This window comes from Kitasatospora sp. NPDC015121 (assembly GCF_055562955.1).
Genome location: NZ_JBVHEH010000011.1, coordinates 217,929 through 273,508, shown reverse-complemented (window position 1 = coordinate 273,508; position 55,580 = coordinate 217,929). Strand labels below are relative to the sequence as shown.

Annotated in this window: 49 protein-coding genes and 3 pseudogenes (1 of these 52 only partly in view); 23 read left to right on the top strand and 29 right to left on the bottom strand. The window is 73.9% G+C overall.

From position 1 onward, the window contains the following. Both ACZ3J7_RS18615 and ACZ3J7_RS18610 read left to right on the top strand, forming a co-directional pair. Positions 1–383 carry the 3' portion of a DEDDh family exonuclease gene (locus ACZ3J7_RS18615; protein WP_465622060.1) on the top strand. 610 nt of this gene lie to the left of the window's left edge, so only the last 383 of its 993 coding nucleotides appear in the window; the start codon falls outside the window, past its left edge; its stop codon occupies positions 381–383. Between the two features lie 31 nt (positions 384–414). Beyond that, complete coding sequence (locus ACZ3J7_RS18610; protein WP_465622058.1) at positions 415–1,209, top strand: SURF1 family cytochrome oxidase biogenesis protein; 795 nt, start codon at positions 415–417, stop codon at positions 1,207–1,209. Positions 1,210–1,215: 6 nt separating this feature from the next. Here ACZ3J7_RS18610 and ACZ3J7_RS18605 read toward each other — a convergent pair whose 3' ends face one another. Beyond that, positions 1,216–3,513, bottom strand: coding sequence for a SpoIIE family protein phosphatase (locus tag ACZ3J7_RS18605; RefSeq protein ID WP_465622056.1), 2,298 nt, complete (start codon positions 3,511–3,513; stop codon positions 1,216–1,218). Between ACZ3J7_RS18605 and ACZ3J7_RS18600 the strand changes: the two are divergent. The 3 genes and pseudogenes from ACZ3J7_RS18600 to ACZ3J7_RS18590 all read left to right on the top strand — a co-directional run. Continuing rightward, positions 3,488–4,108 (top strand): annotated as a pseudogene (locus ACZ3J7_RS18600) (carbohydrate binding domain-containing protein); the annotation flags it as partial. The gene ACZ3J7_RS18605 and the pseudogene ACZ3J7_RS18600 overlap by 26 nt on opposite strands. A 174-nt stretch (positions 4,109–4,282) precedes the next feature. Then, a pseudogene (locus ACZ3J7_RS18595) lies at positions 4,283–5,197 on the top strand (right-handed parallel beta-helix repeat-containing protein); the annotation flags it as partial. A 42-nt stretch (positions 5,198–5,239) separates the two neighbouring features. Beyond that, positions 5,240–5,995 carry an SDR family oxidoreductase gene (locus ACZ3J7_RS18590; protein ID WP_465622054.1) on the top strand — a complete coding sequence of 252 codons (756 nt, stop codon included), beginning with the start codon at positions 5,240–5,242 and terminating at the stop codon, positions 5,993–5,995. Between the two features lie 30 nt (positions 5,996–6,025). Here the strand turns inward: ACZ3J7_RS18590 and ACZ3J7_RS18585 are convergent, their stop codons facing one another. From ACZ3J7_RS18585 to ACZ3J7_RS18545, 9 genes are all read right to left on the bottom strand, one after another. Next, a complete protein-coding gene (locus ACZ3J7_RS18585) occupies positions 6,026–6,661 on the bottom strand; it encodes an Asp23/Gls24 family envelope stress response protein (protein ID WP_465622052.1) in 636 nt (211 codons plus the stop codon). Next, a complete protein-coding gene (locus ACZ3J7_RS18580) occupies positions 6,658–7,260 on the bottom strand; it encodes a DUF6286 domain-containing protein (protein WP_465622050.1) in 603 nt (200 codons plus the stop codon). Before ACZ3J7_RS18580 ends, ACZ3J7_RS18585 begins: the two co-directional genes overlap by 4 nt. After that, on the bottom strand, positions 7,257–7,589 hold the full coding sequence (locus ACZ3J7_RS18575) for a hypothetical protein (protein WP_465622047.1): 333 nt from the start codon (positions 7,587–7,589) through the stop codon (positions 7,257–7,259). The genes ACZ3J7_RS18580 and ACZ3J7_RS18575 overlap by 4 nt, the downstream gene beginning before the upstream one ends. Beyond that, positions 7,589–7,780 (bottom strand): hypothetical protein, encoded by a 192-nt coding sequence (locus ACZ3J7_RS18570; protein ID WP_285735225.1) that lies wholly within the window; start codon positions 7,778–7,780, stop codon positions 7,589–7,591. Before ACZ3J7_RS18570 ends, ACZ3J7_RS18575 begins: the two co-directional genes overlap by 1 nt. 46 nt (positions 7,781–7,826) lie before the next feature. Next, on the bottom strand, positions 7,827–8,312 hold the full coding sequence (locus ACZ3J7_RS18565) for an Asp23/Gls24 family envelope stress response protein (RefSeq protein WP_465622045.1): 486 nt from the start codon (positions 8,310–8,312) through the stop codon (positions 7,827–7,829). 154 nt (positions 8,313–8,466) lie between these two features. Next, positions 8,467–9,267: an enoyl-CoA hydratase/isomerase family protein gene (locus ACZ3J7_RS18560; protein WP_465622042.1), complete on the bottom strand. Its 801-nt coding sequence runs from the start codon at positions 9,265–9,267 to the stop codon at positions 8,467–8,469. 241 nt (positions 9,268–9,508) lie between these two features. Then, positions 9,509–9,742 carry a helix-turn-helix domain-containing protein gene (locus ACZ3J7_RS18555; protein ID WP_033254501.1) on the bottom strand — a complete coding sequence of 78 codons (234 nt, stop codon included), beginning with the start codon at positions 9,740–9,742 and terminating at the stop codon, positions 9,509–9,511. 389 nt (positions 9,743–10,131) lie between these two features. After that, positions 10,132–11,730, bottom strand: coding sequence for an ABC-F family ATP-binding cassette domain-containing protein (locus ACZ3J7_RS18550; RefSeq protein ID WP_465622039.1), 1,599 nt, complete (start codon positions 11,728–11,730; stop codon positions 10,132–10,134). A gap of 105 nt (positions 11,731–11,835) precedes the next feature. Next, positions 11,836–12,729: a hypothetical protein gene (locus ACZ3J7_RS18545; protein WP_465622037.1), complete on the bottom strand. Its 894-nt coding sequence runs from the start codon at positions 12,727–12,729 to the stop codon at positions 11,836–11,838. A 198-nt stretch (positions 12,730–12,927) separates the two neighbouring features. Between ACZ3J7_RS18545 and ypfJ the strand changes: the two genes are divergently transcribed. Together ypfJ and ACZ3J7_RS18535 are read left to right on the top strand one after the other, a co-directional pair. Next, entirely contained in the window at positions 12,928–13,815 is an 888-nt protein-coding gene (gene ypfJ / locus ACZ3J7_RS18540; protein WP_465622035.1) for a KPN_02809 family neutral zinc metallopeptidase, read from the top strand. 105 nt (positions 13,816–13,920) lie between these two features. Next, complete coding sequence (locus tag ACZ3J7_RS18535; RefSeq protein WP_465622033.1) at positions 13,921–15,003, top strand: glycoside hydrolase family 26 protein; 1,083 nt, start codon at positions 13,921–13,923, stop codon at positions 15,001–15,003. Here the strand turns inward: ACZ3J7_RS18535 and ACZ3J7_RS18530 are convergent. From ACZ3J7_RS18530 to ACZ3J7_RS18490, 9 genes and pseudogenes are all read right to left on the bottom strand, one after another. Then, complete coding sequence (locus ACZ3J7_RS18530) at positions 14,980–16,161, bottom strand: GNAT family N-acetyltransferase (protein WP_465622030.1); 1,182 nt, start codon at positions 16,159–16,161, stop codon at positions 14,980–14,982. The two genes, ACZ3J7_RS18535 and ACZ3J7_RS18530, sit on opposite strands and share 24 nt — an antisense overlap. Then, positions 16,158–16,892 carry a YveK family protein gene (locus ACZ3J7_RS18525; RefSeq protein WP_465622028.1) on the bottom strand — a complete coding sequence of 245 codons (735 nt, stop codon included), beginning with the start codon at positions 16,890–16,892 and terminating at the stop codon, positions 16,158–16,160. Before ACZ3J7_RS18525 ends, ACZ3J7_RS18530 begins: the two co-directional genes overlap by 4 nt. Positions 16,893–17,208: 316 nt before the next feature. After that, positions 17,209–18,324 (bottom strand): annotated as a pseudogene (locus tag ACZ3J7_RS18520) (glycosyltransferase); the annotation flags it as partial. Beyond that, positions 18,321–19,121, bottom strand: coding sequence for a polysaccharide deacetylase family protein (locus ACZ3J7_RS18515; protein ID WP_465622025.1), 801 nt, complete (start codon positions 19,119–19,121; stop codon positions 18,321–18,323). The pseudogene ACZ3J7_RS18520 and the gene ACZ3J7_RS18515, both read right to left, overlap by 4 nt. Beyond that, positions 19,111–20,841 carry a lipid II flippase MurJ gene (locus ACZ3J7_RS18510; protein ID WP_465622023.1) on the bottom strand — a complete coding sequence of 577 codons (1,731 nt, stop codon included), beginning with the start codon at positions 20,839–20,841 and terminating at the stop codon, positions 19,111–19,113. Before ACZ3J7_RS18510 ends, ACZ3J7_RS18515 begins: the two co-directional genes overlap by 11 nt. Beyond that, positions 20,838–22,160: an O-antigen ligase family protein gene (locus ACZ3J7_RS18505; RefSeq protein WP_465622021.1), complete on the bottom strand. Its 1,323-nt coding sequence runs from the start codon at positions 22,158–22,160 to the stop codon at positions 20,838–20,840. The genes ACZ3J7_RS18510 and ACZ3J7_RS18505 overlap by 4 nt, the downstream gene beginning before the upstream one ends. Positions 22,161–22,164: 4 nt before the next feature. Next, positions 22,165–23,724 carry a sugar transferase gene (locus ACZ3J7_RS18500; RefSeq protein WP_465622018.1) on the bottom strand — a complete coding sequence of 520 codons (1,560 nt, stop codon included), beginning with the start codon at positions 23,722–23,724 and terminating at the stop codon, positions 22,165–22,167. Positions 23,725–24,019: 295 nt separating this feature from the next. Next, a complete protein-coding gene (locus ACZ3J7_RS18495; protein ID WP_465622150.1) occupies positions 24,020–25,183 on the bottom strand; it encodes a glycosyltransferase in 1,164 nt (387 codons plus the stop codon). A gap of 131 nt (positions 25,184–25,314) precedes the next feature. Next, on the bottom strand, positions 25,315–25,755 hold the full coding sequence (locus ACZ3J7_RS18490) for an SRPBCC family protein (protein WP_465622016.1): 441 nt from the start codon (positions 25,753–25,755) through the stop codon (positions 25,315–25,317). A 103-nt stretch (positions 25,756–25,858) separates the two neighbouring features. Here ACZ3J7_RS18490 and ACZ3J7_RS18485 point away from each other — a divergent pair, with 103 nt between their 5' ends. Further along, positions 25,859–26,758, top strand: a complete 900-nt coding sequence (locus tag ACZ3J7_RS18485) for a HipA family kinase (protein ID WP_465622014.1) — start codon at positions 25,859–25,861, stop codon at positions 26,756–26,758. Positions 26,759–26,776: 18 nt separating this feature from the next. On the opposite strand, the gene ACZ3J7_RS18480 is transcribed toward ACZ3J7_RS18485, so the two are convergent. Next, positions 26,777–28,255: a S8 family peptidase gene (locus tag ACZ3J7_RS18480; RefSeq protein ID WP_465622012.1), complete on the bottom strand. Its 1,479-nt coding sequence runs from the start codon at positions 28,253–28,255 to the stop codon at positions 26,777–26,779. A gap of 227 nt (positions 28,256–28,482) precedes the next feature. Next, on the bottom strand, positions 28,483–31,455 hold the full coding sequence (locus tag ACZ3J7_RS18475; RefSeq protein WP_465622010.1) for a glycoside hydrolase family 48 protein: 2,973 nt from the start codon (positions 31,453–31,455) through the stop codon (positions 28,483–28,485). 373 nt (positions 31,456–31,828) lie between these two features. Here ACZ3J7_RS18475 and ACZ3J7_RS18470 point away from each other — a divergent pair, with 373 nt between their 5' ends. After that, positions 31,829–33,385, top strand: a complete 1,557-nt coding sequence (locus ACZ3J7_RS18470) for a cellulase family glycosylhydrolase (RefSeq protein WP_465622008.1) — start codon at positions 31,829–31,831, stop codon at positions 33,383–33,385. A gap of 153 nt (positions 33,386–33,538) precedes the next feature. Here the strand turns inward: ACZ3J7_RS18470 and ACZ3J7_RS18465 are convergent, their stop codons facing one another. Both ACZ3J7_RS18465 and ACZ3J7_RS18460 read right to left on the bottom strand, forming a co-directional pair. Then, positions 33,539–33,850: a DUF2568 domain-containing protein gene (locus tag ACZ3J7_RS18465; RefSeq protein WP_465622007.1), complete on the bottom strand. Its 312-nt coding sequence runs from the start codon at positions 33,848–33,850 to the stop codon at positions 33,539–33,541. Further along, positions 33,847–34,194 carry a hypothetical protein gene (locus tag ACZ3J7_RS18460; protein WP_465622005.1) on the bottom strand — a complete coding sequence of 116 codons (348 nt, stop codon included), beginning with the start codon at positions 34,192–34,194 and terminating at the stop codon, positions 33,847–33,849. Before ACZ3J7_RS18460 ends, ACZ3J7_RS18465 begins: the two co-directional genes overlap by 4 nt. A gap of 59 nt (positions 34,195–34,253) precedes the next feature. Here ACZ3J7_RS18460 and ACZ3J7_RS18455 point away from each other — a divergent pair, with 59 nt between their 5' ends. Further along, entirely contained in the window at positions 34,254–34,700 is a 447-nt protein-coding gene (locus ACZ3J7_RS18455) for a MarR family winged helix-turn-helix transcriptional regulator (RefSeq protein ID WP_465622003.1), read from the top strand. Positions 34,701–34,778: 78 nt separating this feature from the next. Here the strand turns inward: ACZ3J7_RS18455 and ACZ3J7_RS18450 are convergent, their stop codons facing one another. After that, positions 34,779–35,537, bottom strand: coding sequence for a DeoR/GlpR family DNA-binding transcription regulator (locus ACZ3J7_RS18450; protein WP_465622001.1), 759 nt, complete (start codon positions 35,535–35,537; stop codon positions 34,779–34,781). Between the two features lie 49 nt (positions 35,538–35,586). On the opposite strand from ACZ3J7_RS18450, the gene ACZ3J7_RS18445 reads away from it, so the two are divergent. After that, positions 35,587–36,006 carry a DUF4406 domain-containing protein gene (locus ACZ3J7_RS18445; protein ID WP_465621999.1) on the top strand — a complete coding sequence of 140 codons (420 nt, stop codon included), beginning with the start codon at positions 35,587–35,589 and terminating at the stop codon, positions 36,004–36,006. Continuing rightward, positions 36,003–36,692, top strand: a complete 690-nt coding sequence (locus tag ACZ3J7_RS18440; protein WP_465621997.1) for an NUDIX domain-containing protein — start codon at positions 36,003–36,005, stop codon at positions 36,690–36,692. The genes ACZ3J7_RS18445 and ACZ3J7_RS18440 overlap by 4 nt, the downstream gene beginning before the upstream one ends. Before the next feature lie 87 nt (positions 36,693–36,779). On the opposite strand, the gene ACZ3J7_RS18435 is transcribed toward ACZ3J7_RS18440, so the two are convergent. Further along, positions 36,780–37,340 carry a GNAT family N-acetyltransferase gene (locus ACZ3J7_RS18435; protein ID WP_465621995.1) on the bottom strand — a complete coding sequence of 187 codons (561 nt, stop codon included), beginning with the start codon at positions 37,338–37,340 and terminating at the stop codon, positions 36,780–36,782. 86 nt (positions 37,341–37,426) lie between these two features. After that, complete coding sequence (locus ACZ3J7_RS18430) at positions 37,427–37,909, bottom strand: MarR family winged helix-turn-helix transcriptional regulator (protein ID WP_465621993.1); 483 nt, start codon at positions 37,907–37,909, stop codon at positions 37,427–37,429. A gap of 562 nt (positions 37,910–38,471) precedes the next feature. Between ACZ3J7_RS18430 and ACZ3J7_RS18425 the strand changes: the two genes are divergently transcribed. Further along, the gene (locus ACZ3J7_RS18425) at positions 38,472–39,473 is read left to right on the top strand and encodes a saccharopine dehydrogenase NADP-binding domain-containing protein (protein WP_465621991.1); all 1,002 of its coding nucleotides are present in this window, start codon (positions 38,472–38,474) and stop codon (positions 39,471–39,473) included. Then, positions 39,470–40,210 (top strand): MBL fold metallo-hydrolase, encoded by a 741-nt coding sequence (locus tag ACZ3J7_RS18420; protein WP_465621989.1) that lies wholly within the window; start codon positions 39,470–39,472, stop codon positions 40,208–40,210. The genes ACZ3J7_RS18425 and ACZ3J7_RS18420 overlap by 4 nt, the downstream gene beginning before the upstream one ends. 192 nt (positions 40,211–40,402) lie before the next feature. Here ACZ3J7_RS18420 and ACZ3J7_RS18415 read toward each other — a convergent pair whose 3' ends face one another. Then, complete coding sequence (locus ACZ3J7_RS18415; protein ID WP_465621986.1) at positions 40,403–40,990, bottom strand: hypothetical protein; 588 nt, start codon at positions 40,988–40,990, stop codon at positions 40,403–40,405. Positions 40,991–41,066: 76 nt separating this feature from the next. After that, a complete protein-coding gene (locus tag ACZ3J7_RS18410) occupies positions 41,067–42,377 on the bottom strand; it encodes a type I glutamate--ammonia ligase (RefSeq protein ID WP_465621984.1) in 1,311 nt (436 codons plus the stop codon). Positions 42,378–42,609: 232 nt separating this feature from the next. Between ACZ3J7_RS18410 and ACZ3J7_RS18405 the strand changes: the two genes are divergently transcribed. Together ACZ3J7_RS18405 and ACZ3J7_RS18400 are read left to right on the top strand one after the other, a co-directional pair. Then, complete coding sequence (locus tag ACZ3J7_RS18405) at positions 42,610–43,245, top strand: TetR/AcrR family transcriptional regulator (RefSeq protein WP_465621982.1); 636 nt, start codon at positions 42,610–42,612, stop codon at positions 43,243–43,245. A 131-nt stretch (positions 43,246–43,376) separates the two neighbouring features. Next, positions 43,377–44,864, top strand: a complete 1,488-nt coding sequence (locus ACZ3J7_RS18400) for an MFS transporter (RefSeq protein WP_465621980.1) — start codon at positions 43,377–43,379, stop codon at positions 44,862–44,864. 76 nt (positions 44,865–44,940) lie between these two features. Here ACZ3J7_RS18400 and ACZ3J7_RS18395 read toward each other — a convergent pair whose 3' ends face one another. Continuing rightward, positions 44,941–45,522, bottom strand: a complete 582-nt coding sequence (locus tag ACZ3J7_RS18395) for a Uma2 family endonuclease (protein ID WP_465621977.1) — start codon at positions 45,520–45,522, stop codon at positions 44,941–44,943. A gap of 400 nt (positions 45,523–45,922) precedes the next feature. Here ACZ3J7_RS18395 and ACZ3J7_RS18390 point away from each other — a divergent pair, with 400 nt between their 5' ends. The 7 genes from ACZ3J7_RS18390 to ACZ3J7_RS18360 all read left to right on the top strand — a co-directional run bounded on the left by ACZ3J7_RS18390 (position 45,923) and on the right by ACZ3J7_RS18360 (position 55,356). Then, complete coding sequence (locus ACZ3J7_RS18390; RefSeq protein ID WP_465621975.1) at positions 45,923–47,698, top strand: 3-hydroxyacyl-CoA dehydrogenase family protein; 1,776 nt, start codon at positions 45,923–45,925, stop codon at positions 47,696–47,698. 194 nt (positions 47,699–47,892) lie between these two features. Then, positions 47,893–48,792 carry a TetR family transcriptional regulator gene (locus ACZ3J7_RS18385; RefSeq protein ID WP_465621973.1) on the top strand — a complete coding sequence of 300 codons (900 nt, stop codon included), beginning with the start codon at positions 47,893–47,895 and terminating at the stop codon, positions 48,790–48,792. A gap of 372 nt (positions 48,793–49,164) precedes the next feature. After that, complete coding sequence (gene ccrA, locus ACZ3J7_RS18380) at positions 49,165–50,502, top strand: crotonyl-CoA carboxylase/reductase (protein ID WP_465621971.1); 1,338 nt, start codon at positions 49,165–49,167, stop codon at positions 50,500–50,502. Then, a complete protein-coding gene (locus ACZ3J7_RS18375) occupies positions 50,502–52,526 on the top strand; it encodes a protein meaA (RefSeq protein ID WP_465621969.1) in 2,025 nt (674 codons plus the stop codon). Before ccrA ends, ACZ3J7_RS18375 begins: the two co-directional genes overlap by 1 nt. 22 nt (positions 52,527–52,548) lie before the next feature. Next, positions 52,549–53,508, top strand: a complete 960-nt coding sequence (locus ACZ3J7_RS18370; protein ID WP_465621967.1) for an HpcH/HpaI aldolase/citrate lyase family protein — start codon at positions 52,549–52,551, stop codon at positions 53,506–53,508. Between the two features lie 4 nt (positions 53,509–53,512). Continuing rightward, positions 53,513–54,010, top strand: coding sequence for a MaoC family dehydratase (locus ACZ3J7_RS18365; RefSeq protein WP_465621965.1), 498 nt, complete (start codon positions 53,513–53,515; stop codon positions 54,008–54,010). Between the two features lie 143 nt (positions 54,011–54,153). Continuing rightward, entirely contained in the window at positions 54,154–55,356 is a 1,203-nt protein-coding gene (locus ACZ3J7_RS18360) for an acyl-CoA dehydrogenase family protein (protein WP_465621963.1), read from the top strand. The last annotated feature ends 224 nt before the right edge of the window (positions 55,357–55,580 follow it).

The window sequence follows — 55,580 nt, the reverse complement described above, 5'->3', positions numbered from 1 at the left end:
TGGGCGAGGAGGCCGGTGCGGGACCGGCCGCGGGACCGGCCCGCGGCTCGTGGAGCTCCTCGTACCGCCCCGGCCGCAAACGCCCGGCCTGCCCGTACCCGAACCCGGGCCGCTGGGCGGACGGCTCACCGCTGGTGCAGGGCATGCGGGTGGCGATCACCGGCGACACCGCCACCGACCGCGAGCTGCTGGAGGACCGCGCCACCGAGGCCGGCCTGCACATCGCCTCCTCGGTGAGCCGGCTCACCAGCCTGCTGGTCACCAACGAGCCGACCTCGTGGAGCGGCAAGGCCCGCAAGGCCCGCGAGTACGGCACCCCGGTGGTGGGCGAGGACGCGTTCCTGCAGCTGCTGCGCGAGGTCGCGCCGCACCCCGGTGCCTGAGGGCCCGGTAAGGGGGGTTAGCGTGCCGGGTGTGTACCGATTCCTGCTGTCCGCGCGCTGGGCGGTCCTCCTGCTGGTGGCCGCGGTCCTGGTGCCGACCATGATCAAGCTGGGCTTCTGGCAGTACCACCGGCACGAGGCACGGGTGGCCCGCAACGACCTGGTGGCCCGCAACCTGGGCAGCGCGCCGGTCGCCTTCGACTCGCTCTCCTCCCCCGGCTGGTCCGTCCCGGGCGGTGAGGTGTGGCGCACGGTGACCGCCACCGGCAGCTACGACACCGCGCACGAGGTGGTCGTCCGGGGCCGCACCGAGCCGGGCGGCTCGACCATCGGCTACTTCGTGGTGACCCCGCTGGTGCTCGCCGACGGCAGGGGCTCGGTGCTGGTCAACCGGGGCTGGGTGGAGTCCGCGGCGGACGCCGCCAGCGTCCCGGACGTCCCGGCCCCGCCGTCCGGCGAGGTGACCGTCACCGGTCGGCTGCGCGCCGACGAGACGTACGCCTCGCTGGGCGTGCGGAACCGCGGCGGCCTGCCGGAGCGGATGGTCAAGGTGATCAACACCGCCGAGCAGGCGAAGTACGCGGGCACCACCGTGCTCGGCGGCTACCTGGAGCTGGCCTCCTCGCAGCCCGCCGCCGGCCCCTCCCCCGTGCCGCTGGCCGAGCCGGGCCACTCCGACATCGGCCCGCACATGGCGTACGCGGTCCAGTGGTGGCTGTTCACCGCGCTGATCCCGGTCGGCCTGGTGGTGATGGCCCGCCGCGAGGCCAAGCAGCCCGCCGCCGACCGGGCGCCCTCCGGGGAGCCGGTCGGCGCGGCCGGCTGAGCGGCGCTACCAGCCGAGCGGCGGCGGGTCGAACGACTGCTCGGCCCAGATCGTCTTGCCGCCCCGGGTGTAGCGGCTGCCCCAGCGCTCGGTCAGCTGGGCGACCAGGTACAGGCCGCGGCCGCCCTCGTCGGTGAGCCGGGCCCGGCGCATCCGCGGCTGGGTGGCGCTGGGGTCGGAGACCTCGCAGGTCAGCACCGAGGAGCGGATCAGCCGCACCATCACCGGCCCGCCCGCGTACCGGATCGCGTTGGTGACCAGTTCGCTGAGCACCAGCTCGGTGGTGAACACCAGCTGGTCCAGCCCCCACTCCTCCAGCGTCCGGGTGGCGGCCTCGCGGACCCCGGCGACGGCGGCCGGGTCGGCGTCGATGGTCCAGACGGCGGTGTCGGCGGGCGGCACCGGGTGCAGCCGGGCCAGCAGCAGCGTGACGTCGTCGCTCAGCCCGGCGGTGGACATCTCCGCGACGATCGCCCGGCCGGCCGCGGCCAGGTCGCCGCCGAGGTCGGCCTCGCCGAGCCGGGCGGCGAGCTGGGCCATGCCCTCGTCGAGGTCGCCGCCGTTGCCGCCCTCGATCAGCCCGTCGGTGTACAGCGCCAGCACGCTGCCGCCGCGCAGCGCGCACTCGACGGCCTCGAACGGCAGCCCGCCGACGCCGAGCGGCGGGCCGGGGTTGACCGGCAGGTACTCGACCCGCCCGTCGGGGTGCACCACGGCGGGCGGCGGGTGCCCGGCGCTGGCGGCCTGGCAGATCCCGGAGACCGGGTCGTAGACGGCGTACACGCAGGTCGCCCCGGAGGGGTCGGCGACGCCGCGCTCGCGCTCCTCCTCGCTGCCCTCGACGACCAGCTGGGAGACCAGGTCGTCGAGGTGGACGAGCAGCTCGTCGGGTTCCAGGTCGAGGTCGGCGAGGGTGCGCACGGCGGTGCGCAGCCGGCCCATGGTGGCGCTGGCCTGCAGGCCGTGGCCGACCACGTCGCCGGCCACCAGGGCGACCCGGGCCCCGGAGAGCGGGATCACGTCGAACCAGTCGCCGCCGACGCCGGTCGCGGTGTCGGTGGGCCGGTAGACGCTGGCGGTGGTGGCGGCGGGCACGGCGGTCTCGGCGGGCGGCAGCAGCGAGCGCTGGAGCCCGACGGCGGCCCGGTGCTCGCGGGTGTAGCGGCGGGCGTTGTCCAGGGCGAGCGCGGCCCGGGCGGCGATCTCCCGGAGCAGTTCGAGGTCCTCGCCCTCGTACGGGCCCTGGGCCTCGTCGCGGCGGACGGTGATCCGGCCGAGCGGGCCGCCGCGGGCGTGCAGCGGGGCGCTCATCGCGGGCGGTCCGGTGGTGGCGGCGGCCGGGCGGCCGAGCTGTTCGCGGCCGAGCGGGCCGAGCGGGCGGCCGTCGGGCCCGGGCGGCCCGGCGGTGGCGGTGCGGCGGACGGTGAGCAGGCCGTCGGCGCCGGGGGCGGGTTCGTCGCCGGTGAAGACGGCTTCGGCGATGTCCACCTCGGCGCGGTCGCCGAGGGCGGGCACCAGCACGCCGGCCAGGTCCTCGGCGGTGCCGACCACGGAGAGCGAGCCGCCGACGGCGGCGGTGGCCCGGTGCAGCACGTCGGCGCGCCGCCGGTAGCGGTGCAGCTCGGTGACGTCGCCGAACAGCGCGGCCACGCCGATCAGCGTCCCGTCGGGGGCCTGCAGCCGGAAGGCCTGGATCTCCATCACCACCACGGGCCCGGGGTCGTCCAGGGTCTGGATCGGCAGCTCGGCACGCACCACCGGCTCCCCGGTGGCGATCACGCTCCGCAGCACCTCCTCGGCGGCGGCGGCGTCCTGCGGCTGCAGGAAGTCGCCGAGCCGGTGCCCGCCCAGGTCGGCGGGCAGGCCGGTGTACGGGAGCAGGTGGGTGTTGGTGCGCAGCAGCCGCAGGTCGGTGTCGAAGAAGGCCAGGCCGATCCGGTCCTGCAGGAACAGCTCGCGGGTGAACGCCTCGTCCTGGCGCCGCCGGGCGACGGTGCCGGCCGGGGTGGCCAGCACCAGGGCGCGGACCTCGCCGTGCTCGCCGGAGAGCGGCAGCACCTGGTAGGAGACCTCCAGCGGGGTGCCGTCGCCGGTGCGCAGGCGCACCCCGCCGGCCCGCCGGCCGAGCGCGCGGGCGTCGGCCGCGCGGTCGGCCAGCAGTTCGCGGGCGGGTCGGCCGGCGACCTGGTCGGCCGACAGGCCGAGCAGCTGCTCGGCGGCGGTGGTCCAGCCCACGACGCGTCCGTCGCCGTCGACCAGGGCCGCCGCGACGCCGTCGATGTTCGGCAACCGCCGACTGTCCATGCGCTGCACCTCGGGTGGGTGGTCCGGTCCCCCCATCTTCGGACGGTTCCGGGCCGCGCGCCATCGACACCCGGTCGGCGCACACCCATTGACGCCCTGTAATGGTCTAGTCCACATTGGCCGTGCACATGACCTGAACCGCTCTCTTCCCCCACTCCGGAGCGACCTCATGCCCCACCGCACCCACCGCGGCGCCGCCGCGGCCGGCGCCCTCGCCCTGGGCTCCGCCGTCCTCGCCCTGCTGCCCGCGCAGGCCGGCGCCGCCACCGAACTCCTCGGCAACGGCGGCTTCGAGTCGGCCGCGCTCTCCCCCTGGAGCTGCGCCGGCACCGCCGCCACCAGCACCTCCGCCCCGCACTCCGGCACCGCCGCGCTGAGCGCCGTCCCGGGCGCCGGCGACCTCGCCCCCTGCTCCCAGGACGTCACCGTCCAGCCGAACACCGGCTACGCCCTGACCGCCTGGGTGAAGGGCTCGTACGTCACCCTCGCCGCCACCGGCACCGGCGTGTCCACCTCCACCTGGGCGAACGCCCCCGGCTGGACGCAGCTCACCCGCACCTTCACCACCGGCCCGACCACCACCCGGGTCACCGTCACGCTGAGCGGCTGGTACGGCAGCCCCTACCAGGCCGACGACGTCTCGCTGACCGCCCTCGGCGCCGTCCCGTCCTCGCCCCCGCCGTCCAGCACCCCGCCGTCCTCCTCGCCCCCGCCGTCCCCGGCGTCCCCCTCCCCAACCCCGACCCCGACCCCGTCCACCGGCACCCCGGGGCCGGGCAGCGCCACCCCCGCCCCGGCCGACACCGTCCGGGTCTCCACCGCCAAGGAGCTCCAGGCCGCGCTGAGCGCCGCCGTCCCCGGCCGCACCATCCAGCTCGCGGACGGCACCTACACCGGCAACTTCAAGATCACCACGGCGGGCACCGCCACCGCCCGGATCACCCTGACCGGCTCCCCGAACGCGGTCCTGACCACCTCCACCGGCGGCGGCTACGGCCTCTCGCTGGCCAACGCCCCGTACTGGACCGTCCGGGGCATCACCGTCACCAACGCCCAGAAGGGCATCATGGTCGACTCCTCGGACCACGTGGTGCTCGCCGGGGTGACGGTCCACCACACCACCATGGAGGGCGTGCACTTCCGCAACTCCTCCAGCCACGGCGTGCTGCGCGACTCCACCGTGCGCGACACCGGCACCGCGCACGACGGCAAGGGCGAGGGCGTGTACGTCGGCACCGCCAACACGCTCACCGACCGCAGCGACTACGTGCAGATCCTGAACAACACCATCGGCCCGAACGTCGGCGGCGAGAACATCGACCTCAAGGAGGGCACCACCGGCGGCCTGGTCTCCGGCAACCGCTTCGACGGCAACGGCCTGACCGACGTGAACTACGACGACTCCTGGGTCGACGTGAAGGGCAACGGCTACACCATCGAGAACAACACCGGCGTCCGCACCATGAACGACGGCTACCAGACCCACACCCAGGCGGCCGGCTGGGGCTGCGGCACCGTCTTCCGCGGCAACACCTCCGACCTGACCGGCGCGAGCGGCACCAACGCCGCCAAGTACGCGATCGACGTCACCAACCGCTCCGCCGACTGCCCGGTCACCGTCACCGCCGACAACACCGTCACCGGCGGCACCGCCCTGGTCAACCCCGGCGTCCCGGTGGGCTGACCCCGCGCCCGGGATCCGTGCCGACCGGCGAGAATGGTCGGCATGGATCTCGGACTCAAGGACAAGGTGTACGTGGTCACCGGCGCGACCCGGGGACTCGGCCACGCCACCGCGCGCCAGCTCGTCGACGAAGGCGCCAAGGTGATCGTCACCGGCCGCACCGGAGCGGCCGCCACCGCCGCCGCCACCGCCCTCGGCCCCGCCGCCCACGGCGTCGGCGCGGACAACGCCGACCCGGCCACCCCGCAGCGCCTCGTCGACGCCGCCCGCGAGCGCTTCGGCGGCTTCGACGGCATCCTGATCAGCGTCGGCGGCCCCGGCGCGGGCCCGGTCGCCACCACCACCGACGAGGCCTGGCGCGACGCCTTCGACTCCGTCTTCCTCGGCGCCCTGCGACTGGCCCGCACCGCCGCCGAACAGCTCCCGGCCGGGGGCGTCATCGCCTTCGTGCTCTCCACCTCGGTCCGCCAGCCGATCCCCGGCCTCGGCGTCTCCAACGGCCTGCGCCCCGGCCTCGCGATGGCCGCCAAGACCCTCGCCGACGAACTCGGCCCGCGCGGCATCCGCGTCCTCGGCCTGCTCCCCGGCCGGATCGACACCGACCGGGTCCGCGAGCTCGACTCCCTCGCCGACGACCCCGCCGCCGCCCGCGAGCACGCCGCGGCCGGCATCCCGCTGCGCCGCTACGGCACCCCCGAGGAGTTCGGCCGCACCGCCGCCTTCCTGCTCTCCCCCGCCGCCTCCTACCTCACCGGCCTGATGCTCCCGGTCGACGGCGGTGCCACCCGGGGCCTGTGACGGGGCCGTCCGGATCGCGCCCGGCGCCGCTCAGCGCACCCGGGGCTGCTTCTTCCCGCCGCGCTCCCTGTGCGGCCTGCCGCCGCGCAGCCGCAGCTCGGCGGGCAGCGCGGCCAGGCCGAGCGAGCGGCGGGCGTGCTCGACCGGGCCGGCGCCGTAGGCGGCGACCAGGGCGCCGGTGTCGGCGCCGGGCGCGATCCGGACGGCGGTGCGCACCCGGGGGCGGCGGGCGGCGCCGACCACCTTGACGGTGACCCGGTCGACGTCCGGGAGCGCGACCGTCTCGCTCTCGATCGCCTCCTCGACGGCCCGGCTGCGCACGTGCAGCGCGAAGTGCGGATCGCCGGACGCGGCGGGCGAGGGCAGGTCGACGCCGGCCGGGCCGCCGCGGCGCAGCTGGGAGAACAGCCACCACAGGCAGCCGACGATCACCAGCGCGGGGACGGCGATCGCCACCGGCCACCACCAGTCGCGGTCGGTCCAGCGGGTGCGGCTGTCCGCGCTGAGCACCGGCTGGTCGGGCGAGGTCAGCGGCCACCAGTCGGGCGGGGTGATCCCGAGGTGCCGGTAGGCGTCGAGCCCGCCGAGCAGCACCAGCGCCCCGCCGGCCAGCAGGCCGAGCCCGACCAGGCCCAGGACGGTGCGGTTGACGGCGCGTCGGCTCATCGGGGCGGCTCCAGCTCGGCGAGTTCGCGGCGGCGGTGGCGTTCGTGGACGGGGCGGGTACGGACGTCCAGTCGGTGCGGCGCGGCCAGCGGGATCCGGGCCAGTTCGGCACGCAGCTCGCGCTCGGCGCCGGCCGGGTCGGGGGTGCCGGTCAGGGTGACCCGGGTGCGCCGCCGGCCGACCTTCACCTGCCAGGAGTGCACGTCGGCGCGCCGCTGGGCGCGGCCGGCGATCAGCGCGGCGACCGCCGTGCGGTGGATCGCCGCGCCGCGCGGCTCCAGCGCGAGCCAGCCGCGCAGGCCGCGGGCGAGGGCCAGCCAGAGCAGCAGCAGCCCGAGCGCGACGGCGCCGCCCGCGATGCCGAGCACCCACGGGTCGTCCAGGTGCCGGGTGGCCAGTTGCTCGGACAGCTCCCGCCGCCACGGCCGGGCCTGTCCGCCGGCCCGGACCGCGATCACGTCGTACAGCAGCGTCCCGGCGGCCACCACCAGTACGGCGACCACCAGCGCGGTCGGCACCGCCCGTTCGGAGCGCAGCCACCGCCCGGCCCGGCGCCGCCGCTTGACCACGGGCGAGGCCCCCTGTTCCACCGTGCTCATCGGGCGACCGCCGGGTGCAGGCGGTCCACGATCACGTCCGCCCCGGTCACCGGCGTGCCGGTGAGCTCGGCGACGGTCCGGCAGGCCGCGTCGCGGGCGGTCCGGGAGAGCGCGCCCACGTCGGACGGGAACGGCAGCTCCAGGTGCAGGGTCAGCCGGACCCGGCCGTGCGAGAGCGTCGCCGAGACCTTCGGGTACGGGCCCCGGCCCGGCCGGTCCTGCCAGGCCGGGGCGAGCGCGTCGGCGGCGGCCCGGGCCGCGATCCGCCGGTAGACCCGGTCCGCGACCCGCTCCGCGCCGCGCTGCGCGACCACCCCCGGGTGGGTCATCAGCGCCGCCGGTCCCGGCCGCGCAGCAGGTCGCCGAGGTCACCGAGTTCGATGTCCCCCTCGATCAGCCGCCCGACCACGAATCCGACCGCGCCGAGCGCCGCCACCAGCAGGAAGGCTCCGAATCCGCCGAAGTAGCCGGCGAAGCCAAGGGCCATGCCGGTCAGCAGGCCCATCAGCGCCAGATTCATCCACTGCTCCTTCGCGATCCTGCTCGGCACTCGGGACGGTCACGACTCACTGCACGCGGGGACGCTTGCCGGAGGACGGGGCGTCCTCCTCCTCGTCGTCCTCGTCGGGGTCATCGGGCAGGTGGACGTCGTTCACGGCGATGTTCACCTCGACCACCTCCAGGCCGGTCATCCGCTCGACGGCCTCGATGATGTTGCGGCGCACCTCGGCGGCCAGCTTGGGGATCACCACCCCGTACTCGACCACCAGCGCGATGTCGACGGCGGCCTGCTTCTCGCCGACCTCCGCCTTGATGCCGCGCCCGACTCCCGACTTCGAACTCGAACCCGGCACCCGGTCCCGCATCGCGCCGAACGTCCGGGAGAAGCCGGATCCCAGGGCGTGGATGCCCGAGACCTCCCGGGCCGCCATGCCGGCGATCTTCTCCACCACTCCGACGGCGAGGGAGGTGCTGCCGCGCTCGCCGGGCGGCCGCTTCTCCGGCGCGTCCTTCTGCAGGTCCGACGGGGTGGGGTTGTGAGGCTGCGTCATCTCGGTTCTCCTGACGTTCGACATCAGCTATATCGCAAACCACCCCAACCCTGACATTCCGCCACGCGACGCGCACGACAAAAGGTGCGAACGAAGGACCCGGGTCCCCCGTCCGCACCTTCCCGCCGTGCGCTCCTCCCCCGCTCCGCGCCCGCTACATCCCCGCGAGGTCCCGGAGCCGGCGCGCCTGCGCCTCGCGCTCGGCGGCCCGCTGCTGGTCGTAGCTGCGGTCGATCGCGCCGCGCAGCAGCGCCTTGGTCTCGATCACGGCGGCGCGGGGGGCGGCCAGCAGGGCGGCGGCGAGGTCGGCGGCCGCGGCGGCGAGGTCGGTGCCGGGGACGGCCAGGTTGGCGAGGCCGGTGGAGACGGCCTCCTCGGCGCCGATCCGGCGGCCGGTGGCGCAGATCTCCAGGGCACGGGCGTAGCCGACGAGCGCGGTGAGCGGCTTGGTGCCGGCCAGGTCGGGGACGAGGCCGAGCGAGGTCTCCTTCATCGCGAACTGGACGTCCTCGGCGACGATCCGCAGGTCGCAGGCGAGGGCGAGCTGGAAGCCGGCGCCGACGGCGTGGCCGCGGACGGCGGCGATGGTGACCAGGTCGTTGCGGCCCCACCAGGTGAAGGCCTCCTGGTAGGAGGCGATCGCGGCGTCGAGTTCGGCGTCGGTGGAGGCGGCGAGCTGGAGGAAGCCGGTCTCGCCGGGGATGCCCTCGGGGGTGAACATGGCGCGGTCGAGGCCGGCCGAGAAGGAGCTGCCCTCGCCGGTGAGCAGGACGACCCGGACGTCGCCGGGCAGCGCGCGGCCGACCGCGGCCAGGGCGCGCCACATCGCGGGGGTCTGGGCGTTGCGGCGGGTCGGGTCACAGAGGGTGACGGTGGCCAGCTCGCCGTCCAGCTCCAGGCGGACGCCGGCCTTCTCCCACTCGGTGCGGTCGGCGTCGGGGATGTCGGTGCTCATGGCGGGTTACCTTCCAGCGGCGGGGCGGGGCGCCCGCCGACCCCCGACGGGCTACTGGAGAGTAACAAAGCCTCCGACACACGTACAGGGAGCCGTCGACCGGGCCCGGAAACGGCGGTCGGCGGCTCGGGAGGACCCGGCCGCCGATCCGTTGTGGAGCGTCGTGCGTGGCGAGCAGCGTACTGGCGGGTGCGGGGCGGCCGGGGCTGCTCGGGTGCCGCCCGCCCGGGGTGACGACTCGTCAGGAACCGGTGGCCGCAGCGGCCTTGCCCTTGCCGCGGGTGGCTCCGCCGCGACCCCGGAGGTTGACCCCGGACTCGCTGAGCATGCGGTGGACGAAGCCGTAGGACCGGCCCGTCTCCTCCGCGAGGGCGCGGATGCTCGCCCCGGAGTCGTACTTCTTCTTGAGATCGGCCGCGAGCTTCTCACGCGCGGCACCTGTTACCCGGCTGCCCTTTTTCAGAGTCTCGGCCACCCGTGCCTCCTCGTAGAGGTGATCGGTCAGATTCCCATGATCACCCATCGCAAGGCTCCTGGCCACCCATTCGACAAGGTCGGTCGCCGGAAAGCGGGCGCGGACGGTGGTGCGCGCTCCGCACCAGGGCGCTCACGGAGGGTGTGCGCGCCCCTCGGCGATTCGCCCCCCTGAGCGAATCCGCTGCTCAGCCCGGACCGTCAGCGGGCAAACCGCGCGCTCCGACCGGGAGGACGGCGGCACCCGCCCCGGTGCCCCCGTGGTCGACGCGGGACGAGTTCTCCTCGTACCGGAAGCGGACCCCGCGTCTACTCGCGAGGTCCGCACGGTGGCCCGGAGCGGGCCGGGAGGTGGCCGGTCGGGGCCGGAGGCGGGCCGGGGCCCGGGTGTCAGGCCAGCGAGACCAGGTCGTGGTAGGCGGGGCTCCACAGGTCCTCGACGCCGTCCGGGAGCAGGATGATCCGCTCCGGCTGGAGCGCGTCGACCGCGCCCTCGTCGTGGGTGACCAGCACGACCGCGCCGGTGAAGGAGCGCAGCGCGCCGAGGATCTCCTCGCGGCTGGCCGGGTCCAGGTTGTTGGTCGGCTCGTCGAGCAGCAGCACGTTCGCGCTGGAGACCACCAGGGTGGCCAGCGCCAGCCGGGTCTTCTCGCCACCGGAGAGCACGCCGGCCGGCTTGTCGACGTCGTCGCCGGAGAACAGGAACGAACCGAGGATCTTGCGGATCTGCACCAGGTCGGTGTCCGGCGCGGCGGAGCGCATGTTCTCCAGCACGGTGCGCTCCGGGTCGAGCGTCTCGTGCTCCTGCGCGTAGTAGCCGATCTTCAGGCCGTGCCCGGGGATCACCTCGCCGGTGTCCGGCTTCTCCACTCCGGCCAGCATCCGCAGCAGGGTGGTCTTGCCCGCGCCGTTGAGGCCGAGCACGACGACCTTGGAGCCGCGGTCGATCGCCAGGTCGACGTCGGTGAAGATCTCCAGCGAGCCGTACGACTTGGACAGGCCGGAGGCGGTCATCGGGGTCTTGCCGCACGGGGCCGGGTCGGGGAAGCGCAGCTTGGCGACCTTGTCGGAGACCCGGGCCTGCTCCAGGCCGGAGAGCAGCTTCTCGGCGCGGCGGGCCATGTTCTGCGCGGCGACGGTCTTGGTCGCCTTGGCGCGCATCTTGTCGGCCTGCGCGTTCAGCGTCGCGGCCTTCTTCTCGGCGTTGGCGCGCTCGCGCTTGCGGCGCTTCTCGTCGTCCTCGCGCTGCTGCTGGTACTGCTTCCAGCCCATGTTGTAGATGTCGATGGCGGCGCGGTTGGCGTCCAGGTAGAAGACCTTGTTGACGACCGTCTCGACCAGGTCGACGTCGTGCGAGATGACGATGAAGCCGCCCTTGTAGGTCTTCAGGAAGTCCCGCAGCCAGGCGATCGAGTCCGCGTCGAGGTGGTTGGTGGGCTCGTCGAGCAGCAGGATGTCGGCGTCCGAGAACAGGATCCGGGCCAGCTCGACGCGGCGGCGCTGACCACCGGAGAGGGTGTGCAGCGGCTGGCCCAGGATGCGGTCCGGCAGGCCGAGCGCGGCGGCGATGGTGGCGGCCTCGGCCTCGGCGGCGTAGCCGCCCTTGGTGAGGAACTCGGTCTCCAGCCGGGCGTACTTCTTCATCGCGTTGTCGCGGGTGGCGCCCTTGCCGTTGGCCATCCGCTCCTCGTTCTCGCGCATCTTCCTGAGCACGGTGTCGAGGCCGCGGGCGGACAGGATGCGGTCCCGGGCCAGCACGTCGAGGTCGCCGGTGCGCGGGTCCTGCGGCAGGTAGCCGACCTCGCCCGAGGAGGTGACCGAGCCGCCGGCCGGGAGGCCCTCGCCGGCCAGCACCTTCGTCAGCGTGGTCTTGCCCGCGCCGTTGCGGCCGACCAGGCCGATCCGGTCGCCGGGGGCGATCCGGAAGCTGGCGGACTCGATCAGGACGCGGGCACCGGCACGGAGCTCCAGGGCGTTCGCGGAAATCATGGCTGGGGTCTCTCCTCGGCACGGGTATGGCTCTCAGCCATCGGAACCAAGTCTACGGGAGCCCCCGAAACCCTTTTCCGGCTCCGCCGGGCCGGGTGGCCCGGGTCACTTGGCGCAGGTCTGCCGGGCCGCCGCGAACGGGGTGGCGGCGGTGCCGCACGCGGCCTCCCGGCTGCCCAGGGCGGTGTCGTACACCCAGCTGCCGATCACCGGGCCGTCCTCGACCGAGACCCGGTGGCCGTCCAGCGGGCGCATCACCACGTCGGGGCCGGTGTTGAGGAAGTTGCCGCGGTCGGTGAGCGAGAACACCATGACGCCGCCGCCGCTGCCGGGCGGGCACAGCCTCGGCACCAGCACCGCGTCGTCGGTCTCCGCGGTGCGCTGCGGGGAGAACGTGCAGCCCGCCGGGGGGCGGGAGTTGAAGCGCAGGTCGCCGTCGCGCTCGCGGAAGCCCATCAGCAGGCCGGGCGTGACCACCGTCACGAACGCGTCGTTGACCCGGTCCGCGGACGGGTGCAGGGCCTCGGCGGCGCGCTGGACCGCCAGTTGCCGGCGCTGCCCCTCGGTCCGCTCCTCCGCGCCGGGCTCGCCGGCGGCGCGCAGCCAGTCGGCCAGGCCGGGGACGCTGCGGTGCCAGCGCACCGAGTGGTCCCGGGTGTCGACGGAGGTGACCATGCCGTCGTCCCAGACCACGGCGGCGTCGTCGCCGACCAGCTCCAGGTGCAGCGCGGTCGCGCCCTCGCGGCGGTAGGACCACAGGCGCTCGCCGGTGGCCTTGGCGTAGGCCTCCACGCCGGGGCCGGTGCGGAAGTCGATCTCGCCCGCTCCGGCCGACCGCACGCTCACCGGGCTGGCGTCCGCCGCGCCCGGGACCACCCGGTCGCCGAACGGCTCGGGGCGGTTGGCGTGGGCCGCGGCGCCGGCGCCGAGGACCAGCAGGACGGCGGCGGCGGGCAGGACCGATCGGGGCGACAGGCTTCGCAGCGGGTTGGAGGACACGGCCGGAGTTTATCCGGCGGGCACGGACGGCAGCTCCCGGTTTACCGCCCGGCGACCCCTGGCGTGTCCCTGGTCCAGACCTTTATCCGGCCCTCACGCGACCCGTTCCGACCTGCGCCGCTGAGGCCCGGCCGCATGCATCCGGACGGCTAGGGTACGAGAGCGGTGCCCAACGGACTGTTACAGAGGTGAGACGGAATGCAGTTCGACGACGACGCGGAGCTCGACGGCTCGCAGGTGCAGGACCGGCGCGGCGTGCCCGGCGGGGGGCTGGCGATCGGCGGCGGGGTGGTCGGTCTGCTCGGACTGGTGGTGGCGCTGCTGTTCGGCGTCGACCCGGGGCTGTTCGGCGCCGCCGACCAGCCGGCCGCGCCACCGGTCGGCCAGGCCACCAGCTCCGCGCAGCTCAGCTCGGCCTGCAAGACGGGGGCGGACGCCAACCGGCGGCAGGACTGCCGGATCCTGGCCGTGGTCAACAGCGTCCAGGCGTACTGGCAGGGCGACTTCACCGCCCGCGGCCGGACCTACACCCAGGCGCCCACGGTGCTGTTCACCGACCGGGTGGCCACCGCCTGCGGCACCGCGACCTCGGCGGTCGGCCCGTTCTACTGCCCCGGCGACCGCAAGGCCTACTTCGACCTGGGCTTCTTCGATGACATGACCCGCCAACTGGGCGCCCAGGGCGGTCCGTTCGCCGAGGCGTACGTGGTGGCGCACGAGTACGGGCACCACGTGCAGGACCTGCTGGGCACCATGGACCGGGTCGGCGGCGACCGGCAGGGCGCGAACAGCGCCTCGGTCAAGCTGGAACTGCAGGCCGACTGCTACGCGGGGGTGTGGACGCACCACGCCACCACCACCCCGCAGCCGTCCACCGGGCGGCCGCTGATCACCCAGCTGACCGACCAGGACATCGCGCTGGCGCTGGACGCCGCCCAGTCGGTGGGCGACGACCGGATCCAGCAGCGGGCCACCGGGCGCACCAACCCGGAGACCTGGACGCACGGCTCGGCGGCGCAGCGGCAGCAGTGGTTCACCACCGGCTACCGCACCGGCGACCCGACGGCGTGCGACACCTTCGGCTGACCGGCCGCCGGGCTGACCCGTTGGAGTGACATGAGGCATTTCTGACGGTTCGTCAGGCTAGGCTCCTGGGGCCGGAATCGTCCCCTGGACCCGTACGGAGAACCCATGCGTCTCGGCCGCCTGACCCTGGCCGCGGCCGCCCTGCTGCTGGTGACCACCGCGAGCGTGCCGTCCGGCACGCCGCTGAGCCAGACCGAGCGCCACGCGGCGCTCTCCTCCGAGGCGATCCAGCCGCGCGGGGCGGCGCCCCGGCCGGCGGTGCAGCGGGCGCTGCACGAGGTGCCGTTCGGGGCGTTCGTCGGGTCCTGGGACACCTACATCCCGAACATCGCGCGGATGGCGTCCTGGCTGAACAACGCCAACATGCAGGTCGGGCACACCTACCTGGCGGGCAACGGCTGGCAGGACATCGAGGGCGAGCCGATGGTGCTCGGCCTGTGGTCGCAGTGGCGGCAGTCCGACCCGGGGCGGCGGCTGGTGCTGGGCGTGCCGATGCTCGTCCCGAACGAGGGCAACGTGCCGGACGCCGAGGTGGCCCGGCTGCTGGCGCGCGGCAACCAGGGCGAGTTCGACCAGCACTTCCTGCGCCTGGCCCGGAAGCTGGTGGCGTTCGGCGGCGGCGACACCGTCATCACCCTGGGCTGGGAGATGAACGGCGTCACCTACACCTCGCGCTGCAAGCCCGACCCGACGGCCTGGAAGGCGTACTGGCGGCGGATCGTGGGCGTGATGCGCTCGGTGCCCGGGCAGCGCTTCTCCTTCGACTTCACCCCCACCCGCGGGCTGGACGCCATCCCCTGGACGCGCTGCTACCCGGGCGACGACGTGGTCGACATCATCGGCATGGACAGCTACGACCAGCCCGCCGGCGGCACCTTCGACGAGTACGTCTCGGAGCCGTACGGGCTGCAGGACCAGGTGGAGTTCGCCGCCAAGCGCGGCAAGCCGGTGTCCTACCCGGAGTGGGGGCTGTTCCGCAACGGCGACAACCCGGAGTTCGTCCGGCGGATGGTGGAGTGGATGCGCACCCACGACACCGCCTACCAGACCGTCACCGACTACTGCCCGCACGGCTTCTGGCAGTGCAAGGAGAACCCGAGGTCGGCGGCGGTGTACAAGCAGCTGATGGCGGGCTCCTCCGGGGCCGTCGGGCCGGTGAAGGCCTCACCGCAGTCGGCGCTTCGCTAGCGCCTCCTTGAGCCTCGGCGCCCGGGTGCGCAGCAGGTGGACGGCGGCGTTCCGGGCCCGGATCCGCAGCGCGCGGACGGCGGCCGCGGGGGCGAGCCGGCCCGGGCCGAGCACCAGGCGCTGGTTGGACAGCTGGTCGGGCCGCCAGCGCTGCTTGTACGGCTCCTGCCCGCGCAACAGGCTGAGCTGCGGGATCCCGGCGGCGCGGACCTCGTCCAGGGCGGCGCCGAACAGCATCCCGGCGATGTCGACCTTGTCGCGCAGCCCGGGGTGCGCGCCGTACATGTACAGGCCGCCGAACGGGGCGCCGAGGATCACCAGGTTCACCGCCACCACCTCGCCGTCCAGCTCGAACCGGTGTATCGCCCCCCGGCCGGTCGCCACCAGGCCGGTGGTCGACGCGGTCAGGTGCTCGGCGAAGCGCGCGGTGCGGTGCTCCGGGGTGACCCCGCGGTCCTGCCACTGCAGCATGTGCAGCCGCAGCAACTCGCTCACCGTGTACGGGACCTCCTCGGCGGTCGCGGAGTGCACGACCACCCCGGACCGGGCGATCTTGCGGAGCTTGACCCTGGTCCGCTGGGCGGTCTTGCCGGGCAGCCGCTTGAGCAGCTCGTCCATCGGGACGGCCGGCAGGTACTGGCAGAGCGAGTCGGCGTACCGGTGGCGGCGGCCGCGCCAGTGCGCGTACACCCGCTGCACGGCGGCCGAGGGGTGCACCTCGCGCAGCTCCAGGCTGTGCCAGAAGCGGCGCAGCGGGAGGGCGGCGGCCAGTTCGGCGGCGGCCCGGTCGGCGCAGTCGTCGTCGAGCAGCACGTCGGTGAAGTCGACCAGTCCGGCGCCCAGGTTGGTCAGGCCGCCGAACGGGCCCCGGCGGCGCAGCGCGGCGGCGGCGACCAGCCGTCCGTCGCGGCGGACCAGCACCAGCACCAGCGCGCCGGGGCGGCCGTAGCCGCGCCACCAGGAGCGCAGCCAGGGCGCGGCCTGGAAGGCCGTCGCGGTGGCGCAGCGGCGGTGCAGGTCGTCCCACTCGTCGGCGGTCCGGTCGAGGGCGTCGTCGGCGCGCAGCACCTCGGCCGTCCACCGCTCGCGGTCGGCGGCGGAGCGGGCCGGCTGGGCGGGCACCCGGGGGCCGGGGGCGGGCCGCTGGCGGAGCTTCACCGGGCGGCCACCGGCTGCTCGGCTCCGGACTGGGCCCCGGACTCGGACCCCGTCCTGGACTCGGCCCCGGACCCGGAACCCGACTTGGGCTCGGCCTGGGCGGCGGGCCCGGGCTCGGCCTGGGCGGCGGACTTCGGCTCGGCCTGGGCGGGCAGTTCGGCCCGGACGGCCGGTCCGTCCTTGCGCCGGGTGAGCATCACCAGCGTGCCGAGCAGCACGCCGGCGGCCGCGCCGACCGCGGTGTCCAGGGCGGCGGACGGCGAGGCGGGGGCGTCCGGTTCGGCGGCGGGGGCCAGCGGGACCAGCCGGACGCCGGTCTCCTTGCTGCTGGTGTTGCCGAACGCGATCAGCGACTTGGCGACCGCGTCGGCGTTCTTCACCGCCTCGTCGGCCCGGGGGCCGGTGCCGGTGATCTCGATCATCGGGGCGTCCGGTGAGGTGGTGCCGCGCACCAGCCCGGACAGCGTGGCCACCGTGTGGCCGGTCTCGGCGGCGGCGCCGATCAGCACCTGCGGCTGGCCGGCGAGCCGGCCGTACGCCTGCGCGAAGTTGACGGCGGTCGCGTTCTCGCCGGGGTTGTTCGGGACGACCACCACGTAGGAGCTGGCGGCGTAACTGGGGTGCGAGACGGCGGCGTAGCCGGCCCCGGCCACCGCACCGAGCGGGACGGCGACGGCCAGCGGCCACCAGCGGCGGGCCAGCGCGCGGGCGCTGCGGCGTGGTTCGGGCATCGGTGACTCCAGGAGGGTGGTAGGGGTGAACGGGTGTCGGTGCGCGGCGCGGCGCGGCACCGCCGGAACGCGGTGCGCGCCGGGCGGGGCTCTGTCAGGGCTGCTTGCCCGGGCTCCGCCGCCGCCCGCCGGGCGGTCCGGCCGCTCCCTGCTTGGGGGCAGCCCCGGCCTTCCGCCCGCCGCGCCGGGCGGGCGGCACCGGCGCGGCGGCGGGCCGGGCGGCGGACTTGGCGGCGGGCCTGGCGGCGCTCACCGCCGGGCGCGGGAGCCCGTCGGCGGGAACTGTGGCCGGGGCCGGAACCGTGGCCGGGCCGGTGCGGCGGGCGGGCCGGGCGGCGACCGACTCGCGGTAGAGGGTGGCGAGTTCGGCCGCGATGCGGGCGACGTCGTAGTGGGCGACGGCCGGCGGGACCGGGAAGGGGCCGGGGCGGGTGGTGGCGAGGAGGGCCAACTCCCGTGCGTAGGGCTCGGGTTCGGAGGGGAGCAGGCGGGCGTGCGGGGCGGCGTCGGAGGGGAGTTCGGCGAGGGCGGGGCAGGCGGAGTGCAGCAGGGGCAGCCCGGCGGCGAGGCCTTCGAGGGCGGCCAGGCCGAAGGTCTCCTCGCACGAGGGGGAGACCAGCACGTCGACGGCGGTGAGGAGTTCGGGCACGTCGTCGCGTTCGCCAGTGAGCACCAGGCGGTCGCGGACGCCGAGCCGGGCGGCCAGGTCGAGCAGGGCGGGCCGTTCGGGGCCTTCGCCGATCAGCAGCAGCCGGGCGTCGGTGAGCCGGCCGAGCGCCTCCAGCGGGACGTGGAAGCGCTTGCCGGGCACCAGCCGGCCGACCGCGCCGATCACGAACGCGCCGATCGGGAGGCCGAGTTGGGCGCGCAGTCGACCCCGGTGGGCGGCACGTTCGGTGGGGGTGAAGCGGTACCGGGCGGCGTCCACGCCGTTGGGCAGCAGTCGGACCCGGTCGGCGGGCACGCCCCACTGGCCGAGCACGGCGGCGACCTGGCCGGAGACCGCGAGGGTGGTGCTGCCGAGGCGTTCGGCGCCGAGGTAGAGCGCCTTGACGCCGCGCGAGGTGGGCCGGCCCTCGATCACGCCGGACTGCAGCGAGTGCTCGGTGGCGAGCACCGCGCGGACACCGGCCAGCCGGGCGGCGAGCCGCCCGTACAGCATCGCCCGGTACAGGTGGGTGTGCACCAGGTCGTAGCGGCCGGCCCGGATCAGCCGGGTGAGCCGGGGCAGCACGCCGAGGTCGCGGTTGCCGCGCATGTCGAGGTGGTGGACGGTGAAGCCGTCGGCGCGCAGTTCGCGGGCGACCGTGCCGGGGTTGGTCAGGGCGGCCACCTCGTGCCGCTGGTCGCCGGGCAGGTGCCGCAGCAGCAGGGCGAGTTGGCGTTCGGCGCCGCCCGCGTGCAGGCCGGTCACCACGTGCAGGACCTTCATCGGAGCTCTCCCACGGCTGCCTTCGGCACGGTCTTCGGCGGGGCCCAGCGCAGCCCGGTCACGGCGTCCCGCCAGCGGTGCCGGCCGTGCTTGGCGCGCAGCCGCCAGGCGCCGTCCCGGTCGCCGACGTAGCAGCGCGGCAGGGCGTAGCGGCTGGTCAGCCAGGAGTGCTCGATCGCGCAGGCGTAGTCGTACCCGGCCTCCCGGACGGCCAGGGTGGCGGGCAGGTCGACCGCGCCGTACGGGTAGCAGAAGCCGGTGACCGGACCGCCGACCAGGTCCTCCAGGGCGCGCCGGCTGTCCGCCGTCTGGCGTTCCAGCGCGGCCGGGGAGAGGCCGGGCAGGGCCTGGTGGCCGAGGCCGTGCGAGGCGATCTCCCAGCCGGCGCCCGCGAGTTCGACGACCTGGTCGACGGTGAGCAGCTTCTTGCGCGGGCCCTCGGTGTCCCAGTGGTTGTCGGCGCCGAGCAGGTCGGGGACGACGTACGCGGTGGCGGTGAAGCCGTACTCGCGCAGCACCGGGACGGCGTGCCGGGCGAAGTCGGCGTAGCCGTCGTCGAAGGTCAGGCCGACCAGCCGGTCCTCCCGGCCGCGGGACTGCGCGGCCAGCAGTTCGCGGACGCTGACGCCGCGCCGGCCGGTGCGGTGCAGCCAGTCCATCTGCTCGGCGAACCGCTCGGGGGCGACGGTGAGCAGGTAGGGGTCCTCGGCCTCCTCCGCCACCGAGTGGTACATCAGGATCCAGGGCGCGAGCCTGGGGGCCAGTGCCTGGGCCGGCAGGCGGTGGTCAGCGGCCATGACGCGACTTCCCTTCGGCGGCGGGGGACGGGACGGGCCCGGAGCGGCGGGCCCGGGCGAGCAGGCCCAGCACCGGGCCGCGCACCTCGGCGGCGCCCAGCAGCGCGCCGAGGACGGCGAAGGCCAGCAGGACCGTGGTGCCGCCGAGCAGCGCGGCGGGCAGCGGGGAGGCGGTGGCCCGGGTGGCGAGCCAGCCCAGCGCGGCGGCGGCGACGGCGGCGCCGAGCAGCCGGGCCTGGCCGCCGAGCACCAGGCGCAGCCGCAGCGCGACGCCGCGCAGCACCAGGCCGCGCATCAGCAGCGCCGCGGTGGTGGTGATGCCGGCCGCGTTGCCGGCGGCCAGGCCGAGCGCGCCGTGGTGCGGGGTGGCGCCGACGCCGACCGCGAAGGTGACGGCCAGGCCGAGCAGCATCGCGCCGACCGGGTACCAGTCCGGCCAGGTGATCCGGTCGCCCTCGGCGCGCGGGGCGTCGGCGCGGCGCACCACCGGGCGGACGCAGAAGTACGGCCGGACCATCACGCCGATCATCGCCTGGGCGGGCAGTCCGAAGGAGTAGACCCGGATCACGGCGGCGGTGGCGGAGGTGTCGGCGGGGCCGAACGCACCGCGCTGGAACAGCAGCGAGACCAGCGCGGGGGCGCAGGCCATCAGGAAGGCGGTGCCGAGCAGGACCAGTGCGGCGGCCTGGCCGAGGTCCTTCTCGACCCGGTCGCGGGCCGCCGCGAAGTCGCCGGCGGCCATCGCCCGGGCCACCACCGGGAAGGTCACGGTGACGATCAGGATGGCCGAGGTCATCGCCAACTGGCTGACCTTCGCGGCGTAGTTGAGGTGCGAGATGGTGCCGGGGGGCAGGCCGGAGCCGAGGTAGCGCTCGATGAACACCTGGGCCTGCCGGGTCAGCGTGAACGCGGCGACCGGCAGCAGCGCCAGCGGGATCAGCACCAGTCGGCGGGCGGCTCCCCGGCTCAGCCCGCGCCGCCGCCCGCCGGAGCGCAGCTTGCGGGCGAACGGCAGCAGCAGCACGCCGGCCATCAGCGCGCTGCCGACCGCGACGCCGATCGCCGCGGAGCGCACCCCGAGCAGCCGGTGGCCGCTGAGCAGCAGCGCCAGGATGCCCAGGTTGTACATCACGTAGATGACGGCGGGCGCGGTGAAGGAGTGCAGGGCGCGCAGCGCGGAGGCGAGGTAGCCGGCCACGCCGAACGGCAGGATGGTGAGCGCGGTGATCCGGGTGCAGGTGACGGCGAGCTGCGGGTCGGCCAGCCCGGGGGCGAGCAGTCCGACCAGCCGGGGCGCGCCGAGCACGACGGCGGCGGAGAGCGTGCACAGCGCGAGCAGCAGCCAGGGCAGCGTGGAGCGGGTCAACTGCCGTACGGGGTCCGGGCCGTGCGGGCGCTCCTCGCGCAGGACGAGGGCCAGGCTGAAGGCCGGGACCATCAGGAACGCCATCGCGTCCTCGATCAGCAGCGGTGCGGCGGTCTCCGGGACCGTCCAGGCGACCAGGAAGGCGTCGGTGCCCTGGTTGGCGCCGAAGTACCGGGCCAGCAGCAGGTCGCGGAGCAGGCCGAGGGCGGAGCCGGCCGCGCTGAGCAGCGCGGTGACGCCGAAGGCCTTGGCCAGGAAGCCGCGTCGGGCGGGTTCGGCCGCCGCGCCGGGGCGCGGGGCGGGGACGGCGGTGGCGGCGGGGGCGGCCTCCGCCACCGGCTGGTCGGTCGTCATGCGCCGTTCGCCTCAAGGGGTTCGGGGCCGGGGAAGGCGGTGCGGGCGGCCAGGCCGAGCACCACCGAGGTCAGCACCGTGGTGGTGCCGCCGATGTCGGCGTAGAGGAAGTCCCAGAGCACCCAGCAGAGCAGGGCGAGCGCGGCCAGGCCGGGGCCGGTGGCGCGGCGCAGGCAGCCGGCCAGCAGGGCGAGGAACAGCGCCAGGTAGGCGATGACGCCGAGCAGGCCCTGTTCGCTGAGCACCAGGAAGTACATGTTGTGCGGGGAGAGCAGCGGTTCGCGCTGGAAGCCGATGGTGGGGTCGGCGGCGTCGCTGCCGGAGGAGAGCCGCAGCGGGGCGTGGCTGTCGCGCAGTTGCTGGAAGGCCTTCGGTCCGGCGCCGGTGAGCGGGTGGTCCTGCCAGATCCGGCCGGCGGTGCCCCACAGGTCGTAGCGGTCGGAGACGGACTGGTCGGGGGCGGCGGAGACCGAGCCGATCGAGCTGAGCCGTTCGGTGACGCCGGAGGCGCCGAGGCCGAGGCCGCCGACCAGCACCACGGCGGCGGCCGCGCCGACCAGCACGCCCTTCACGGCGAGCCGGGCGTCGGCGCGCAGCAGCAGCACGCTCGCGGCGACGGCGGTGGCGATCCAGCTGCCCCGGCTGAAGGAGACGGCGAGCGGGAAGGCGAGGAACGCGGCACTGGCCCACATCGTCCGGCGCAGGGCCCTGCTGCCGTCGGGGCGGCGCTCGGCGAGGGCCAGGCCGAGGGCGGCGAGCAGCCCGTACGAGACGACGGTCGACATCGCCATGACGTCGAGGGCGCCGAAGGTGCCGATGGCGCGGATCGGCTGGCCGGTGTAGGAGGCGCCGGTGCGGGTGAGGTACTGGTGGGCGCCGACGGCGCCCTCGATCAGGGCGGCGAGGACGAACGAGCCGAGCACCAGGCGCCGGTCGAGGGTGTCGCGGACGGCGAGCAGCACGGCGGCGGGCACCAGCACGAAGATCTGCACCAGCCGGACGAAGCCGGTGGCGCTGCCGGCCGGGTCGATGGAGTGCGCGGTGGCGACGGCGGCGGCCAGCACCACGCCGCCGAACAGGGCGCAGGCGGCCGGGTCGAGCCGGGGCAGCCGACCGCGCAGCAGGTCGAGGGCGATCAGCCCGACCAGGGCCAGCGAGGCGAGGTCGGCCGGGGTGACGTGCACGGACGCGGTGACGTCCTTCTCCCCCGTGGGCACGCACACCAGGAGGACCGTCGCGGCCGCCAGCCAGCTCGGCCGGGCCGGGACTATGGCGGCCAACCGCTTCGCGGGGTGCGGGAGTGGGAGGGCGATGGCCATGGGTTCAGCTCCCGTCCGGGCGGACCACCAGGGCGGCGGTGCGGAGCAGGACCTTGGCGTCCCCCCACAGGCTCCAGCCCTCGATGTAGCGGTTGTCGAAGCGCGCCCGGTCCTCGATCGAGGTGTCCCCGCGCAGCCCGTTGACCTGGGCCAGGCCGGTCAGGCCGACCGGGACGCGGTGCCGGTCGGCGTACTCGGGGTACGCCTGGCCGAACCGCATGACGAAGTACGGGCGTTCGGGGCGCGGGCCGACCAGGCTCATGTCGCCGCACAGCACGTTCCACAGCTGGGGCAGCTCGTCCAGCGAGGTCTTGCGGAGGAACTTGCCGATGGCGCCCATCCGGTGGTCCTGCGCGATGTTCCAGCGGGTGGCCGACTCGTGCTCGTTGGAGGGGCGCAGGGTGCGGAACTTCAGGACGGTGAAGACCTTGCCGTCCAGGCCGGTGCGCTGCTGGCGGAAGAGCACGCCGGGGCCGGTGTCCCAGCGCACCGCGAGGGCGCAGGCGGCCAGCACCGGGGAGATCAGCAGCAGGCCGAGGCCGGCCGCGGCGATGTCGAAGCCGCGCTTGACGATCCAGCCGCCGCGCCGCATCGCGGGGGCGCCCAGGCGCAGACAGGGGAAGCCCCACAGGTGGTCGCCCGCGCCGCGGACCGAGTCGAACTCGCGCAGGCCCGGCACCAGCCAGACCTGGCAGCCGAGCCGGGCGGCCTGCCGCAGCGCGGCCAGCGTATCGGCCTCGTCGGCGGCGCCGGCGGTGGCCAGCACGTGGTGGATCCGGTAGCGGCGCAGCACCCGGCCGAGCACCTCGCGGCCACCGAGCACCGGCAGCGGGCTGCCGGGCGGCAGCAGCACCGGGTCGGGGTCGAGGTAGCCGACCGGCCGCAGGCCGTACTCGGGGCGGGCGGTGAGCACCGCGGCGATCCGCTGGCCGAGCTCGCCCGCGCCGAGGATCAGGACGGGGCTGGGCCGGCGGCGGCGGGCCTTGCGGGTGAGGTGGTGGACGAAGGCCCGGCCGAGCGCGGCCAGCGGGAGCACCAGCACCAGCAGCGCGAGCAGCCGCAGCGGGCTGATCGGGCCGAGGTCGGTCCAGCGGCCGGCCAGGCAGGCGTCCGCGGTGATCGCGAAGGCGGTGGCGACGGCGGCGCGGGCGGCCAGGGCGGGGAGTTCGTCGAGGGCGGAGAGGCTGAGCCGGGCGCGGTAGAGGCCGCCGGCCAGGTTGAGCGGGAGCAGGGCGGGCAGCAGCAGCGCGGCGGTGGTGATCGGGCGGGTGCCGGCGGGGGTGGTGGCGGCGGCGGCCAGGCCGACCGCCAGGGCGTCGGCGGCGGCCAGTGCGAGCGGCAGGGCGACCCGGGAGTGCAGTCGGCCCCGGTGCCGGCCGACCCCGGCGGACGGCCGGGGCGCGGCGGTGCGGGGTCGTGGCCGGCCCTTCGTCCGGATCCTCGGCCGGTCGAGCACGTCGCCGCCGGGGCGGTGACCGGCTCCGCCGCCGGACCGGCCGGGGCCCGGCCCGGGGCCGGTCAGTGTTCTGCCCGGTCGCGGGACGCTCTCGTGGTCAATGGTCATCAGCGCACGAACTCCCCTGCTGTGTACCCGCCGCGGCCGGGCAGCCGGACCGGACGCGCACCGGCTCGGCGCCCCGGCCCGGTGGACGCGGTCCAGGTAAGCACCTGCTGCCGTGAAAGGCGGTCGACCATTTCTGTACCAAAAATGGAGACGAAGCAGGCAAAATCAGACATTACCGAACGCCGACTGGCGCGCAGGGGGCTGACATGCCATTTCATTCCACCCGCCCAATAATCAGACATTCAGGAAAGAAGTCCGCACCTGCGCGGGCGGGCGTTCACGGTCTGACAAACGATCAGAACCGCTGCGGGACACGGTCCGCACGGCCCACCGGCACCGCCCCGCTCCGGACGATCGTCCGGTAGACCGCCGCCACCTGCTGGACCACCCCGCGAATATCGTGATGATCTGCCACGTGCGCGCGGGCCGCCGCACCGCGCCGTTCGCATTCGATCCGATCGCCCAGCAATTCGACCAGCCGTTCGGCCAGCGCACCGGAATTCTCCGGCGGCACCACCGCGCGCTCCCGGTCGGCCGGGGGCAGGCACTCCCGGGCGCCCGGCACGTCGGTCAGCAGCACCGGCCGGCCGCAGGCCATCGCCTCCAGCGGCGCCAGCGCCATCCCCTCCCAGCGCGAGGGCAGCACCGCCAGGTCGGCCGCCGCCAGCCACAGCCGCGGGTCGGCCACGTCGCCGACCATCCGCACCCGGGACGGGTCCGGCAGGCCGCGCACCCGCTCGGCCAGCGCCTCCGCGTCCGGACCGCCGCCGACCAGCACCAGCCGGGCCGCCGGACGGGCCAGCTGCACCCTCGTCCAGGCGTCCAGCAGCACGTCCTGGCCCTTCTGCCGGCACAGCCGCCCCACGCAGACCGCCAGCGGGTCGCCCTGGTCCAGGCCCAGGGTCATCCGGGCGGCCCGGCGGGAGGCCGGGCCGGCGGGCGCGAAGTGCTCCAGGTCGACGCCGTTGGGCACCACCCGCCAGTCGGCGACCAGCCCGGCCGCCTCGCCGTCCGCCCGCTCCCGCTCGCTGACGCACAGCACGGTGCGGGCCCAGCGGGTGGCGTGCCGCTCCCAGCGCAGGCTGGCCCCGGCCAGCGCGCCCTCCACCGCGGCGAACGACCAGGCGTGCGGCTGGAACACCGTCGCCGGGGTGCCGCGGGCCGCCAGCCGCCCGGCCAGCCCGGCCTTCGCGCTGTGCAGGTGCAGCACGTCCGGTTCGGCCCGGCGGACGATCCGGCGCAGCCGCCAGACCTCCCCGGCGGTGCTCGCGCCGAGCGAGCGCTCGGCGGGCCAGTCCAGCACCCGGGCGCCGGCCGCGGCGGCCTCCCGGGCGAGCCGGCCGCCGGGCGGGCACGCCACCAGCACCCGGCACCCGGCCGCGCGCTGACCGCGCACCAGGTCCACCACCACCCGGGCCACCCCGCCGTCGACCGGCTGGGACACATGAAGGATCGTCATCTGCACGGCCCGGAGCCTAAGTTGACGGCACCCCCCGCCCGGGCCCGCTTCACCCGTCCCGGGGAAGCCAAACACCCGTACGGATGACGCTCCGCACGGGTGTCCGATCGCCTCAGGGGTCGCCCCGGCGGTCAGCCGAGTTCGGCCGCCAGGTTGGCCAGCACCTGGTCGTGGATCCGGTTCAGGCCCTTCGGCGCGAAGGTCCGCTCGAAGAAGCCGCCGATGCCGGTGGCGCCCGTCCAGCTCGCCTCCACGGTGACCCGGCTGCCGCTCTCGCCGACCGCCGACACCGTCCAGGTGATCACCATCGAGGAGTTGGCGTCGGTCTCCACCAGCTTCTCCGGGCTGGGCGCCGACACCGTGAACAGGCAGTCGCGCACCCGCTTCTCGGTGGCCTGCAGCTTCCAGTGCACCTGCGTCCCGGCGCCCTGACCGCCCGCCCGGACCTCGTACTCGCTGTACTGCGCGGGCAGCAGCTTCGGCCGGGTCACCGCGTAGTCGGCCAGCACCTCGTACACCTTCGCCGGGTCGGCCCCGTACGTCCGCTCGGTGGTGGCGTGCACCTTGCCCATCGCTTCACTTCTCCTCGGTCGGCTGCTCGACGGTCGGCCCCACCCAATCATCGCCCCGGACGGCCGCCAAACCCGGGGAGGCCCTTCGCGTTAGGGTGGGCGGATGCTCGATGAGGTGAAGGCGCTGCGCTATGTCGACCCGCTGCGGGCGGGCGGGTCGGTGCCCGGGGTGGTCGAGGCCGACGACCTGGGGACGTACGTGGTGAAGTTCACCGGGGCCGCGCAGGGCGTGAAGGCGCTGGTGGCCGAGGTGATCGTGGGCGAGCTGGCCCGGCGGCTGGGGCTGCGGGTGCCGCCGCTGGTGCTGGTGGACTTCGACCCGGCGGTGGCGGCCGACGAGCCCGACCAGGAGATCCAGGACCTGCTGCGGGCCAGCGCCGGACGCAACCTCGGGATGGACCTGCTGCCCGGCGCGCGGGACTTCCGGCCCGGGATGATCGAGGTCTCCCCCGCCGAGGCGGGCCGGGTGGTCTGGCTGGACGCGCTGACCGGCAACGTCGACCGCAGCGTGCACAACCCCAACCTGATGGTCTGGCACGGGCGGCTGTGGCTGATCGACAACGGCGCGGGCCTGGTCTTCCACCACCGCTGGGCGTCCGCCGCCGCCTCCGTGCACAAGCGCTACGACCTGAGCGGCCACGCGCTCGGCGGCTACGGCCCCGACCTGGCCGCCGCCGACGCCGCGCTCGCCCCGCTGGTCACGCCGGAGCTGCTGGGCGAGGTCGCCGCGCTGGTGCCGGACGCCTGGCTGGCCGACGAGCCGGGGTTCGACTCGCCGGCCGCGGTGCGGGAGGCGTACGTGACGCACCTGGCCGCCCGGGTGGCGCACTCGGCGGCCTGGCTGCCGGAGGGCTTCGCCACGCCCGAGCAGATCCGGGCCGCCGAGGAGCGGGCCGCCGCCGCGCGGCTGGCGGCCCGTCCGGCCTGGCTGAAGCAGGTGCCGAACCGGGCCGGGCTGGCCCCGGTGGAGCCGGACTGGTCCCGGCACGTCGGCGGCGAGTGAACTACCTGCTGGTATCGGTCAGTTGCGCCACCAGTCGGCCGCCTTCGCGGCGGAGACCACGCCCGCCCCGTAGAAGCCGTTGTGCGCGTCGGTGCCCTCGCAGGTGGCGGTGAACGCGCCGGTGCCGCCCGGGTTGTAGACGCCCGCCGGGCAGGCGTGCGCGTCGGCCTGCTCCACCAGCAGGGCGCGCAGCCGGTCCGGGCCGGCCCACGGGTGGGTGGAGGCGAGCAGCGCGGCGACGCCGGCCACGTGCGGGGAGGCCATCGAGGTGCCCTGCATGTAGGCGTACTTGTTGCCGCGCACGGTGGACAGGATCCGCCCGTTGTGGTCGGGGGTGTCGGGCAGCTGGTAGCGGGCGTCGCCGCCGGGCGCCGCCACCGCGACCTTGTTCAGGCCGTAGCTGGAGTAGTACGACTTGTCGCCCTTGACGCCGACCGAGGAGACCGCGACCACGCCGGGCAGCTCGGCGGGCAGGTCGAGGCAGTTCTCGTTGATCGGCCGGTCGACCGGGGTGGTGTCGTCCGGGCTGGAGACGTCGACGGTCTTGTGCGCCAGGTCGATGTTCTCGTTGCCGGCCGCGGCGACGTTCAGCACGCCGTTGCGGCGCGAGTAGTCGACGGCCCGGCGGACGGCCTCGCTGATCGCGGCCTGGTCGGGGTCGTCGGCGCAGTTGAACATCCACGGGTCGACGTAGTAGCTGTTGTTGGTGACCTGGAAGTGGTGCTCGGCGGCCCAGACGAAGCCGCAGATCGCGTACTCGGGGTAGATGAACCCGCCGTCGTCGACCACCTTGACGGCGGCCAGCCGGACGCCCGGCGCGATGCCCTCGACGCCCTTGCCGTTCTTCGCGGCGGCGATGGTGCCGGCCACGTGGGTGCCGTGGTCGCTGGTGGTGGGCTGCCAGGACTGCCAGCTGGTGTCGGGGGTGCCGCCGAGGCAGGACGCGGAGAGCCCGGGGTCGACGTTGGCGGCCAGGTCCTCGTGGGTGGCGTCGATGCCGGAGTCGAGCACGCCGACCACCACCGCGCGGCTGCCGAGCGTGGTCCGGTGCGCCCGGTCGACGCCGATCTGCCGCATGTCCCACTGGTTGGCCCAGAGCGGCTCGCTGCCGTCGGCGGGCGCGGCGGCCGGGATGGCGGCCTCCTGGACGGTGTCCTCCACGTCGGCGGCCAGGATGCCCGCGGTGCGGCTGGCGCCGACCGAGTCGATCGTCTTCGAGGCGCGCAGCTTGGCGGCGAAGCCGGGGTCGGCGGAGTGCGCGACCACCACGCCTATCCGCTCGTACGAGGCGACCACGGTGCCGCCGGCCGCGCGGATCTCCCGCTCGGCCTTCTGGGTCTGCCCGTGGTTGGCCTTGGTGTTGACGACGTAGCTGAGCAGCGGACCGTCGGCGGTCGCGGCGCTCGCCGCCGCGGTGGGCAGGGCCAGTGCTCCGGCCGTCGCGAGGGCGAGACAGGCCGCGGTGAGTGCGGAACGGCGGATCCGGGGAACGCTCATAGGGGTTGACCCTCCCGAGTGTCGGCGGACGCGATCGAGGGTGATCGATGGCGCGCGAATGGCCGGGAGACTATGGAGACCATATGAGGAAAAGCAAGAGGTAGTACGTAAATCTCCACAGAACGGACGAGTGCCCGGTCCGCTGTCGGTCGGACCGGGCACTCGCGTCAGGGCGGGGGCGACGGTGGTTCGTCAGCCGCCGAAGTGTCGTCGGCGGCGATGGTTCGTCAGCCGCCGAACAGTTCCCCGTAGGTCGCCATCGCCGTGGCGATGTCGGCCTGGGCCCAGAAGCGGTGGTACGTGAAGGTCGGCGCGGGGCCGCCGTTCAGGTACGCCTGGACCTTGGCGAACGACGGGTCGTTCTTGTACCAGGACCGGATCGACAGGAAGGTCGAGGTCCCGTTGATCGGGTCACCGTTGGGCATGGTGCCGGTCCAGCCGCTCGGCACCGAGACCGAGTCGTTGAAGCGGGTGTAGTCGGTGCGGGTCTCCGGCACCGAGATGCCCAGCGCGTCCTGGTTGTTGGCCCACATGCCGTCCAGCAGCTTCTGCGCCGCGGTCTTGGCCGCCGCATTGCCGGACTTGGCCGCGTAGTAGGCCAGCAGCTTGGCGTAGGAGCCGGCCACGCCGACGTCCTTGGTGTAGTCGACGACGCTCACGTGCAGGCCGGCGTTGGCGCCCGGGGAGGTCGCGTTCCAGGTGTCCGGCTTGCCGCTCCAGGCCAGCGTGGACGGGATCTGGTAGCTGCCGTCCGCGTTGAAGGTGGTCTTGGACAGCGCCCAGGTCACCCACTTGTCCAGGATGGCCTTGGCCTTCGGGTCACCGCTGGAGTAGTAGTACTCGGCCATCCGCTCCAGGCCCCAGGCCTGGAAGCCGAACCACTGGTTGGAGGCCGGGTCGTGGTAGACCGGCGCCTCGTCGTAGAACATCCCGTAGAAGGTCGGGGTGCCGGCCGGCGGCGTCCCGTAGTCGCCCTCCCAGCTGTTGGTCGCGCCGCCCGCGATCGCGCCCTCGCTGGACTGCAGCCACTGGGTGAACTCGACCTGGCGGCTCATCGAGGTGGACCAGTCCGACTTGCCGGTGGCCGACTTCGGGGCCATCGCCGGGTTGTTGACCAGCGCGTACGCGGCCATCGGGTTCTGGTAGCCGCCGTGCGCCGCACTGTCGCCGATCCGCCAGGACCAGCCGGCCGAGGTGTCGGTGGCGCCGCCCCAGGCGTAGTACCAGGACAGCAGGTAGTGCTCGGAGGTCTTGCCGCTGCCGGGCGCGCAGGCGCTGGCGCCGACGCAGTTGCCGATCTGCTTGAAGTACTTGTCGAAGAACGAGTACCGCAGGTAGTCGCCCATCTTGCCGGCCTTGGCCACCGTGGTGGCGACCTGGGCGCTGTTGCCCTGGGCCTTGGCCCAGGTGTCGGCCCAGTACGCGGCCTGGATCGCGCGCGCGTCGGCGTCCGGCGCGTCGGTGTACTTCCACTGCTTGGCGTACGAGTTGTCTTTGACGAACAGGTCGAGGTACCCGTTCTTGCCGCCGTACGCGAACTTGTCGCAGGTCGGCTGCGGGATCGTCTCGAACACCGACTCCTGCGCGCCGCGCTGGTAGGTGTTGATGAACGACGGGCCGGTGTCGGACGGGCCGGCCTCGCACTTGCCGGGCGCGTTGCCGTAGCCGTAGACGTTGTCCACGTCCTGCAGCCAGTGCATGCCGTAGATGTCGTCGGTGCCGTACGCGCTCTTCAGCTCACCGGCGATCGGGTCGCTGCCCGCGGTGACCGAGGTGTCCAGCGCGGCCGGGTAGTCGCTCGGCAGCGGGCGCTCGGGCGCGTAGGTGGCCGGCTTCGAGGCGTTGTAGAACGAGTTGGTCGGCTGGTCGACGTGCCCCGGGATCATGTACGTCTCCATGAGCGTCCATGCCGCGTTGAACTTCGTCCAGTCCTTGGTGACCCGCCCGTACTGGGCCTCCAGCCAGATCAGGTACGAGTACGCCTCCGAGGTGGTCTCGTGGCCCTGGTCCGGGGCCTCGACCAGCAGGGTCTCCACCGAGTGGTACGGGATGCCCTCCGGCGAGAAGTAGCCGTTCGCCGGGTCCTTGATCTTGTTGTACAGCTGCAGGAACCGGTCGTTGTACACGCCCGAGGCGACGGCCAGTTCGGTCACCGTGACCGCCGAGGAGGTGTACCCGGTGGCGCTGGAGGTGAAGGTCGCCGAACCGGTGGACGACGCGTCCGCGGTGAGCGTGACGTTCTGCGCCGTCGACCAGTTGCTCGGCGTGAAGGTCAGCGTCGCGCCCGAGCTGATCGACAGCCCGGTGTTGCCCGAGGTGCGGGTCGTGGTGACGGTGACGTTCGCGCTGGGCTGGCTGGTCAGCTTCACCGCGAAGCTGCCGGTCTTGCCCTGGTTCACCGACAGGGTCAGCGGCGTGGCGCTGATCGCCGGCCCCGCCGCCACCGTGATGCCCGCCGGGGTCGACTCGCTGCTCGCGCCCAGGCTGTCGTACGCCTTCGCGTAGATCGAGTGGCTGCCGCTCGCCGCGCCCGTCCAACTGAAGGTGTAAGGGGCGGTGGTGGCGGTGCCGATCAGCGTGGTGTTGTCGTAGAACTCGACCTTGCTGATGCTCGCGCCGTCCGCCGCCGCGGCCGTCGCCGAGAGCGGGATCGCCGCCCCCGCCTGGTAGTTGGCGCCCGGAGCCGGACTGGTCAACGTGGTGGTCGGGGCCGCGTGCGCGCCCGTGCAGCTGGTGCCGTTGACCGCGAACGCGGTCGGCGCCGTGTTGGTGCCGCTGTACGAGAAGTTGGCGCCGGCGGTGGCCGAGCCGCCCGCCGCGATGCTGGCCGACCAGGCCGGGGCGGTGACGGTGACGTTCTTGCCGGACTGGCTCCAGGTGCCGTTCCAGCCGCTGCCCGAGAGCGTCTGGTTGCCGGCGTAGGAGTAGGTCAGCGTCCAGCCGTTGATCGCGGCGGTGCCCTTGTTGTTGATCGCCACGTTGGCGGTGAAGCCGCTGCCCCAGTCGTTCGTCGTGTAGTCGACGGAGCACTGGACGACGGCGGCGGACGCCGGGACGGCGACCGCGGTCGACAGGCCGGCGGCGAGCAGCGTGAGCGCGGCGGTGGCCGCCGAGACCCGGCTGCGGGGGGTGCGGCCGCGCCGGGCGCGGCCGTGCGGGGTTCGGTCGAGCGGGGTTCGGTCGAGCGGGGGAGACGACATGACGGCTCCTCGGATGGGGGTAGGTGGGGGAGTCCGAAGACGGTGGTGCGCGCGGCTGATCCGACCGGGGTGGCGAGCCCGGAGTGGTGGGTTCTGCGGGAGTGCCGTCGAGGTTCCGTCGGGGGTTCCGCTGGGGTTCCGCCGAGGTTCCGCTGGGGTCTTCCGGGGTGGATCTGCCGGGGCCGTTCTGTGGGAGCGCTCCCAAATATCGGGAGGGGCGTGCGCACTGTCAAGGGAGTGCGCACGAGATCGCCCTTGGAATCACTCAGGAGTGCGCAGCAGACGCGTGTTGGCAACCCCCTTGCCCCTGGCTATGGTTCGGGGCGGGCCTGTGGGAGCGCGCCCATTTTTCCTCTCCTCCGAGGAGTCGGACATGACCCTCCGCACCACCACCCTGGCGCTGGTCTCGGCCCTGGCCGCGACCGCTGCGGCCACCCTCGCCCTCACCGGCGCCGGCCCCGCGGCCGCCGCCGGCGTCCAGTGCTCCGTCGACTACACGACGAACGACTGGGGCAGCGGCTTCACCGCGAACGTGAAACTTACCAACGCCGGCAGCACCCCGATCGACCACTGGAGCATCGGCTACTCCTACACCGGCAACCAGACCCTCTCCGGCTCCGGCTGGAACGGCACCTGGAGCCAGTCCGGCAAGAACGTCACCGTCGCCGCCCCCGCCTGGGCCACCACCCTCGCGGCGGGCGGCTCGGTGAGCGCGGGCGCCAACTTCGCCTACAGCGGCACCAACGCGGCGCCGACCTCCTTCACCGTCAACGGCGTCGCCTGCAACGGTGCGACGAGCCCCTCGCCGTCGCCCTCGGCGTCCGCATCGCCCTCGGCGTCCGCGTCGCCCTCCCCCTCGGCGTCCGCCTCCGCCTCGCCCTCCCCCTCCGCCTCTTCGAGCACCGGGACCGGCACCGGCAAGGCGCCGGCGCTGCACGTCTCCGGCAACAAGCTGGTGGACGCCAACGGTTCGCAGGTGATCCTGCGCGGCGTGAACCGTTCCGGCATGGAGTTCATGTGCGTCCAGGGCTACGGCTTCACCGACGGGCCGGTGGACGCCGCCTCGATCGCCGCGATCAAGAGCTGGAAGGCCAACGCCGTCCGCATCCCCGTCAACGAGGACTGCTGGAACGGCTACGCCAACGTCAAGCCCGAGTACGCGGGCCAGAACTATCGCACCGCGGTGAAGGACTTCGTCTACGCGCTGCGGGACGCCGGCCTCACCCCGATCATCGACCTGCACTGGACGCAGGGCCTCTACACCGGCAACTCCTCGGGCTGCTCGGACGTCAACTCGACCTGCCAGAAGCCGATGCCGGGCGCCGGCGCCGCGACCTTCTGGTCCTCCGTCGCCGACACCTTCAAGAACGACCCCTCGGTGGTCTTCGACCTGCTCAACGAGCCGTACGCGGACCGCGCCGTCTCCGGCATCGACCAGGCCTGGAACTGCTGGCGGGACGGCGGCAGCGCCTGCCCCGGCATCGCCTACCCGGTCAGCGGCATGCAGACCCTGGTGAACTCGGTCCGCACGGCCGGCGCGAACAACGTCATCCTGCTCGGCGGCCTGGCCTACTCGAACGACCTCGGCCAGTGGCTCGCCCACAAGCCGACCGACCCGGCCGGCAACCTGGCCGCGTCCTGGCACGTGTACAACTTCAACACCTGCTCCAGCCAGTCCTGCTGGAACTCGACCGTGGCGCCGCTGGCCGCCCAGGTCCCGGTGGTGGTCGGCGAGATCGGTGAGAACGACTGCGCCCACTCCTTCATCGACCAGGTGATGTCCTGGGCCGACGCCGCCAAGGTCTCCTACCTCGGCTGGACCTGGAACACCTGGGACTGCGGCCAGGGCCCGTCGCTGATCTCCAACTTCGACGGCACCCCGACCGCGTTCGGCCAGGGTCTCAAGAACCACCTCGCCGCCGTCAACTGACGCCGCCCCGCCCTCGCGCGATCGCCCTTCCCCCTGGGACGACCGCGCGAGGGCGGGCTTCGGGGTGGAGCCCGGGGCAGGGCCCGGAGGGGACAGCGGGGCTGGCCGCGGGCGTGTTTCGCGGTCCGTGACGCGTCATACGTGTCGTGACACTCACGCCGCCCGCCGCCGGTACGCGCGCAGCGCGGCGGCCGCACCCGCGCCGAACCAGCAGATCTCGAACACCACCCGGGCCGCCCCGTGCAGCGGATGCTCCGCCGTCGGGGCCGCGAACCACCCCCACGGCACGGCGAGGGCGACGACCGCCCCGGTCGCGGTGAGCAGTCGTGCCGTCCGGCGGCCCGGGCGATGCCAGGCCCACCAGGCCGCCGCCGCGTACACCACCAGTTCCGCCGCGAAGGCCGCCACGTCGAGCGCGGTCAGGCCCGTGGTCCCGGCCGCCGCGCCTCCCGCCGTCCCGGTCACCGGGCCACCCACCAGGCCGTGAGGAGGTGCAGGACGGCGAGGGCGCCGGCTCCGCACCCCATGCCGAGGTTGCGCCGGCGGAAGCCGATCGCGGAGTCCCCCGCTTGGGCCAGGCCCGACACCAGCAGCAGCGGCCAGGCCGCCGCCGCGTCCGCCCACACCGCCACCGCCGTGGCCGCCCCCAGCGGGACCGCCCGGACCGCGTAGGCCTGGGCGTACAGGCGCGTTCCGGCGGTGACCGGTTGGTCGGCGGGCAGCACCAGACCGGGCCGGAGGACCCCCGCCACGCTCGATCCGGCGCTCGCCAGTGCGGCCAGTGCGTTGACCGCCGACAGCACGTCCATTGCTTCTCCTCCTGAATCATTCGAGCTGTGAACGATACGGCGAAGTTACCATTCTGCTCATGAGCGATGTCAAGGGAGCGGCCGCGCTGCGCGCCACACTCGTGTTCAACCTGGGCACCCTCGGCGCGCTGGCCGCCGACCGGTTCGCGGCCCGGGTCGAGGCGCTGGGGCTCAAGCCCAAGCACGCCGGGCTGCTGGCCGCACTGGACGGCGGATCCGCCGCTTCCCAGCAGGAGTTGGCGAACCGCCTCGGCGTCGCGCCCAGTCTGATCGTGGCCCTCGCGGACCAGTTGCAGGAGCTCGGCGCGGTCGAACGCGTCCGCGACCCGGAGGACCGTCGGCGCCAGGTCCTCTCCCTCACCACCGAGGGGCGCCGCCTGCTGGACCGCTGCGCCGAGGCCGCCGAGGCCGCCGACGCCGAACTGGCCGCCGGGCTCACCGCCGCCCAGCGCACCGCCCTCACCCGTGGCCTGCGCACCCTCGGCGAACAGCACGTCCCCCGTTAGGGGTTCTCCGCCGGGAGCCCTCCACTGCGGGCGGCGTCGGTGGCCCGGAGCGGGGTCGGGCCCCGCCGGAGGACGGTGTCAGTGGGCCTGCCGGATATCCAGCCCGGAGGCGGCGAGGCGCTCCAGGGTGGGGTGGGTGGGGGCGGCGTCGGTGATCAGGCCGGTGACGCGGTCCCAGGGGAGGACGCGGAACGGGGAGGCGGTGCCGATCTTCTCGGCCGAGGCGAGGATCCAGGTCTCGGCCGCGCGGGCGGCCAGGGCGCGCTTCATCGCGGCCTCGTCCGCGTCGCCGGTGGTGAGTCCGGCGTCCGGGTGGACGCCGGTGACGCCGAGCAGGCAGAGGTCGGCCGAGACGTTCTGGGCGGCTTCGACGGCGGCCGCGCCGCAGGCGACCGCGGAGTGCTTGAAGATCCGGCCGCCGAGCAGGAACAGCTCGGCCCGGGGGTGTTCGAGGAGGGCCGCCACCACCGTCGGGCTGTGGGTGATCACGGTGCAGTCGAGCTCCGGCGGGAGCAGGCCCGCGACGGCGAGCGCGGTGGTGCCGCCGTCCAGGATGAGCGTGCCGCCGGGCCGGATCAGGTCGACGGCCGCGGCGGCGACCCTCCGCTTGCCGCCGGGCGTCACCGACTGCCGCTCGGCGTAGCCCGCGACGGCCGGCGAGGCGGGCAGCGCACCGCCGTAGACCCGCTGGCACAGGCCCTCGGCGGCGAGGTCGCGCAGATCGCGGCGGATGCTGTCCTCGGAGATGCCGAGTTCGGCGGCGACGTCCTTGGCCACCACCTTGCCCTCCCGGGCGAGCAGGTCGAGCAGGTGGTCGCGCCGTTCGGCAGCCAGCATCCTCGTTATCTCCTGTTCTTTCACGTTCTTGCATGTATCGTAGCGCCCCATGACCACACCAGTAGCAGTACACACCGCCCCGGACTCCCCCGCCGCCCCCATGCTCGTCCTGATCGCCGGCCCTTACCGCTCGGGCACCGGCGGCGACCCGGCCGCGATGGCCGCCAACCTGGCGCGACTGGAGGCCGCCGCCTGGCCGGTGTTCGCCGCCGGGCACCTGCCGGTGATCGGCGAGTGGATCGCGCTCCCGGTGCTGCGCTCAGCCGGCGCCGGTCCGACCGACCCGCTCGCCGACCAGGTGCTCTACCCCACCGCGGACCGGCTGCTCGCCCACTGCGACGCGGTGCTCCGCCTGCCCGGCGACTCCGCGGGCGCGGACCAGGACGTCGCCACCGCCCGCCGCCGCGGCCTGCCGGTCTACCACGACGTCTCCGAACTCCCGCCCCGGGCACGACGGGAGGACGCGTGAACGCCCGCCCGGGGATCGACCTCCCCGACCACCGCGGCCGGACCGGCCTGGACCGCGCCGGACGCGAGCTGCGCCGCAATCCCGACGTGCGGGTGCGCGAGGTGGAACTCACCTCGCAGGGCTGGCACGTGCTGCGCCGCACCACCTTCGACTACCGCCGCCGCGACGGACGCTGGACCACCGAGCAGCGCGAGACCTACGACCGCGGTAACGGCGCCGCCGTCCTGCCGTACGACACCGAGCGCGGGGTCGTCCTGCTGACCCGCCAGTTCCGCTACCCCGCCTACGTCAACGGGCACCCGGACGGAATGCTGATCGAGGCCGCCGCCGGACTGCTCGACCCGGGCGACGCGGACGACCCGTCCGCCGCCGTGCGCCGCGAGGGCCTGGAGGAACTGGGCGTCCGGCTGGGCCGGTTGACGCACGTGCTGGACGCGTACATGAGCCCGGGATCGGTCACCGAACGGGTGCACTGCTACGCCGCGCCCTACCGCCCCGCCGACCGGACCGGGCGTGGCGGCGGGCTGGAGGCGGACGGCGAGGACATCGAGGTGATCGAGCTGCCCTTCGCCCTCGCCCTGGCGATGACCCGGGACGGGCGGATCACCGACGGCAAGACCGTCCTGCTGCTGCAGTGGGCCGCGCTGCACGGGCCGTTCGCCCCACGGGCGGCGGCGCGAAGCTAGGGGGAGGCCGGCCCGGCATCCCGGGCGGCCCCGGCATGAACGTGCAAGAACGTGCAGGCCGTGTCCGGAGGGTCGCCCGGCCCCCGCTCAGAGCTCGGTGGGGCCGCCGTGGCGGGCGAAGAACTCCTCGGCGAACATCGCGAACAGCACCACGTCGCGGTGCTCGCCCGCCACGAAGAAGTGTCGGCGCAGCCGGCCCTCCTCGGTGAAGCCGAGCTGCCGCTGGAGGGTGAGCGAGGGCTCGTTGTGGGCGAACACCCGGGCGGTGGCCTTCTGGTGGCGCCGCTCCTCGAACTGGTGGCGCAGCACCAGCCGGACCGCCTCGGACGCGTAGCCGCGGCGGCGGTGCTCGGCGCCGACCGTGATGCCGTACTCGAACAGTCCGCTGCGGACGTCGGCCCGGTGCACGCTGATGCCGCCGACGGCGGTGCCGTCGGCGCGGGACTCGATGACCAGCTGGTAGGTGTCGGCGGTCGGATCCGCGGCGGCCTTCTCCCGGGCGAAGGCCGTCCACCCCTCGGCGGACCTCGGCGGGTTGAGCGCGTCTCCGAGCCGTTCCTCCTGCTCGGAGAGGCGCGCCAGCAGCGGCCCGTCCTCCGGTTCGACCGCCCGCAGGCGCACTCGTTCACCCGTCCAGTAGCTTGTCATCCGATCTTCGTACCACGACCGGTGCAGCCTCGTCCGGGAGTTGTCGCCCCGGCCGGGCGGACGGGGTCGGACGGACGGGCCGCCGGTCAGCTGCGGGCGGCGAGCGGGAAGCGGGCGGCGACGGCGGCTCCGCCGGGGGTGCCGTCGAGCAGGCGGCGCAGCAGGTCGGCCAGGGCGCGGGCCTCGTACTGGTCCAGGCGGTCGCTCATGTAGGCGAGCAACGGGGCTGCGGTGTCGGCGAGTTCGGCGAGCTTGGCGAGGCCTTCCGGGGTGATCGCGAGCAGCACGGTGCGGCGGTCGGTCGGGCTGGGAGTCCGGGCGACCAGCCCGGCCTTGACCAGGGAGTCGACCAGCCGGCTGGGGCTGCCGGCCTCGCAGACCAGTCGGCGTCCGACCTCGGCGAGGGTGAGCCGTTCCCCCTCCGCCAGCACCTCCAGCACCTCGCTCTGCGCGGGGGTGATGCCGGACTGCTTGAGGGCGTGCCCCAGCCGTCGACTGCCCTCGCGCTGGGCCGCCAGCACCAGCAGGCGGATCTCGCTCAGCATCCGGGCGTGTTCGGCCGTCTCCATCGTCCTGGTCCTCTCCCTCGGCGGCGCGCGGCGTTCGGTGCCGACAGCGGCGTCGGCGTCGGAGCGGGGTTGACACCCGCTCGACGCCTCCGCCATATTCGGTGACACGACATCGATGACACATCATTGATGTCGTGTCACCGATGTTGCGGCATCAGTGTCGCGACATCGATGCCGCGACATCGTTGAGGCCTCACGGGTGGCGCGACATCGATGACGCAACACCCATCACGTGTCACTGATGACACGGCACCGACGACACGACATTGATGCCGTGACATTGATGATGCAACACCGATGACGTGACACCAATTGCTGCGGCATTAGGCGCTCGGACATGAGTTGTCGCAGCACCGATGCCCGCTCGGTGCCCAGGAGGCTACGCGACCGGCCACGCCCGACGCACCCTCCCTCACCCGCCCGGCTCACCCATCCGGCGCACTCGGCGACCACACCCGTTCGGCCCACTCTCCCCGCGCCTCCCCGCACCCCCCTGCGCCCGTTCGCGCCCCCACCCCTGTCACCGCTGTCGCCTTGCGACATCCACAAGGAGCGTTCCACCGTGAACCGCACGCCTGATGTCCTGCTGCTCGGGGCCACCGGCACCACCGCCGGTCTGATCGCCGCTCGGCTGGCCGAGGCCGGGTACGGCCTGTTGCTCGCCGCCCGGGACACCGGGCGGGCCGAGGAGTCGGCGGGGCGGTTGGCGGCGGGGGCGGTGCGAGGGGTGCGGAGGCTGGATCTGGCGGACCCGGTGGGGGTGGCCGCGCTGGTGAGGGGCGTGCGGGTGGTGGTGAACACGGTCGGGCCGTTCGGACGGTTGGCCGGGCCGGTGATCGACGCCGCGCTGGCCGCCGGGGTTCCGTACGTGGATATCGCCAACGAGTTCGGTGCCGTGCACACCCTGCTGGAGCGGGACGCCGCCGCCCGGGAGGCCGGGGTCGCGCTGGTGACCGGTGCCGCGTTCGGGCCTGCCGCCACCGAGGCGCTGGTGCTGCGGTTGCGGGCGGCGGGCGGCGGCGTGCCGGCGGAGATCGAGGTGGCGGCCGCACCGGCCACGGCGTACGACACCGCAGGGGTGCGGGCCACCGTGGCCGAGATCCTGTCCGAGGGGGCGCTCGGCTACCGGGCGGGTGTGCTGCACCGCGAACCGCTCGGCAGCGGCGTCACCCGGGTGGTGTTCGGCGGTGCCGAGCGCACCGTGCTGCCAGCACCGCTCGGCGACCTCGCGGCCGCCCGTCACTCCGGCGGCGCCGACACCGTCACCGCGTACGCGCTGGTGCCCGGGGAGCGCGGCCCCTCCACCGGGCAGGAGCGGTCCGCCGCCTGGGCCCGGATCCGCACCGCCGACGGGCGGGTGCTGAGCGTGGAGTCGGAGTGCGGTGAGGGCTTCGCGTTCACCGCCGCCGTGGCCGCCGCCACCGTCGACCGGCTGCTCACCGGCCCCGTCCGCCCCGGCGCCTGGACGGCCTGCGGGCTGTACGGGCCCGAGCTGGTCGAGCAGGCCGGCGGGACCATCGGCGCGGTACGGGACGCGGTGCGGGACGCGGCGGTGGCCCCGTGAGTACTCGGGTCGTGCGGCTCGGCGATCGGCACGTCAACTTCCACCTGCTCGTCGACGGCACCGACCTGACGCTGGTCGATGCCGGGTTGCCCGGCCATCTCCCGCTGCTGGAGGCCGAGTTGGCGCGGATCGGGCGCCGGCTCGACGATCTGCGGGCGATCCTGGTGACGCACGGCCACCTGGACCACCTCGGCCTGGCCGGTCCGCTGGCCGCACGCACCGGGGCGCAGGTCTGGGTGCACGCCGAGGACGCCCCGCTGCTCACGGATCCGCTGCGCGGGAACGCCGCCGCGCCCACCGAGGCGAACGTCCTGCGGTACGTGCTGCGCCGCCCGTCCGCGCTCCGCTCCCCCGCGCACTTCGTCCGCCGCGGCATGCTGCGCACCCGTCCGGTCGCCGAGCCGTGGACCTTCCTGGGCGGCGAGCAACTGGACGTGCCCGGGCGGCCGTTGGCGGTGCACGTGCCCGGCCACACGGCGGGCAGTGCGGTCTTCCTGCTGCCGGGCGGCGAGGCCGCGTTCACCGGTGACGCGCTGGTCACCAGCGACACCGTCGGCGGTCGCAGCGGCCCCGGCCTGGTCTGCCGCGCCTTCACCCGGGACAGCGCGCAGGCGCTGCGCGCGCTGGAGGCGATGGCCGCGCTGGACGCCGACACCGTCCACCCCGGGCACGGCGAGCCCTGGCCCGGCGGGCTGGCCGATGCCGCCCGGCGCGCGCTGGACGCCGGTCAGGTGTAGCGGGGAGGAGGGCGAACGGGGCGGCGGGGAAAGGGTGGTGCGTCTCCGGTGCACTCCGCGGCAGGCGGGCTCGTCCGCCTGCCGCGGGCCGGGAGTCGGAGCCCGCCGCCGTGACCCCGACGACCTACCGAGGAACCCGCAACACCAGTTCGCCGGTTGCGAGTTGGTGGACGAGCGGGGCCGACCGGCGGGCTAGGAGCCGTACTCGACGAGGTAGAGGGCCAGGCCGAGGACGGTCGCCGTCAGCGCGCCGAGCAGCGCGCCCCGGGCCGGCACCCTCGGGGCGGTGACCCGGCTGCTCTCCGGCGCGGTGTCCAGCGGTACCGCCGCAGCGCCCTCCGGCCGGCGGGACGGGACTTCGACCAGCCAGGGGCGTTCCGGGTCGTAGGAGACGTCCAGGGTCCGGCCGGCCTCGAACTCGCGCAGGTGCATGACGTTGACCTTCGCCGTGGCGTGCACCCGGTACGCGGGACGTCCCTCGGGGGCGGCGGTCAGGTCCAACTTCACGGTATGGTCGGGGCCTTCGCCGATCGCCTCCGCGTTCTCTATCCGGGCGGGGGCGGGCGAGAGCGGGCCCTTCAGGTGCAGTCCGACCTGCCTGCGGCGGCCGCCGTACGTCACGGCGACGGCGAGCAGCGCCGTCCAGGGGACGAGGTTCACCCCGATGACGAACTGCTCGACCGCCGAGTCGTCCCCGCTCCCCAGCCCGCCGGCGCCCTGCACCACCGCCCCCAATTCGCCGCCCACGACGACGAACAGCAGCAGTCCCACCCAGAACATCCCCGCTCCTTCCGCTCGGCGCCCACACTCTAGGGGCAGCGGGGAAGGCGGGGGCCGCAGGGGCGGCGGGCGGCGGTCAGTAGCGGTAGCGGACGGCGTCGACGAGCTGGCCGGGCCCGAGGTCGGCGAAGCGTTCGATCTCGGCCTCGCGGACGTCGAGGACGGCCTGCCAGAGCGGGTCGCCCAGCGCGGCGCGCAGCACCTCGGACTTGCGCAGCGCGTCGACGGCCTGGTCGAGGGTGGCGGGGAGGCGTTCGGCGGTGCCGTCGGGGTCGCCGGTGGTCTCGGCGGGGAGGCGGAGGGCGGCGCCGAGGCCGGCCAGGCCGGCGGCGAGGACGCCGCCGACGGCGAGGTAGGGGTTGGCGGCGGCGTCGAAGCACTTGATCTCGGCGTTGGCCTGTTCGGGCGCGGAGCCGGTGATCAGGCGCAGTGCGGCCTCCCGGTTCTCCAGGCCCCAGCAGCGGTGCGGCCCGGACCAGCGGCCGGGGGCGAGGCGCAGGTAGCTGGCGACGGAGGGGGCGCCGAGGGCGAGCAGGGCGGGGAGTTCGGCGAGCACGCCGGCCAGGAAGGCCTCGGCCTCCCGGGTGAGGCCGTGCGGCCCGGTGCCGCCGTGGCCGAGGTTGCGGCCGTCGCGCCAGAGGCTGAGGTGCAGGTGGCCGCCGTTGCCGACGCCGTCGGGGGTGGTGACGGGGGCGAAGCTGGCGCGCAGTCCGTGCCGGAGCGAGACGGCCTGGACGGTGTGGCGGACCAGCAGGGCGGTGTCGGCGGCTTCGACGGGGCCGCCGGGGGCGACGGAGAGTTCGTACTGGCCCTCGGTGTACTCGGGGTGCAGTTGCAGGACGGTGAGCTGCTGTTCGCGCAGGGTGCGCAGCAGGTCGCGCAGGTAGTCGCTGTTGCCGATCAGGCGGCGCATGCCGTACGCGGGGCCGGGTTCGCCGCCGTCGACGATCCACTCGACCTCGATGCCGGCCCGGACGGTGAGGCCGTGGTCGGCGAGCGCGTCGGCGGCGCGGCGGGCGAAGCGGCGCTGGCAGCCGGGGTGGGGTTCGCCGTGCTGGGTCCAGCGGTCGCCGGGGGCCCAGGCCCAGCCCGGCTGGGCGGCGAGGCGGTGCAGGGCGGTGAGGTCGGGGACGAGGCGGAGGTCGCCGACCGGGCTCGCGGTGGGGGCGAGCGAGTCGTCGACCAGGAAGGCGTCGAAGCAGGGGGCGGCGCCGACGCCCCAGCGGGCGGCGGATTCCAGGCCGCGGACGGGGACGGTCTTGGCCCGGGTGACGCCGGCGTTGTCGACCCAGGTGACGATCACTCCGTCGACGCCCTCGGCCTCGATCCGGGTGGCGGCGACCCGGGCTTCGGCGGCGCGTTCGGCGGGGGGCTTCTCGGTGCTCATGGACCCATCCTGACCAGGGGTTTCGTGGCGTTCGGGGGAGCGCGCCGAGGGGTCACCCGTCCGTGGCGGCGCCCCTGTGACGCAGGTCACATCGGATGATGAAATTTCCGGGGAGCGGTTCCCCGTTTAGACATCTGTCCGCAATAAAACGGGGAGACAATCCCCAGTAGCCCGGACTAGCCTGGCCCCACCGCCACGGCTCCGGCCGACCGTCGCTCGAAGGGAGCGCAGCATGACCGTCACCACCGCCGCTCCCGTCCGGCGCGCGGACGCCGCCCGCAACCGGGCCCGCATCGTGGCCGCCGCCCGGGAGGCCTTCGTCGAGCACGGGGCGATGGCCCCGCTGGACGAGATCGCCCGCCGGGCCGGCGTCGGCAACGCCACGCTGTACCGGAACTTCGCCGACCGCCGGACGCTGATCCGCCAGGTGTCCGTCGCCGTGATGGAACGGATCGTCGCGCACGCGCACGCGGCCGTCGCCGAGGAGCCCGACTCCTTCGCGGCGTTCAGCCGCTTCGTGCACGCCGCGGCCGAGGAGCGGATCGGCGCGCTCTGTCCCCTGCTGTCCGACACGATCGACCCGAACGAACCCGAACTCGCCGAAGCGCGCGCCGAGATGAAGAAGGTCACCGAGGACCTGATCGCCCGCGCCCAGGCCGACGGCCTGCTCCGCACCGACGTCGGAGCCGGCGACGTCGTCGTCGCCATGGCCCAGCTCACCCGACCGCTCCCCGGCTTCGGCTGCCTCGACCTGGACCCGCACGTCCGGCGTCACCTGCAGTTGCTGCTGGACGGCCTGCGGGCTCCCGCACCGTCCGCGCTGCCCGGCCGTGCCGCGACCCTGGAGGACCTCACGCCCCGCGCCTGACGCCGCCCGACGGCGACCGGGGCCGGACCACGATCCCGACCCCACCCCTTGACCTCTCGACGGGACGCCCCTGACGGGCCGCGGTCCCGCACGCTCTCCGTACGCCCTCGCACACACAAGTGGGTACCTCCATGTCTGACACCCTCCAGCCGGATCCGCGCCGGTGGAAGGCCCTCGTCTTCATCGCCCTCGCGCAGCTGATGGTCGTCCTCGACGCGACCGTGGTGAACATCGCCCTCCCGCACGCCAAGCAGGACCTCGGCTTCGCCGACAGCACCACCCAGTGGGTCATCACCGCCTACGCCCTGGCCTTCGGCAGCCTGCTGCTCTTCGGCGGCAGGGTCGCCGACCTGTGGGGCCGCCGCCGGACCTTCACGGTCGGCCTGGTCGGCTTCGCCGCGGCCTCCGCGCTGGGCGGCGCCGCCGCCAACACCGCGATGCTGCTCGGCGCCCGCGCCCTGCAGGGCGTGTTCGGCGCGCTGCTGGCGCCCGCCGCGCTGTCGCTGCTGGCCGTGATGTTCACCGACGGCAAGGAGCGCGCCAAGGCGTTCGGCATCTACGGCGCGGTCGCCGGCGGTGGCGGCGCGATCGGCCTGATCCTGGGCGGCGCGCTCACCGAGTACCTGAACTGGCGCTGGACCTTCTACGTCAACATCCCGTTCGCGGCGGTGGCCATCGCCGGCGCGCTGATGGTCATCCGCGAGCCCGCCGTCGGCCGCAACAGCAACCGGCTGGACATCCCGGGCGTGCTGCTGGTCACCACCGGCCTGGTCTCCCTGGTCTACGGCTTCACCCGCGCCGAGCAGGAGGGCTGGGGCGACGCCAGCACCATCGGCCTGTTCCTCGCCGCCGCCGTGCTGCTGATCGCGTTCGTGGTCGTCGAGGGCCGGGTCAAGGCCCCGCTGCTGCCGCTGCGCGTGATCACCGACCGCAACCGCGGCGGCGTCTACCTCTCGCTCGGCATGGCCGTGATCGGCATGTTCGGCCTGTTCCTCTTCCTCACCCTCTACATGCAGGGCGTGCTCGGCTACAAGCCGCTGGTCAACGGCTTCGCCTTCCTCCCGATGGTGGCCGGCATGATCATCGGCTCCACCCAGATCGGCGCCCGCCTGATGACCCGGGTCCCGGCCCGGTACCTGATGGCGCCCGGCTTCGTGGTCGCCTCGCTCGGCCTGCTGATCCTGACCCAGATCGACGTCGGCACCTCGTACTGGCAGATCCTGCCCGGCCTGGTCCTGATGGGCCTCGGCATGGGCACCGCGTTCATGCCCGCGATGAGCCTGGCCACCTACGGCGTCCAGCCGCGGGACGCCGGTGTCGCCTCCGCGATGGTCAACACCTCGCAGCAGGTCGGCGGCGCGATCGGCACCGCGCTGCTGAGCACCGTCGCGCACAGCGCCGGCACCTCCTGGGCCAAGTCGCACGCGGCCGCCGCCACCGACCCGCAGCTGTTCCAGCTCCAGGCGCAGGTGCACTCCTACTCCGTCGCGATCTGGGCGGCCTTCGGCATCCTGCTGCTGGCCGGCGTCACCGCCTTCGCCCTGATCAACGCCGGCAAGCCGGAGCACCACGCAGAGGGCGCCGACGCCGAGGACGCCGTCCCGGTCATGGCGCACTGACGCACCGGCACCACCCGCACCACCCACACGCGCGAGCGGCCCGCCCGGAACCCTCCGGGCGGGCCGCTCGCGCGTTTCAGCGTGCGTAGCGCTTGAGCTCCTCGGTGTCGAGGGTGACACCGATCGGGTCGGGCAGGACGACCTCGTGGCCGTAGGCCAGCGTCGCGACGCTCTCGTAGCGGCCGTCCTTCGGCTCGCTGTGGACGGTCACCGCGCCCGCGTCGCGATCGATCAGCAGGTAGACCGGGATCCCGGCCTCGGCGTACGCCACCGGCTTCTCGACCCGGTCGCGCTGGTGGGTGTCGGAGTCGTAGGACGTCACCTCCACGACCATCAACACCGGGTCGGGGTCGGCCCACTCGCCCTGCCCGGCAAAGGCTCCGTCCTCGGCGAGCGCGCCGTCGGGCTTCGCGTGACCGCCCCGGTAGCGGTCCACCCTCAGCCCCTGCTCCGCGTACAGCCACAGGTCGGGGCGGTGCTGCATGCAGCGCTTCGAAACCCAGCGGATGATTTCGCCGTGGTCGCCGTCGGGCACCGGCTTGACTCCGATCCTGCCGTTGATGAACTCGAGCACCACGTCCTCCCGCTCAGCCGCTGTGGCGATCCCTCTGAACTGGTCGGGTTCCATCTGCGGGCGCTCAGTCGTCATGACAGCCATGGTGTCCTCCCTCGGCAGTTGCGGCCACAGTATGGACCCGACGTCGTCCCGCCGCGCCGCGCTTGCCCCTTCCTACCCGTCGGTAGCTGGGCTACAGTGTCCGCACGCGTCAGCGCCGGGCTTCGGGAGCCGCACCGGCGGATCGCGTTCTCTTCTCCTGTGTGCGCGTCGGCGTCGCTCCACGACCCGTTCGGAGCGCCTGAGCACCACGGCACAGCCCCTCGACGGAACCGGAGCGGACCGGTCCGTACGGCGGGGCGCCGCTGTTCTTCTTCCGTTCCCGTTTCTCCCGTGCCGTCGGCACTCCCTCCCCCGTCACACCCTCCGTCCGGGTTCGCGTCGTCGCGGCCGGGCGGTGGCGGGGGCCGCGGCACGGGCCATGACCTAAGGAGTCTGGACAATGGAGCGTCCTTTTCCCACTGTCGCCGTGGTCGGCCTGGGCACCATGGGTGCCGGAGTGGCCGTGGCGCTGGCGCGCGGCGGGCGGCGGGTGATCGGCGTGGAGGCCGGCCCGACGCAGGCGCTGCGGGCGCTGGACCGGATCGAGGCGTCGACCGCGCGGGCGGTGGAGCGCGGCCGGCTGGAGGCCGCGGAGCGGGCGGAGCTGCTGGCGCTGATCGAGGTCGGTGACGACCTGGGCGCGGTGGCGGCGGCCGACCTGGTGATCGAGGAGGTGCCGGAGGACCTGGAGCTGAAGCGGGCGCTGTTCGCCGAGCTGGACCGGATCTGCCCGCCGGAGACGGTGCTGGCGACCGGGACGACGGCGCTGAGCGTGACCCGGATCGCGGCGGCCACCGCCCGTCCGGAGCGGGTGCTGGGGGTGCACTTCTTCAACCCAGTGCACACGATGCGCCTGGTGGAGGTGGTCCGCACGGTGCTGACCGACCCGCAGGCGGCCGAGCAGGTCGCCGAGTTGGCGCGCGACCTGGGCAAGGAGCCGGTGGCGGCGGGCGACCGGGCGGGGTTCATCGCGAACGGGCTGCTGTTCGCGTACCTGAACCAGGCGGCGGCGATGTTCGAGTCCCGGTACGCGACCCGGGAGGACATCGACGCGGCGATGCGGCTGGGCTGCGGCCTGCCGATGGGCCCGCTGGCGCTGCTGGACCTGATCGGCGTGGACACCGCCCGCACCGTGCTGGAGGCGATGTACGCGCAGTCGAAGGACCGGCTGCACGCGCCGGCGCCGGTGCTGGGGCAGCTGGTCGCGGCGGGCCTGCTGGGCCGCAAGTCGGGCCGCGGCTTCTACACGTACGAGGCCCCCGGCTCGTCGAAGGTGGTGGAGGAGCGGCGGGCGGACGCGGCGCCGCGGGCGGCCGGGCGCGAGGTGCGCACCGTCGGGGTGTGCGGCAGCGGGACGATGGCGACCGGCATCGTGGAGGTGTTCGCGAAGGCGGGCTTCCCGGTGCTGCTGGCGGCCCGCAGCCGGGAGAAGGCGGAGCGGGCGAAGGAGCAGCTGGCGAAGTCGCTGGAGCGTTCGGTGGTCAAGGGCCGGCTGACCGGGGAGGCCCGGGACGCGGCGCTGGCGCTGGTCACGCCGACCGGTTCGTACGGCGACCTGGCGGAGGCCGACCTGCTGGTGGAGGCGGTGGCGGAGGACCTGGCGGTGAAGCGCGAGCTGTTCGCGGCGCTGGACGCGGTCGCCAAGCCGGGCGCGGTGCTGGCGACCACCACCTCCTCGCTGCCGGTGATCTCGTGCGCGACGGCGACCTCGCGGCCGCGCGACGTGGTGGGGATGCACTTCTTCAACCCGGCGCCGGCGATGAAGCTGGTGGAGGTGGTCTCCACGGTGCTGACCGCCGGGGACGTCACGGCGACGGTGCTGGAGCTGTGCGCGAAGGTGGGCAAGCGCCCGGTGGAGTGCGGCGACCGGGCCGGTTTCATCGTGAACGCGCTGCTGTTCCCGTACCTGAACGACGCGGTGCGGATGCTGCAGGAGCACTACGCGACGGTGGACGACATCGACACCGCGATGAAGTTGGGCTGCGGCTACCCGATGGGCCCGTTCGAGTTGCTGGACGTGGTGGGGCTGGACGTGTCGCTGACCATCGAGCAGGTGCTGCACCAGGAGTTCCGCGAGCCGGGGCTGGCGGCGGCGCCGCTGCTGGAGCACCTGGTGGCGGCGGGCTGCCTGGGGCGCAAGACGGGGCGTGGTTTCCGCGACCACGCACGGCGATGACCGACCGTCCGGTGCCCGCTCCGCAGGGGCGGCCGTCCCCGGCCGGTGGGGTCAACCCGCTTGCGGCGAAGCCTCCTTGGGGGACGGGGGCGGTGTCCGCGCGGTGGCCGCGGCCGGCCGTGGCGCCGCCGGTGGCGCCGGTGCGCAGGGGCAGGCCGGTCGGCGGCGCGCCGGGGGCGTGTAGCGTTCCGGGCATGGATCGCCAGACCTCGCCCGCCCAGCAGCAGCCGGCCGCCGGGCCCGACCAGTCGCGTACGGGTGCGGAGTCCGGGCCGGGCAGTCGCCGGGCCGCCGCCCAGCGGCTGCAGATGCGCCAGGACCTGACCGCCTCGGCGATGGAGCTGTTCGCCACGCAGGGGTACGAGGAGACGACGGTCGACCAGATCGCGGCCGCCGCGGGGGTCGCCCGACGGACCTTCTTCCGGTACTTCCGGTCGAAGGAGGAGGCGATCTTCCCGGACCACGACGACACCCTGGTGCGGGTGGCGGACCTGCTGGCCAGCGCGGACGCCGAGGAGCACCCGCTGGACGTGGTGTGCCGCGGCATCAAGGAGGTGCTGCGGATGTACGCCTCCACGCCGGAGATGTCGGTGGCCCGCTACCAGCTGATCCGGCAGGTCCCGGCGCTGCGCGAGCGCGAGATCGCGGTGGTGTCCCGGTACGAACGGCTGTTCACCCGCTACCTGCTGGGCCGGTTCGACGCGGCGGAGCAGACGCCGCCGGGCTGGCAGCGCGGCGGGGACGACGACTCGATGCTGGCGGAGGTGTCGGCGGCGGCGGTGGTCGCGGCGCACAACCACGTGCTGCGGCGCTGGCTGCGGGCCGGCGGGCACGGTGACGTGGAGGCGCAGCTCGACCACTCCTTCGGGGTGATCCGGGGGACGTTCTGGCCGACTCCGCCGAGCGGGGCGCGCCGCCGCGGCGCCACGCTGGCACCCGGTGCCAGTGGGGAGGGTGGGGAGGCCGAGGCGGTGAGCGCACTGAGTGCCAGTCCGGGCGGTGAGGTACTGATCACAGTCGCCCGGACGGACGCGCCGCTGGAGGTCGTGGTGGATTCCATCCGTGCCGCCCTGGCGGGCCGAACTTCCGCGTAATCCAGGCGGTTTCCGCAGATCACCAGCTGTTTCGAAGGCCCGTTCCCGGTTTCGGGGACGGGCCTTCGGCGCGTCCGGGCGGGTCGCGCGCCGCGTGTCCTGGCTCACCCCAGAACTTGGCACCCCGTGTCTTTACGAGTGGCACAGGGTGCCACTACCGTGTTCCCACCGGCTGCGGCGCCGCGGCTCCCCACCTCGGCGCGCCGTCTTCCGGCGTCCCCTACCGAGGGGGCGTGAACCAGCAGCACCCACGCGACACCACCCGACCGTCGCACCCGCAGCACCCACCCGACCCTCAGCGAAGCCGGTGTCCGCTCCCGGCTCCCCCAGACGCCCTGTGTCCCTCGCACAGGTACGCCTTCGGAGGCAGCCATGCAGGAAATTCTCGACGCGATCCTCAGCGGCGACGCCACGTCCGCCGACTACGCCGCCCTGGCGCTGCCCGAGTCCTACCGGGCGGTGACGCTCCACAAGGACGAGGAGCAGATGTTCGCCGGCCTGGCCAGCCGGGACAAGGACCCGCGCAAGTCGCTCCACCTGGACGACGTGCCGCTGCCCGAACTCGGCCCGGGCGAGGCCCTGGTGGCCGTGATGGCCAGCTCGGTGAACTACAACACGGTGTGGAGCTCGATCTTCGAGCCGGTCTCCACCTTCGGCTTCCTGGAGCGCTACGGCCGCCTCTCGCCGCTGACGAAGCGTCACGACCTGCCGTACCACGTGCTCGGTTCCGACCTGGCGGGCGTGGTGCTGCGGACCGGCGCCGGCGTCAACGCCTGGAAGCCGGGCGACGAGGTCGTCGCGCACTGCCTGTCCGTCGAGCTGGAGTCCCCCGACGGCCACAACGACACGATGATGGACCCGGAGCAGCGGATCTGGGGCTTCGAGACCAACTTCGGCGGCCTGGCCCAGATCGCCCTGGTGAAGACCAACCAGCTGCTGCCCAAGCCGAAGCACCTGACCTGGGAGGAGGCCGCCTCCCCCGGCCTGGTCAACTCCACCGCCTACCGGCAGCTGGTCTCGCGCAACGGCGCGGGCATGAAGCAGGGCGACAACGTGCTGATCTGGGGGGCGAGCGGCGGCCTCGGCTCGTACGCCACCCAGTACGCGCTGGCCGGCGGCGCCACCCCGATCTGCGTGGTCTCCAGCCCGCAGAAGGCGGACATCTGCCGGGCGATGGGCGCCGAGGCGATCATCGACCGCTCCGCCGAGGGCTACCGGTTCTGGAAGGACGAGAACAACCAGGACCCGCGCGAGTGGAAGCGGCTGGGCGCGAAGATCCGCGAGTTCACCGGCGGCGAGGACGTCGACATCGTCTTCGAGCACCCGGGCCGGGAGACCTTCGGCGCCTCGGTGTACGTCACCCGCAAGGGCGGCACCATCGTGACCTGCGCCTCCACCTCCGGCTACATGCACCAGTACGACAACCGCTACCTGTGGATGTCGCTGAAGCGGATCGTCGGCTCGCACTTCGCCAACTACCGCGAGGCCTTCGAGGCGAACCGGCTGGTCGCCAAGGGCAGGATCCACCCGACCCTGTCGAAGGTCTACGCGCTGGAGGAGACCGGCCAGGCCGCCCTGGACGTGCACCACAACAAGCACCAGGGCAAGGTCGGCGTGCTCTGCCTGGCCCCGCAGGAGGGCCTGGGCGTGCGCGACCACGCGCTGCGCGAGCAGCACCTCACCAAGATCAACGCCTTCCGGGACGTCTGATGGGCGCCCGGGAACGCGACCGCCCCTGGCTGATGCGCACCTACGCCGGGCACTCCACCGCGAGCGACTCCAACGCGCTGTACCGGCGCAACCTCGCCAAGGGGCAGACCGGCCTGTCGGTGGCCTTCGACCTGCCGACCCAGACCGGCTACGACTCGGACCACGTGCTGGCCCGCGGCGAGGTCGGCCGGGTCGGCGTGCCGGTCGGGCACCTGGGCGACATGCGGACCCTGTTCGACGGGATCCCGCTGGAGCGCACCAACACCTCGATGACCATCAACGCCACCGCGATGTGGCTGCTGGCGCTGTACCAGGTGGTCGCCGAGGAGCAGGGCGCGGACGTCGCCAAGCTGACCGGCACCACCCAGAACGACATCGTCAAGGAGTACCTGTCGCGCGGGACGCACGTCTTCCCGCCCGGCCCGTCGGTGCGGCTGATCACCGACATGATCGCCTACACGGTGGCGCACCTCCCGAAGTGGAACCCGATCAACATCTGCAGCTACCACCTGCAGGAGGCCGGGGCGACGCCGGTCCAGGAGATCGCCTACTCGATGTGCACCGCGATCGCCGTCCTGGACGCCGTCCGCGACTCCGGGCAGGTCCCGGCCGAGCGGATGGGCGAGGTGGTCGGCCGGATCTCCTTCTTCGTGAACGCGGGCGTCCGCTTCGTCGAGGAGATGTGCAAGATGCGGGCGTTCAACCGGCTGTGGGAGAAGGTCACCCGGGAGCGCTACGGCATCGAGGACGCCAAGCAGCGCCGGTTCCGCTACGGCGTGCAGGTCAACTCGCTGGGCCTGACCGAGGCGCAGCCGGAGAACAACGTCCAGCGGATCGTGCTGGAGATGCTGGCCGTCACGCTCTCCAAGGACGCCCGGGCGCGGGCCGTCCAGCTCCCGGCCTGGAACGAGGCGCTGGGCCTGCCGCGGCCGTGGGACCAGCAGTGGTCGCTGCGGATCCAGCAGGTGCTGGCGTACGAGTCGGACCTGCTGGAGTACGGCGACCTGTTCGACGGCTCGCACGTGGTCGAGGCGAAGACCGCCGAGCTGCTGGCCGGCGCCGAGGCGGAGATCGCCAAGGTGCTGGGGATGGGCGGGGTGATCCCGGCCGTCGAGTCCGGCTACCTGAAGTCGAACCTGGTGGCCTCGCACGCCGAGCGGCGGGCCCGGATCGAGGCGGGCGAGGACCGGATCGTCGGCGTCAACTGCTTCGAGGGCACCGAGGAGAACCCGCTCACCGCGGACCTGGACGCCGCGATCATGGTGGTCGACCCGGCGTCCGAGCGCTCGGTGCTGGCCAACCTGGCCGCCTGGCGGGCCGGGCGGGACGAGGCCGCGGTGCGGGCCGCGCTGGCCCGGCTGAAGGAGGTGGCGGCCACCGACGAGAACCTGATGGCGGCCACCCTGGCGTGCGCCCGGGCGGGCGCCACCACCGGCGAGTGGTCGTTCGCGCTGCGCGAGGTGTTCGGCGAGTACCGGGCGCCCACCGGTGTCGGCGGCGCCCCGGTCGCGGTCGCGGCCGAGCCGGGCGGCGAGCTGGCCGCCGTGCGGGAGGCGGTCGCCGCGACCGCCGCCGAGCTGGGCGCCGGCAAGCTGCGCCTGCTGGTCGGCAAGCCCGGCCTGGACGGGCACTCCAACGGCGCCGAGCAGATCGCCGTGCGGGCCCGCGACGCCGGCTTCGAGGTGGTCTACCAGGGCATCCGGCTGACGCCCGAGCAGATCGTCTCGGCGGCCGTCGCCGAGGACGTCCACTGCGTGGGCCTGTCGATCCTCTCCGGGGCGCACCCGGAGCTTGTGCCCGACGTCATACAGCGGTTGGGCCGGGCCGGGGTGGAGGATGTGCCGGTGATCGTGGGCGGCATCATCCCGGCAGCGGACGCGGAGGTCCTGCGGGCCGCCGGGGTGGCCGCCGTGTTCACGCCCAAGGACTTCGGCATCACCACCATCATCGGCCGGATCGTGGACGAGATCCGGCTGGCCAACAGGCTCCAGCCGTGGGCCGCGGCCACCGCCGCGACCAGCTGACCCCGGAAGGAACTCCCCTCACATGAGCGTCAACCGCCTCCGTCCGCGCCGTTCCTGCCTGGCCGTGCCCGGCAGCAACCCGCGCTTCCTGGAGAAGGCCCAGGGCCTGCCCGCCGACCAGGTCTTCCTCGACCTGGAGGACGCCTGTGCCCCGCTGGTCAAGGAGAGCGCCCGCCACCACATCGTGGACGCCCTCAACAACGGCGACTGGGGCGGCAAGACCCGGGTTGTCCGGGTCAACGACTGGACCACGCACTGGACCTACCGCGACGTGATCACCGTCGTCGAGGGCGCCGGCCAGAACCTGGACTGCATCATGCTGCCCAAGGTGCAGGACGCCCAGCAGGTGGTCGCGCTCGACCTGCTGCTCACCCAGATCGAGAAGACGGTCGGCCTGGAGGTCGGCAAGATCGGCATCGAGGCGCAGATCGAGAACGCCAGGGGCCTGGTCGAGGTCGACGCGATCGCCGCCGCCTCGCCCCGGCTGGAGACCATCATCTTCGGCCCGGCGGACTTCATGGCGTCCATCAACATGAAGTCGCTGGTGGTCGGCGAGCAGCCGCCCGGCTACGGCGCGGACGCCTACCACTACATCCTGATGCGCATCCTGATGGCCGCCCGCGCCAACGACCTGCAGGCGATCGACGGCCCCTACCTGCAGATCCGCAACCAGGAGGGCTACCGCGAGGTGGCCCGCCGCTCGGCCGCGCTCGGCTTCGACGGCAAGTGGGTGCTGCACCCGGACCAGGTCGCCGCCGCGAACGAGATCTACTCGCCCTCGCAGGAGGACTACGACCACGCCGAGCTGATCCTGGACGCCTACGACTGGTGCACCTCGGAGGCCGGCGGCGCGAAGGGCTCGGCGATGCTCGGCGACGAGATGATCGACGAGGCCAGCCGCAAGATGGCCCTGGTCATCGCGGGCAAGGGCCGGGCCGCCGGCCTGGAGCGCACCACCAAGTTCGAGATCCCGGAGGCGTGACGCCATGCAGTTCGGACGCACCTACGAGGAGTTCGAGGTCGGCGCGGTCTACAAGCACTGGCCCGGCAAGACCGTCACCGAGTACGACGACCACCTGTTCTGCCTGCTCACGATGAACCACCACCCGCTGCACCTGGACGCCAACTACGCGACCACCACCGTGCAGGGCAGGAACGTCGTGGTCGGCAACTACGTCTACTCGCTGCTGCTCGGCATGTCCGTCCCGGACGTGTCCGGCAAGGCGATCGCCAACCTGGAGATCGAGTCGCTGCGGCACGTGGCGCCGACCTTCCACGGCGACACGCTGTACGGCGAAACCACGGTCCTCGACAAGCGCATGACATCGAAGCCGGATCGCGGCATCGTGTACGTCGAGACCAAGGGCTACAAGCAGGACGGCACCGTCGTCTGCACCTTCCGCCGCAAGGTGATGGTGCCGACCGAGACGTACGTGAAGGAGCGCGGGGGCGAGCAGCCCGGCCGCCCCGAGCCGCTCGCCTGACCGGCCCCAGAGCCCCGGAACGGGCCGGCCGCCGTCATCGGCCGCGCCCGCACCCGGTTCCCGGGGGCTCCGCGGCAGCCACGCGCCGCGGAGCCCCCCAACCCCACCCTCATCATCTTCACGAGCATTCACGGAGCCGCACGATGGGACGCCTCGCACAGACCGACGGCCTCACCGAGATCCAGCGGGACATCCTCGCCACCGTGCGGGAGTTCGTCGACAAGGAGATCATCCCGGTCGCCACCGAACTGGAGCACCGGGACGAGTACCCGACCGCCATCGTCGAGGGCATGAAGCAGCTCGGCCTGTTCGGGCTGACCATCCCCGAGGAGTACGGCGGCCTCGGCGAGTCGCTGCTCACCTACGCCCTGGTGGTGGAGGAGATCGCCCGCGGCTGGATGTCGGTCTCCGGCATCGTCAACACCCACTTCATCGTGGCGCACATGATCAACGCGCACGGCACCCAGGAGCAGAAGGACCACTTCCTGCCCAGGATGGCGGCCGGCGAGCTGCGCGGCGCCTTCTCGATGTCCGAGCCGGGCCTGGGCTCGGACGTCTCGGCGATCTCCACCAAGGGCGTCCGGGACGGCGAGCACTACGTCCTGAACGGCCAGAAGATGTGGCTGACCAACGGCGGCACGTCCAGCCTCGTCGCGGTGCTCTGCCGGACCGACGAGGGCGGCAGCACCCCGTACAAGAACATGACCACCTTCCTGATCGAGAAGACCCCCGGCTTCGGGCCGAACGCCGCGGTGCCCGGCCTGACCGTCCCGGGCAAGATCGAGAAGATGGGCTACAAGGGCGTCGACACCACCGAGCTGGTGCTGCAGGACGTCCGGGTCCCGGCCGACCGGGTCCTCGGCGGCGTCCCGGGCAGGGGCTTCTACCAGATGATGGACGGCGTCGAGGTCGGGCGGGTCAACGTGGCCGCGCGCGGCTGCGGGGTGGCCCGGCGGGCGTTCGAGCTGGGCATCGCGTACGCGCAGCAGCGGGTCACCTTCGGCAAGAAGATCGCCGAGCACCAGGCGATCCAGTTCAAGCTGGCCGAGATGGCCACCAAGGTCGAGGCCGCGCACCAGATGATGGTGATGGCCGCCCGCAAGAAGGACAGCGGGCAGCGCAACGACCTGGAGGCCGGGATGGCCAAGTACCTGGCCTCCGAGTACTGCAAGGAGGTCGTCGAGGACTCCTTCCGGATCCACGGCGGCTACGGCTTCTCCAAGGAGTACGAGATCGAGCGGCTGTACCGGGAGGCCCCGATGCTGCTGATCGGTGAAGGTACGGCGGAGATCCAGAAGATGATCGTGGGACGCCGGCTCCTGGAGGAGTACCGGCTCGCCGACTGAACCGCCCCTCCCGGTGCGGGCGGTGGGCGTGCGGCCCGCCGTCCGCGCCGCGCCGGGTCCGCCCCGGCCTGGTCAGCCGATCCACGGGCGGGAACGGCGCCCGAGGCGTGCGCCCCGCGCGGTTGCCCCCCCCCCCGCCCGGCGGCCCCCCCCCCCCCCCCCGGGGCACACCCCCCCCCCAGAGACGGGAAAACACCCCGCCCCCCCCCCCCTATGGGCAACCC

Coding starts and splice junctions, on each gene's coding strand:
- ACZ3J7_RS18430 (WP_465621993.1), bottom strand. CDS start 37,909: ATGGAGACGGCCGAACACGCCCGGATGCTGAGCGAGATCCGCCTGCTG.
- ACZ3J7_RS18480 (WP_465622012.1), bottom strand. CDS start 28,255: ATGAGCGTTCCCCGGATCCGCCGTTCCGCACTCACCGCGGCCTGTCTC.
- ACZ3J7_RS18500 (WP_465622018.1), bottom strand. CDS start 23,724: ATGACCATTGACCACGAGAGCGTCCCGCGACCGGGCAGAACACTGACC.
- ACZ3J7_RS18360 (WP_465621963.1), top strand. CDS start 54,154: ATGGGACGCCTCGCACAGACCGACGGCCTCACCGAGATCCAGCGGGAC.
- ACZ3J7_RS18400 (WP_465621980.1), top strand. CDS start 43,377: ATGTCTGACACCCTCCAGCCGGATCCGCGCCGGTGGAAGGCCCTCGTC.
- ACZ3J7_RS18590 (WP_465622054.1), top strand. CDS start 5,240: ATGGATCTCGGACTCAAGGACAAGGTGTACGTGGTCACCGGCGCGACC.
- ACZ3J7_RS18585 (WP_465622052.1), bottom strand. CDS start 6,661: ATGAGCCGACGCGCCGTCAACCGCACCGTCCTGGGCCTGGTCGGGCTC.
- ACZ3J7_RS18570 (WP_285735225.1), bottom strand. CDS start 7,780: ATGAATCTGGCGCTGATGGGCCTGCTGACCGGCATGGCCCTTGGCTTC.
- ACZ3J7_RS18415 (WP_465621986.1), bottom strand. CDS start 40,990: ATGTTCTGGGTGGGACTGCTGCTGTTCGTCGTCGTGGGCGGCGAATTG.
- ACZ3J7_RS18450 (WP_465622001.1), bottom strand. CDS start 35,537: ATGCTGGCTGCCGAACGGCGCGACCACCTGCTCGACCTGCTCGCCCGG.
- ACZ3J7_RS18405 (WP_465621982.1), top strand. CDS start 42,610: ATGACCGTCACCACCGCCGCTCCCGTCCGGCGCGCGGACGCCGCCCGC.
- ACZ3J7_RS18580 (WP_465622050.1), bottom strand. CDS start 7,260: ATGAGCACGGTGGAACAGGGGGCCTCGCCCGTGGTCAAGCGGCGGCGC.
- ACZ3J7_RS18390 (WP_465621975.1), top strand. CDS start 45,923: ATGGAGCGTCCTTTTCCCACTGTCGCCGTGGTCGGCCTGGGCACCATG.
- ACZ3J7_RS18605 (WP_465622056.1), bottom strand. CDS start 3,513: ATGGACAGTCGGCGGTTGCCGAACATCGACGGCGTCGCGGCGGCCCTG.
- ACZ3J7_RS18495 (WP_465622150.1), bottom strand. CDS start 25,183: ATGACGATCCTTCATGTGTCCCAGCCGGTCGACGGCGGGGTGGCCCGG.
- ACZ3J7_RS18410 (WP_465621984.1), bottom strand. CDS start 42,377: ATGAGCACCGAGAAGCCCCCCGCCGAACGCGCCGCCGAAGCCCGGGTC.
- ACZ3J7_RS18435 (WP_465621995.1), bottom strand. CDS start 37,340: ATGACAAGCTACTGGACGGGTGAACGAGTGCGCCTGCGGGCGGTCGAA.
- ACZ3J7_RS18505 (WP_465622021.1), bottom strand. CDS start 22,160: ATGGCCATCGCCCTCCCACTCCCGCACCCCGCGAAGCGGTTGGCCGCC.
- ACZ3J7_RS18445 (WP_465621999.1), top strand. CDS start 35,587: ATGACCACACCAGTAGCAGTACACACCGCCCCGGACTCCCCCGCCGCC.
- ACZ3J7_RS18565 (WP_465622045.1), bottom strand. CDS start 8,312: ATGACGCAGCCTCACAACCCCACCCCGTCGGACCTGCAGAAGGACGCG.
- ACZ3J7_RS18515 (WP_465622025.1), bottom strand. CDS start 19,121: ATGGCCGCTGACCACCGCCTGCCGGCCCAGGCACTGGCCCCCAGGCTC.
- ACZ3J7_RS18550 (WP_465622039.1), bottom strand. CDS start 11,730: ATGATTTCCGCGAACGCCCTGGAGCTCCGTGCCGGTGCCCGCGTCCTG.
- ACZ3J7_RS18370 (WP_465621967.1), top strand. CDS start 52,549: ATGAGCGTCAACCGCCTCCGTCCGCGCCGTTCCTGCCTGGCCGTGCCC.
- ACZ3J7_RS18475 (WP_465622010.1), bottom strand. CDS start 31,455: ATGTCGTCTCCCCCGCTCGACCGAACCCCGCTCGACCGAACCCCGCAC.
- ACZ3J7_RS18375 (WP_465621969.1), top strand. CDS start 50,502: ATGGGCGCCCGGGAACGCGACCGCCCCTGGCTGATGCGCACCTACGCC.
- ypfJ (WP_465622035.1), top strand. CDS start 12,928: ATGCAGTTCGACGACGACGCGGAGCTCGACGGCTCGCAGGTGCAGGAC.
- ACZ3J7_RS18455 (WP_465622003.1), top strand. CDS start 34,254: ATGAGCGATGTCAAGGGAGCGGCCGCGCTGCGCGCCACACTCGTGTTC.
- ACZ3J7_RS18385 (WP_465621973.1), top strand. CDS start 47,893: ATGGATCGCCAGACCTCGCCCGCCCAGCAGCAGCCGGCCGCCGGGCCC.
- ACZ3J7_RS18510 (WP_465622023.1), bottom strand. CDS start 20,841: ATGACGACCGACCAGCCGGTGGCGGAGGCCGCCCCCGCCGCCACCGCC.
- ACZ3J7_RS18535 (WP_465622033.1), top strand. CDS start 13,921: ATGCGTCTCGGCCGCCTGACCCTGGCCGCGGCCGCCCTGCTGCTGGTG.
- ACZ3J7_RS18560 (WP_465622042.1), bottom strand. CDS start 9,267: ATGAGCACCGACATCCCCGACGCCGACCGCACCGAGTGGGAGAAGGCC.
- ACZ3J7_RS18460 (WP_465622005.1), bottom strand. CDS start 34,194: ATGGACGTGCTGTCGGCGGTCAACGCACTGGCCGCACTGGCGAGCGCC.
- ACZ3J7_RS18490 (WP_465622016.1), bottom strand. CDS start 25,755: ATGGGCAAGGTGCACGCCACCACCGAGCGGACGTACGGGGCCGACCCG.
- ACZ3J7_RS18365 (WP_465621965.1), top strand. CDS start 53,513: ATGCAGTTCGGACGCACCTACGAGGAGTTCGAGGTCGGCGCGGTCTAC.
- ACZ3J7_RS18485 (WP_465622014.1), top strand. CDS start 25,859: ATGCTCGATGAGGTGAAGGCGCTGCGCTATGTCGACCCGCTGCGGGCG.
- ACZ3J7_RS18575 (WP_465622047.1), bottom strand. CDS start 7,589: ATGACCCACCCGGGGGTGGTCGCGCAGCGCGGCGCGGAGCGGGTCGCG.
- ACZ3J7_RS18525 (WP_465622028.1), bottom strand. CDS start 16,892: ATGCCCGAACCACGCCGCAGCGCCCGCGCGCTGGCCCGCCGCTGGTGG.
- ccrA (WP_465621971.1), top strand. CDS start 49,165: ATGCAGGAAATTCTCGACGCGATCCTCAGCGGCGACGCCACGTCCGCC.
- ACZ3J7_RS18470 (WP_465622008.1), top strand. CDS start 31,829: ATGACCCTCCGCACCACCACCCTGGCGCTGGTCTCGGCCCTGGCCGCG.
- ACZ3J7_RS18395 (WP_465621977.1), bottom strand. CDS start 45,522: ATGGCTGTCATGACGACTGAGCGCCCGCAGATGGAACCCGACCAGTTC.